We start from the raw sequence: 55,297 nt of genomic DNA on the forward strand, positions 1-55,297 counted from the left end.
TCGACGCCGACCTGGGCCCCGCGGGCCGCAGCGACGATCTCGAGGCGTCGCTGTCGTACGCCGACGTCGCCGCGCGCGCCGTCGAGGTGTGCTCCGGCGAGCCGGTCGATCTCATCGAGACGCTCGCCGAGCGCGTCGCCGACGCCTGCCTCGCGTGGGAGATCGTCGAGGCGGTCGACGTCACCGTCCACAAGCCGCACGCTCCCGCAGGTGTCGCGTTCACCCCGTCGACCGGGGTGTTGGCAGGCCCGTCGGTGAGCGTTCGCCGCGAGCAGCGCCGCCGCGTCGTCATCGCGATGGGCACGAACCTCGGACGGCGGGTCGCGACGTTGCGCGCGGCGCTCGACTCGCTGCGGGCGCTCGAGGGGTTCGAGGTGACCCAGGTGTCGCCCCTCGTCGAGACCGACCCCGTCGGGGGCGTCGCGCAGCCCGACTACCTCAACGCCGTCGTGGTCGGCGTCACCCGCCTCGCGCCGGGGCATCTCATCCGCGAGCTGCATCGCATCGAAGCCGATCACGGCCGCGTCCGCGGTGAGCGCTGGGGCGCGCGCACCCTCGACCTCGACGTCGTGACGCTCGGCGAGGCCGGTCGCGAGGACGAGATCGTGCTCGCCGACGAGCGCGACGGGGTGCAGGCCGGCGCGGCGGACGCGTCATGGTCGCCCCTCGCCCTGCCGCACCCGCGGGCTCATGAGCGCGCGTTCGTGCTCGTCCCGTGGGCCCAGGCGGCGCCGTGGATGGCGGTGCGCACCCCTGACGGCGTCCTGCCGCTGCTCGACGCCGTGCAGCGCGTCGATGCGTCCGGGGTGCGCCGCGGCCCGTCGTGGGACGACGACGACCACATCGACCTCGAGGAAGGCCTGACATGAAGCCCGTCCGACCGGTCACCGCCGTCGTCGCGGGGCTGCTCGTCGCGCTCATCAGCGGCGGCCTCCTGCAGCTGATGCGCAACAGTGGGCGCGCCGTGCCGCAGCACTCGTGGTGGGAGGTGCTCGTCGTCCTCGCGGCGTGTGGGCTGCTCGTCGCAGGCGGATGGCGCATCCGCGACGAGGTGCGCGCCCGCACGAAGGCGAAGAAGGAAGCGGACGCCGCGCGCCGCGCCGGGTCCGACGAGAGCGAGATCCGCGCGGCCGCCGCAGCCATCGTCCAGGGGCGCGAGACGGTGGCGCCCGACACGGCCCGACGTATCGTCGTGCTCTCGCAGACGGCCGCCATCGGTGGCGGCATCCTCGCCGGATGGTATGCGGGGCAGGCCGTCACCCAGCTCGCGCGCCTCAGCGTGCCGTCCGTCCGTTCGGCCGTGCTGCTGCTCGGGGTGCTTGTCGTCAGCTCCGTCGTGCTCAGCGTGCTGGGGTTCGTCGTGCAGCGTTGGTGCACGATTCCCGACGACGAACGCTGACGCGCAAGCCCGCTTCCTTGCAGGCTGGATCGGTGGACGGCTGCACGCGTCGACCGTGAACCGCGCAGGTGGTCAAGAGTTCGCGGCCGCTTCACAGCCGGGCGCATGACGATGGGGCCCGTTCGTGGTGAACGGGCCCCATCGTCATGCGGGGCGCGGGTGCTGAGGCCCGCCGGCTGGCGTCAGTTCTCTCGACGTCCGGCGAACGCCGCGCCACCGATGGCGACGACACCCGCCGCAGCGAGGCCGATGCCGGCGAGGTTCATCGAGTCGTGACCGACGTAGTCGGTCTCGACCTTCGGGCCCTGACCGCCGCCCGTCGTGTGCGACGGCGACGGCATCGCCGTGGAGCTGGCCGTGCTCGTGGACGGCGCCGTCGGGCTGGTGCTCGTCGTGGGGCTCGTCGACGTGGTGGTCGAGCTCGACGACGTCGGGCTGGTCGAGGTGGACGTCGACGTCGACGTGCTCGTCGACGGGGCAGCATTACCGACCTTGATCGTCGCGATCGTCGTGTTGGCGCCCGCTGCCGGTGCGCAGCTGATGTTGAGGATGAAGCCCGAATCCGTCGTCTGGTTCGAGGTGAAGCTGCCGGCCTTGACATCGACCGTGCCCGCCGCAGCCGGGGCCGTCTCTGCCTGGCCGGTGCCCTCCGCGTTCGTCACGACGCCGCCGCTCGCGGGCACCGAGACCTGGGGGATCGTCAGGTCGACAGAGCGGGCGGTGCCGCCGAACGTGTACGCCGCTGCCGCCGTACCCCTGATGGTCTTCACGCCGAGGCCACGCAGTTGGTCTGCGGCGTCCTTGCCCGTCGTCACCTTCGCCGTGATCTTCGGGGCGGGGATCGCCGCGCCCGGTGCCACATTGGTGGGCACAGCTGCGGTCATCGTCACGGTCCACGGGTCCGTGAAGGTTCGCTCGAGGCCCTGGTTCGTCAATTGGCACTTGTAGTTGATGGACGAGGTCGCAGCGGACGCAGTGCTCGCCGTGGTGGCCATGCCGATGAGGGCAGCTCCGCCGACGAGGCTGAGGGCGCCAACCGATGCAAGACCGCGGCGGGTGCGAGAGGCGGGGCGAACTGAGTGCTTGCTCATGGAAAACAACTCCTGAGGGTCGAAACAGGGGGTCGACGGGCGCAGGCCCTACCTGAGCGTAACCCCATGTGACGTGACACACATCGCTTTTGCAGCAGCCCACCTACGGAAGCGTAGGTTTTCTCGGTGCGCGAGACGAGGGCCGCGCGATCCGGCGTGGCTCGGACGAACGATGGGGCGGTGTCGCTGCCTGGCGCTAAGGCCGGGCCCGTACCGTGCGCAAGGGCTGCATCTACTTGTCGATATCTGATTGATAAATGAGACCCACCTCGCTGCGCCAAGGCCGGCATGCTCCGCAAGCTCCGACGTCGGCCTCAGCTCCGCTCGGCGGGACTCATTTGTCTATGTCCCCGACCACAAAGAACATCGACCCCAGGATCGCCACCATGTCGGCCAAGAGTTGCCCCCTCATCACCTCGCCGAGGCACGCCATGTTGTTGAACGACGCCGAACGCAACTTCAACCGCCACGGCGTCTTCTCACCCCGCGACACGATGTAATACCCGTTGAAACCGAGCGGGTTCTCCGTCGCCACATACCCATCGCCCTCAGGCACCTTCAGCACCTTCGGCAACTTCACGTTCACCGGCCCCGGCGGCAAGCTCTGCAACACCTCGATGCAGGCGTCCGCGAGATCGAGCGACACATGCGTCTGATCGAGCAACACCTCGAGACGAGCCAGCGAATCACCCTCGGAGCGCGTGATGACGCGCCCCGGCCCGCCCGGAGCGAACAGCTCTCCGTAGGCGAGATATGGGTCGTCGCGGCGCAGGTCGACGTCGACGCCCGACGCGCGCGCGATCGGCCCGGTGATGCCGTACTGCTCGACCATCTCGCGAGAAACGACGCCAACGCCCTTCGTCCGCGCATTCAAGATCGGATTACCGACGATGAAGCTCTCGATCTCCGGCATGCGTGAACGCACGAGAGAAACGGCCGCCGCGGCGCGATCGAGCCACCCGGCCGGAATGTCGTCGCGCAGGCCGCCGACGCGGTTGAACATGTAATGCAGGCGGCCGCCCGCGATTTCCTCCATGACGCCCTGCAGCTCTTCGCGCTCACGGAACACGTAGAACATCGGCGTGATGGCGCCCAATTCGAGTGGATACGAACCGAGGAACATGAGGTGATTGAGCACGCGATTCAATTCGGAGAGCAGCGTCCGCGTCCACGTCGCGCGCTCAGGCACCTCCATGCCCAGCATCTTCTCGACGGCGAGGGCCACGCCGATCTCACTGCTGAACGCCGATAGCCAGTCGTGACGGTTCGCGAGCACGAGGATCTGACGGTAGTCGCGCACCTCGAACAACTTCTCCGCGCCGCGGTGCATGTACCCGACGATCGGCTCGCACTTCGTGATGCGCTCACCGTCGAGCGTGATGCGTAGGCGCAGCACGCCATGTGTCGCCGGATGCTGCGGGCCGATGTTGAGCACCATGTCCGACGTCGCGAGCCCACCCGCGCCCATGCCGACGGTGAGTTCACGCGGGGACGACGCAGGAGACGACATGCCCCCAGTTTGCCAAACGCGACGACGCCCGCCGCGGCGCCGCGCCCTGATGGAGTGGGGCACGTGGGCGGCGAGGCGTGACGACGTGGCAGACGACGACGTGGCGAGGTGACCTGGGGGCCGTGGTGGCCGTGGTGGCCGAGTTGCGGCTGAGGACTGACGTCGCGAGTAGCGCCGGGGCCATCATGGCGGGGCCGTGCGCGGCGCGTCGGTATATCGGCGTGGTGGGGAGCCTCGGGCGCGTGCGCCCAGTGCGGTGCGCGAACGTCGGGTGGGGGCTGAAACTCCACCATGCGGGCTTTCGGCTCTCAGCGCGGTCCTTCAGGGCTGTAATCGCGCATGGCGGCGTTTCGGCTCCGAGGTGCGCAACCCCGGTGGGTTGCGCACCTCGTGTCGATTCCGGGCCGAGGGGCCGAGGCGACAGCGTCGTGCGGCCATAGGCCCTCAGCGGCTCAGCGCGTGACGCACTCTTCGTCGCGCGTGGGGCGGACGTCGTCGAGCCAGCGTTCGATCTCGGCGTCGTGCTCGGCCGCGACGACGGGGCCGAAGCTCTCCGCGTGACGCGACTCGTCGAGACGCACGAGCACGACACCGCCGACGATGAACGCGCCGCCGACGACCTGGACGAGCGTCGGGGCCTCGCCGACGAACATCCACGCGAAGGCGACGGCGAACAGCACCTCGAGCAGCGAGATGAACGACGCGACCGTCGTGCCGAGTGCGCGGGCGGCGTAGATGCCCGTCGCGTAGGCGAGGGCCGCAGCGATGAGCGCGAGGCCGAGCACCGGCACCCAGAACGGCATCTGCGAACCGGCGAACGTGACGTCGGCGGTGCTCACCGAGACCGGCTGCACGCCGAGTGCGCACATCGCGAGCAGGATGACGGCGCCGACGCTCATGCCGCCACCGGCGAGTGCGATCGGGGGCAGCTCCGACTCCTCGTCGCCCGCGATGACGAAGTACACCGTCAGGCACAGCGCGGCGCCCAGCGCCCACGCGATGCCGATGGGGTCGACGCTGAAACCGTTGAACACGTCGAGCACGAACAGCAGCCCGACGATGGCCGCAGCCGTCCCGGCGATCGTCAAGCGCCGCGGCGTGCGGCCGTAGCGCGCCCACGCCCAGCCGACGAGCAGCATCGGCGCGAGGTACTCGATGAGCAGTGCGACACCGACGCTGACGTGCGTGACGGCGTTGAAGTAGAACAGCTGGCAGCCGGCGACGCCGAAGATGCCGTAGAGCACGATCGGCTTGATGTTGTCGCGCAGCACGTGCCAGCGCCCACTCAGCGCCATCGCCGTCGGGATGGCGAGCGCGAGCGCTGCGATGCTGATGCGGGCCGCGACGGCCGTGACGGGCGTCCACCCGGAGCCGAGCAGTGCCTTCGCGAACGAACCGGACGTGCCGAACGCCGCACACGAGACAATGGCGATGATGAGGCCCATGCTCGTGTGGGACATCGCGCCGGATCGGCCCGCGCGCCTGCGGGTGGCGACGGGGATGGGCTCGATGTCGTGTGCGATCTGGCTGGGAGCCATGGGGGAACACCTCCAACTCTCGTGTAAGTGGTCAAAACCAGGAACACCGGTTACGTTAGACCTGGAAGAGGTCAGGAGTCAAAATGCCCTTTGGTCATGACACGGAGGACGGTCTGCTGTCCGTCGCCGCGCTCGTCAACACCGCCACGCCCGACGACACCCTCACCGAGATCGCCGACCTCGACGCCTTCGTCGAGTCCTGGGGGTACACCGGCACGCACGAGCGCACGCACGCCGAACTCGACGAGGTGCGCGCCCTGCGCCCCCGATTCCTCGAGGCGTGGTCACTGTCGCGCGACGAACTCGTCGCGTTCGTCAACGAGGTGATGCTGCAGTACCGTGCGCTGCCGCAACTCGTGCGTCACGACGAGTGGGATTACCACCTGCACGCGACGCCGTCCGACGCGCCACTGGCGAGCCGCATGGCGGTCGACGCCGTCATGGCGTTCGTCGACGTCATCCGCGCCGACGAACTCGACCGCCTCAAGATGTGCGCCGGTGACTGCGGGGGAGTGCTCGTCGACCTGTCGAAGAACCGCTCCCGCCGCTACTGCGATCGCGGGTGCGGAAACCGCGCCAACGTCGCCGCCTATCGCGCGCGCAAGGCGGCCGAATCGGTGTCCTGACGCTCGGCTCCGTTCGACTCCCCCTCGCCGGACGCGGCCAGGTGGCGCGTCTCGAGGCTGATCGTGCCAGGCGGGGGCGACAACCCGGCACGACGGGCGTTTGCGGGTGGTCGAGGGTGGCGGCGGCCGCGTCAGCCGATCGTGCGCGTGAACCACGCGAAGGCTCCGAGGCCACCCGGATGCGTGGCCGTCGCGAGCGCCGAGCGGGCCGCGAGGCGAGCGAGGTAGACGGGTGGGTCGCTCGAGGCGAGGGCGAGCGGAACGGGTTCCAGGGCCAGCTCGCCGAACAGTTCGAGCAGTACGTCGCGCTGGGTGCGCACGTCGTCGGCATCGAGGGAATCGAGCGCGACGTGCGCCGTCACGTCGCACGAACCGTCGGGAACGGGCGCGCACTCGCTGCCGTCACGGAAGCCGGTGAGGGTGCCGAACGGCGGCCGCGTACCGCTCGTGGACGCGTAGTCGATTCCGACCACGACGCTGCCAGCCGCGGCATGACGCGTCACCTCCGCGACGAGCGCCGCCCAGGCCGCATCACGCGTCATGCCGATCTCGACGCGCTCGCCGGGTTCGCGACGGGTGGCGTTATCGCGGCCATCGGCCGGAGGTAGGGCGTCGTCAGGCACGGGGTGGGGCGGTGGATCGTCGGGGGCATCGATCGTGGGCTGGGCCGCCGACGAATGTGGACGAAGATCGCCGACGTGGACAGGCATCGCCGTTGGGGCATGACGGGCGGCCCACCGGGCGGCGTCGGGAGGGAGTGGGGCACCTAGCGTCTCGTCCCCGTCGAGCGTGACGAGTACCTCGCGCAGGACACCGTCGTCGTCAGCCTCCGCGATGTCGCACGGCACGACGTCGAGCCACTCGTGCGCGACGACGAACGCCCGACGACCTGCGATGACGTCGAGCGACGGAATCGACGCCCCTCCCGCAGAACGCACCCAGGCGATGCGGCTGCTGAGTTCGGGCGGACGCTCGACGACGTCAACGCCCACGAGGTCGACGTCATCGACGAACCGGCTGATGGTGGCCAGCAGTTCGCCACGGCCGCAGGCGAAGTCGACGACAACGTCCGCGTCGATGCGTTCGGCCATGGCGACGATCGCCTGCGCGAGCACCTCATCGACGCCGGGAATGCCCTGCGCGCTCGTCGCAAAATGGCCCCCGGGGCCCTCGTCACGTCGATAGAAACCGTCACGGCCGTAGAGCGCGGCCTGCCAGGCGTCGCGCCACGGCACCGCGTGGCTCACCGGCATGTCGGAGTTCTCGAACTGCTGCGTCACGTCGCGACTCTACGTCGCGCCCACGCGTCGACCGCCCATGTGCCGACCATGACAGCGGCAGAATGGGGCCATGCCCTTCCTCTCGCTCGACGCCGACCTGCCGCCGGCGCGACGCGTCATCATCGCGGGGCCGTCGGGCAGCGGCAAGACGACGGCGTGTGCGCTCGTCAGCGATCGGATCGGGGTGCCGCATCATGAGATAGACGCGCTGTTCCACGGCCCCGGGTGGCAACCGCGCCCGCAGTTTCATGACGACGTCGCGCGGTTCGTCGCGACCGAGGCGTGGGTCACCGAGTGGCAATACAGCGAGGTGCGTGGCCTGCTCGCCGAGCGCGCCGAACTGCTCATCTGGCTCGATCTGCCGCGCGGCACCGTGACGCGGCAGGTCGTCAGCCGGACGCTGCGGCGACGTCTGTTTCGCCAAGAACTGTGGAACGGGAACACCGAAGGCCCTCTGCGCACCTTCTTCACCGACCCCGAGCACATCGTGCGCTGGTCGTGGCAGGGCCACGCGCGCTACCGGGGGCTCATCGGCGACGTCGCAGCTCGACGACCTCAGCTGCCGATCGTCCGCGTTTGTTCGCGACGTGAGCTGACGCATCTGATCGAGCGACTGCCCCGCGCCTGAGCGCCGGCAGCGCATCGAAACGAGTCGCCCGCACTGACGGCCCGACGTGCGACGCCGCGTCCCGTCGAGCGGCCCGAAACGCACGCATCGAGCGCCGGGCGCCCCCGTCGAGTGACCAACGCGCATCCCTCACCGAGCACACGGCCCCGCAGTGATTCGAGGACCTCGCGGACGGGAGTAGCGTTGGGCGGGTGACTTTCGAGCAGCCGACCCCGCTCCCGGGTGCGCCGAGCCTGCGCGTCGGCGTCATCGGTGCGGGGCGAGTCGGTGCGGTGCTGGGGGCGGCGTTGCGCAAGGCGGGGCATGACGTCGTCGCCGTCAGCGGTGTGTCCGAGGCGAGCCGCGAGAGGGCTGAGGCGCTGCTGCCCGGAGTCCCCGTCCAGCAGCCGGCCGGCGTCGCAGCGGCCGCCGATCTCGTCCTGCTCACCGTGCCCGACGACGAACTCGCCGCTCTGGTCCACGGCCTCGACTTCCCCGGCACACTCGGCCCACGCATCGTCGTCCACACGAGCGGCGCGCAGGGCATCGGCGTGCTCGCGCCCGTCGTCGAGGCCGGCGGGGTGCCGCTCGCGATCCACCCGGCGATGACGTTCAGCGGCACCGCGGTCGACCTGACGCGCCTCGCCGGCTGCCCGTTCGCCGTCACGGCGATGCCCGACCACCGCATGGTCGCCGACGCGCTCGTGCTCGACATGGGCGGCGAGCCGTTCACCGTCGACGAGGCCGATCGCACGCAGTACCACGCGGCGCTCGCGCACGGCTCGAACCACCTCGTCACCCTCGTCGCGCAGGCCGGCGAGCTGCTGCGCCGCATCGACGTCGACGACCCGGGCCGCCTGCTGCGTCCGCTGCTCGAGGCCGCGCTCGACAACGCCCTCGAACGCGGCGACAAGGCGCTGACGGGCCCCGTCGCGCGCGGCGACGCGGGCACGTTGACGCGTCACCTCGACATGCTCGAGGCGCTCGCCCACACTGGTGTGGCACTCGACATTCCCCCGACCTACCGCGCGCTCGCGCTCGCGACCGCGCAACGCAGCTCGGCGCGCGGCGCTCTCACCCCGATGCAGATCGACGCCGTCCTCACCGCGCTCGAGGGGCGCGGCGGGCCACCAGACCAGGGCGGGGTGGGCCCCGAGCCCCCGACGCCCTGATCCGTCCGCTCCGATCGTTCCTCCACAATCTCCGACACCCACCCCGTCAGGTTCGAGCCCCGTCCCTGACCACGCCACCGGGAGCCACGCATGACCGCACCTGTCGTCACCCACGCCCGCACCGAGTTCGCCGACGCCCGCGGCCGCCTCGGCGGCAGCGTCGGCGTCGTCATGACGATGGGGGCCCTGCACGAGGGGCATGCGACGCTGATCCGTCGCGCGCGCGAGGAGAACGACGCCGTCGTCGTCACGATCTTCCTCAACCCGCTGCAGTTCGCGGCGGGGGAGGACCTGTCGCGCTACCCCCGCACGCTGCAGCGCGACCTGGAGATCTGCGAGCGCGAGGGCGCCAACCTCGTGTTTGCTCCGAGCCCTGACGTCGTCTACCCCGACGGTGAGCCGGGCGTGCGCGTCTCGGCGGGCCCGCTGGGCGGCGTCCTCGAAGGTGCGTCGCGCCCCGGCCACTTCGACGGGATGCTGACGGTCGTCAACAAGCTGCTCAACATCGTGCACCCGACGCGCGCCTACTACGGCCAGAAGGACGCGCAGCAGTTGCTGCTCATCAAGCGCATGGTGCGTGACCTCGACATGTCCGTCGAGATCGTCGGCGTACCGACCGTCCGCGAGTCCGACGGGCTCGCCCTCAGCAGCCGCAACGCCTATCTGAGCGACGCCGACCGTGAGGTCGCGCTGTGCCTGTCGAAGGCCCTCCAGGCCGGTGAGGCCGCTCGTAACTCCGGCCCTGCCGCTGTACGGCGCGCTGCGCGGGACGTCCTCGTGCGCGAACCGCTGGCCCTCGTCGACTACCTCGTGCTCGTCGACCCGGTCACGTTGGAGCAGGTGCCCGAGTACTTCCGCGGGGAGGCGCTGCTCGCCGTCGCGGCCAAGGTCGGCACGACCCGGTTGATCGACAACGTCCCCCTCGTCGTCGGCGGTCGCGAGGCCTGAACCGCGGCCTCGTAGACTGAACACCTGGAGCGGCCCGGCGACGCGGCTGCACGTGAAAGGAAGTGGAGCCCGTGGACAGCCTGTGGCCGGCCATCGAGACGCTCATTCCGTCGATCGGAATTCTCGGCCTGTTCTACCTCATCCTGCGTCACATCATGGAGGGCGACCGGCGTGAACGCGTCGCGCAGGCGCAATGGGAGCGCGAACACGACCTGACGAAGGGTGCCGTCGCGCCCGGCGAGGAGGAGGCGCGTCTGCAGAATGCGCACCTGCCGAAGGCTGCACCCGGAACGATGAGTTCTCGCGCGACGACGCCCCCGGAATGATCGCCCCCATTCCAGTCGCGTGAATTGCGTCTGAAAAAATACTCGGGGAAAGAGCGAAATCGGTTGCCGGGTTTCGCTCTTTCGCTTATCGGACGGTAATGTCGGGTTCGTCGCCTCGCCCCTGCGAGGCAGAATCATTCGCACTTCGAAAGGAGCCGATCATGGCTCAGCGCATCCATGTCACGCTGGAAGACGACATCGACGGCTCGGACGCGAGCGAGACCATCCAGTTCGCCCTCGACGGTGTGAACTACGAGATCGACCTGTCCGACGAGAACGCCGCCAAGCTGCGTGATTCTCTCGCCACCTGGGTCGGTCACGCTCGTCGGGTCGGCGGTCGTAAGCAGCAGTCGAAGGCGTCCTCCACGCGCGGCGGTGGTCGTTCCGACCTCAATGCCATTCGTGACTGGGGCCGCGCGAACGGCTGGACGGTCAGTGACCGAGGCCGCGTCTCGGCCGACCTCATGAAGGCCTACGACGCCGCCACGAAGAACTGACGTTCGCCACGGCGCGAAGAACTTCCAGAGAGGCCCTGTGCTTTCCGTGTGGAAAGTGCAGGGTCCTTCTGTCGTGTCGGCTCGACGCGCTTGCGTGCTCTTGTCTCGTTGTTTGATTCGTTCAGCGGAGCAGGGCGTCCATCGGGTCGGGCCGGTCGAGTCGTTCGTCGAGCACGTCGTGGAGGTCGAGCTGCCGCAGGGAGCCGGGCTTGGTGCGGGCCGTCTCGATCTCGTCCCACGTTCGCGGCGTGGCGACGAACGGCCGGTTGCGGCCACGCAGCGACCATGGGGTGATGGTCGTCTTGGCCGCGAGGTTCTGCGACCAGTCGATGAACACCTTGCCGGGGCGTAGTGATTTCGTCATCTTCGCGGTGATGAGTTCGGGGCGCATCTCGGTGAGCTTCTCCGCGAGGGTGCGGGCGAACTCGCGAATGTCGTCACTCGAATGGGTGCCGTCGAGGCGTGCGTAGATCTGCATTCCTTTGCTGCCCGAGGTGACAGGAACGCTGGGCCAGCCCAGAGAACCGAGCAGTTCGCGCAGCATGACGGCGACCGCGGCGCATTCGTCGAGCCCCGCGGGAGCGCCCGGGTCGAGGTCGAGAACGATGCGGTCAGGATTTTCGCGTTCGCCATCCCGCCAGCGCCACTGGGGAGTGTGGAATTCGAGGGAGGCGAGGTTCGCGAAATAGCTGAGAGCGGCGACGGAATCGACGAACGGGTAGGTGACCTTGTCGATCTCTTCGCGTTCGATCCAGTGCGGTGCGCCCGATGGGGTGTTCTTCTCGAAGAACTCGAGTTTTCCGACACCATGCGGAAAACGCAGCCGGGTGACTGGCCGGTCTTTCGTCTGCGCGAGAATTCGCGGTGCCACGCTCGCGTAATAGTGCAGTACCTCACCCTTCGTCGTCTCCGTCGCGGGGTACAGGATCTTGTCGAGATTCGTCAGGCGCAGCGTCCGCCCGTCGACCTCGACGACGGTGGGGCTCACCTCGGGGCTCATGCGTCGTCCTCACGTGCGGCGATGTCGAGGCGCAGCCCGGTGTATGCGGGCTGACGCAGCCGCCCGCCGGAGCTGCGCCCCAGGTGGGTGACGTCGACGAGGATCTCGGGGCGCACCCAGTGGGTGCCGACGGCGTCCTCCGCGGCGAGAGCATCGCGCGGCACGGCCGGCTCGGGCGCCGGCGTCAGCCACTCGAGCAGCGCGCGCCCGGCCGCGGCCGAGAATCCGGTGCCGACGCGTCCGCGATAGACGAGCTCGCCGTCGGCCCATTCGCCGACGAGGATCGCGCCCAGCGCGCCGACGGTGCCGTCGACCGGTCGCCAACCGAGGACGACGAACGTCTCGCGGGTGCGGTGGACGCTCTTGAGCCAGTCCTCGCTGCGCACGCCCGGGCGATACGGTGAATCGACGCGCTTGCTGACGACGCCCTCGAGGCCGGCGTCACGGGTCGCGGCGAGCAGCGCGTCGCCGTCGTCATGCGCGGGCGGCACCTGGATCGCGGAGGCCGTGGCGCTCGATCCGTGATCGGCCGAGCCGTCGATCCCCGCGCCGTCGAGCAGTTCACGACGCGCGCTCCACGGCAGGGTGATGACGTCGTGCCCGGCGGCGCGCAGCACGTCGAACGTCATGAGCTGCACAGGAGTTCGTGCGAGGGCCGCGGCTTCGTCGGGGCTGGCGGCGCGCATGCGTGAGCGTCCGCCGCCGGGGGCGAGTCGGTGCATGACGGCGCGGAAGTCGGGCCGCCCGTTCGTCAGGGCGACGATCTCGCCGTCGAGGACGAGGTCGTCGAAGTCGCGCAGGTGTGAACCGGTGATCTCGGGGAAGCGCGCGGAGCAGTCGGCGCCGGAGCGCGTCGCGATCGTCACCTCACCGCCGCGGACGGTGACGATGGCGCGGATGCCGTCCCACTTCACCTCGTGGCGCCACGCGGGCCCGCTCGGCACGTGAGGTGTCGGTGTCGCGAGCATCGGGCGCATAGGCTCACCCTAGATGTGACACCGCACGAGCGAGAAGGGCGCGAAGGGCATGCGAGCGATCTGGAAGGGTGCCGTCAGTTTCGGCCTCGTCAACGTGCCGGTACGCCTGTACTCGGCGACGGAGAACCACGACGTGCAGTTCCGTCAGGTGCACGAGAAGGACGGCGGACGCATCAAGTACCAGCGTGTCTGCTCGATCGACGGCGAGCAGGTCGCCTACAGCGACATCGCGAAGGGGTACGAGACGCCCGAGGGGCAGATGGTCGTGCTGACGGACGCCGACCTCGCCGACCTGCCGCTCGTCACGAGCAAGGAGATCGCCGTCGACCGGTTCGTGCCGGCCGAGCAGATCAGCCCGCTCGTGCTCGACAAGGTCTACTACCTCGAGCCCGACAAGGCGGCACTCAAGCCGTACGCCCTGCTGCGTAGCGCGCTCGAGGAGAGCGGGCGCGTCGCCGTCGTCACGGTGTCGTTGCGCACGCGCGTGACGGTGGCCGTCCTGCGCGTCGAGGGCAAGGCCATCGTCCTGCAGACGTTGCTGTGGCCCGACGAGGTGCGCGAGCCCGACTTCGCCGTCCTCGAGGCGAAGGCGGAGGTGACGGATTCGGAGCAGGCGATGGCGGCGATGCTCGTCGAGTCGTTGTCGGGTGACTTCGACCCCGAGGCGTATGAGGATACCTACGAGCAGGCCGTGCGCGAGGTCGTCGAGGCCAAGCTCGCGGGCGGCGAGGTCAAGGAACCCGAAGACAAGCCGGAGGAGAGCGCCGAGGTCGTCGACCTGCTCGCCGCCCTGCAGGCCAGCGTCGACCGGGCCAAGAAAGCACGCGGCGAAGCAGCGAGCTGACGCGCTTGGCGCCGTGTGATACTCGGACGATGATGGCGAACCCCGACGCGCCCGACGTCTACGACGCTTCGTTCGAGCAGCAGATCGGGGTGTTCATCGACCAGCACCGGGCCATGATCGCTGCGTCCCTCGACGGGTTGAGCGAGGCCGAGGCCCGACGTCGGCTCGTCCCGTCGAAGACGACGCTGCTCGGCCTGGTGAAGCACGCGACGTTCGTCGAACGGGTCTGGTTCGAGGAGGCCCGTACAGGGCGCAGCCGTGCAGAACTCGGCCTGCAGCCCGGGCCCGACGAGTCGTTCGACCTGACGGACGCCGACACGTCGGCGTCTGTGCTCCACTTTTTCGCTCGCGCCTGCGAACGATCGCGACGCGCCGTGGACGGGGTGGGCGGCGACACCGTCTGGTCAGGAAACCGGCGCGGCCCATTGAGCGTTCGCTGGATCCTGCTCCACGTGCTTCGCGAGCATGCCCATCACTGCGGGCACGCCGACATCCTGCGCGAACAGGTCCTCATGGAACGTAGCCGCTCGAGGTGATCGCTCGGCGCCCCGGCCGTTGGCGGCGCGCCGGCCATGTCAATCGGCGCGGAACGCCCCAGTGGGGCAGGTGTCAGCGGATGACGCGGACGACGCGGTTCGTCAGCAGGTCGTGGGCCGCACGTCTGACGAGCGCGTTGGCATCCGGGTGCTCGCCGAGGGTGGCGGTGCAGACGTCGACGAGGTCGGCCAGCGAGCGGGGGCCGTCGAGCAGCGTCAGGTGGATGACGGCGCCGAGACCGTGCAGGTGCGCGGGCGTCGAGCCGATGAGCGTCAGCACCTCGAGCGCGTCCTCGTCGACGAGGGCGTCGACGAAGGGTGCGAGCGTCAGAACGGTGTCGTTGGCGAGGGCCTCGGCGCTGTCCGCAGGGCTCGCGGCGGGATCCTCGCGCGTGGCGAAGGCGCGATCATCGCCGCCATCGCCGGCCGTGACGTCGGCATCCAGCGTCGCCGACGCGAGCGGCAGGTATGGGTCGACGTCGGGCTGCTGGGTCCACCACGTGCCGGGCACGTGACGCCAGAACGGCTCCTGCGGCGCCAGCGTGAACACCTCGCGCAAGAGGGGGAGCGTGTCGGCGATCTCGCGGTAACGCAGACGTTGGACGCCGCCGCCGGCGAGGGCTATCCGGGCGAGCAGGTCGAGGCAACCGTCGATCTGCGGCATTGCCGACGACTGCGGCAGGATGAGCGTCAACGCCTCGAACAGCGGCATCTCGCTCAGCTCGGCCTCGCCGGGCTCGTGAGTGCCGGCGCTGTTGTCGTCCTCGGCATCGATACGGTCGGGCGCGGCGCGCGTGGCGTCAGCTTCCGCATCGCCGCCGTTGACGCTCTCGTCAGGGCGCGCGTCGTCACGAATGCGGTCGAGCAGGACGAGCGGCCCGAGCCGCAACGCGCCGTCACGAGGCGGCGCCATGTCGAGGTCGTCGGGGCAGTGCTGCGTCTTGACGCCGGAGACACCCGGGTTGACGAGCACCGACAGCGGCTTGGGGTAGGGCATGACGTCGCGGCGGTCGTTGAAGATGAGCGTCTCGTCGGTGACGTAGCCGTAGCCGTGCGTGCAGTAGTGCTGCGTCGCCGTCGTCTTGCCGGTGCCCGACGCTGCGAACAGACCGGCGACGACGCCCGTGTCAGGGTCGCAGACTCCACCGGCGTGGAGCATGACAAACTCGCCCGCACGCGCAGAGATGGCGCGGCCGGTGAGCGTCGTCGTCAGCGTGTAGTCGCCGGTGTCGGAGCCGCTGCCGGGGGCGTCATCGATTCGATCGACGGTGATCGTCTTTGCGATGTCGGCCGGCTCGACCTCAGCCGTCCCGGCTGCTCGCAAGCCTGCGGCGGTCTCGCTACCGACCGAACTGCCACCCCGACCCACCCGATGTGGCGTACCCGGCAACGGCGCGATCGTGCGCTGTGACGGCGCGTCCGGGCGGCACCAGCGCCACTGACGTGCGACGGCGACACGACGCTCGGGCTGCACGTTCACCGCGAAGTCGAGGCCGAAGACGCGAAGCTCGAGGGGGCCGTCAGTCACGTGTCCAGCTTATCCGTGACGACCGTCATGGGTGAGGCAGACGCACGAGGGCATGCGCCCCGGCCGACCGGGATCGGGGCGCGAGGTTCCGCCCTGGGCGAACGCAGCAGCCAAACGCGCCCGGAGCGGAACACGGCGGGCACACGCGGCGTTGGCACCTTCGAAGACCGGTGGTGGATCCGGAGTCACGCTGACGTCGTCACCCGCCCCGGCTAGCATCGTGTGAGATCTCGGCATCGAGGAGATGACATGTTCGAACGGTTCACCGACCGCGCCCGTCGGGTCGTGGTGCTCGCGCAAGAAGAAGCGCGCATGCTCAACCACAACTACATCGGCACGGAGCACATCCTCCTGGGCCTCATCCACGAAGGGGAGGGCGTCGCCGCGAAGGCGCTCGAATCCCTGGGTATCTCGCTGGACGCCGTCCGCGAGCAGGTTCAGGAGATCATCGGCCAGGGGCAGCAGACGCAGTCCGGCCACATTCCCTTCACGCCGCGCGCGAAGAAGGTTCTCGAGCTGTCCCTGCGCGAGGGGCTGCAGCTCGGTCACAGCTACATCGGCACCGAGCACATCCTGCTCGGCCTGATCCGCGAGGGTGAGGGCGTCGCCGCGCAGGTGCTCGTCAAGCTCGGCGCTGACCTGTCGACGGTGCGCACCACCGTCATCCAGCTCTTGTCCGGCTACCAGGGCAAGGGCGAGCCGCAGGCCGCGGGCGTCGGCGCGTCGTCGTCGGGTGGCCCCGCCGAGGGCACCCCGGCCGGTTCGACGGTGCTCGACCAGTTCGGTCGCAACCTCACGCAAGCTGCCCGTGAGGGCAAGCTCGACCCGGTCATCGGGCGTGAGAAGGAGATCGAGCGTGTCATGCAGGTGCTGTCGCGCCGTACCAAGAACAACCCGGTGCTCATCGGTGAGCCCGGCGTCGGCAAGACCGCCGTCGTCGAGGGTCTTGCCGCTGACATCGTCGCGGGTGAGGTGCCCGAGACGCTCAAGGACAAGCACCTCTACACCCTCGACCTCGGTTCGCTCGTCGCCGGTTCGCGCTACCGCGGTGACTTCGAGGAGCGCCTCAAGAAGGTGCTCAAGGAGATCCGTACGCGCGGCGACATCATCCTGTTCATCGACGAGATCCACAGCCTCGTCGGTGCCGGTGCGGCCGAGGGGGCCATCGACGCTGCGTCGATCCTGAAGCCGATGCTGGCTCGTGGCGAGCTGCAGACGATCGGTGCGACGACGCTCGATGAGTACCGCAAGCACATCGAGAAGGACGCGGCGCTCGAGCGTCGGTTCCAGCCGATCCAGGTCAACGAGCCGACGATCCCGCAGGCCATCGAGATCCTCAAGGGTCTGCGCGACCGCTACGAGGCGCACCACCGCGTCACGATCACGGACGCCGCGCTCGTCGGGGCCGTCAACATGGCCGACCGGTACATCACCGACCGCTTCCTGCCGGACAAGGCGATCGACCTCATCGACGAGGCGGGCGCGCGTCTGCGCATCCGTCGCATGACGGCTCCGCCGGAGCTGCGCGAGTTCGACGAGAAGATCGCTCACGTGCGTCGTGAGAAGGAATCGGCCATCGACAGCCAGGACTTCGAGAAGGCCGCTGCCCTGCGTGACGACGAGCGCAAGCTCGTCGAGGAGAAGGAGGCCAAGGAGAAGGAGTGGAAGGCCGGCGACGTCGATCTCGCCGCCGTCCTCGACGAGGAGCTCGTCGCAGAGGTTCTCGCCGCGTCGACCGGTATCCCCGTGTTCAAGCTGACGGAGGAGGAGTCCTCGCGTCTGCTGCGCATGGAGGACGAGCTGCACAAGCGCGTCATCGGCAACGACGACGCCATCAAGGCGCTGTCGCAGGCCATCCGACGCACGCGTGCGGGCCTCAAGGACCCGCGCCGTCCCGGTGGTTCGTTCATCTTCGCCGGCCCGACGGGTGTCGGCAAGACGGAGCTCGCCAAGTCGCTCGCCGAGTTCCTCTTCGGCGACGAGGACGCGCTCATCACGCTCGACATGTCCGAGTACGCGGAGAAGCACACCGTCTCGCGTCTGTTCGGTTCGCCCCCCGGCTACGTCGGCTACGAAGAGGGTGGTCAGCTGACGGAGAAGGTGCGTCGCAAGCCGTTCTCGGTGGTGCTGTTCGACGAGGTGGAGAAGGCTCACGCCGACATCTTCAACTCGCTGCTGCAGATCCTGGAGGACGGTCGCCTGACCGACAGCCAGGGCCGCGTCGTCGACTTCAAGAACACCGTCATCATCATGACGACGAACCTCGGTACGCGCGACATCGCGAAGGGCGTCTCCCTCGGCTTCGCCGCGGGCAACGACCAGCGCAGCAACTATGACCGGATGAAGGCGAAGGTCGGCGAGGAGCTCAAGCAGCACTTCCGTCCCGAGTTCCTCAACCGTGTCGACGACACGATCGTGTTCCCGCAGCTGTCGCAGGCCGAGATCGTCGAGATCGTCGACCTCATGGTCGCGAAGCTCGACGAGCGCCTCAAGGATCAGGACATGGCGATCGAGCTCACGCAGGGCGCGAAGGATCTGCTCGCAAAGCGCGGGTACGACCCGGCTCTCGGTGCGCGTCCGCTGCGTCGCACGATCCAGCGCGAGATCGAGGACCAGCTGTCCGAGAAGATCCTCTTCGGCGAGATCTCGAAGGGCGACCTCGTGCTCGTCGACGTCGAGGGCGAAGGCAAGGAGGCGACGTTCACGTTCTCCGGCACGCCGATCTCGCTGTCGAAGCACACGCGGGCGTCCGACAAGGTCGACACCGACATGAAGGGCGCGACGCCGAGCAGTGACGACCTGTCGGGTCCGATCGACTTCGGTGGCACCGTCGTGTTCTCGTCGGGTGGGCTTGACGGGGTTCGTCAGCTGGGACGCGCGGCTGCGGCTCCGAAGCGAGTGCCTAGGGTGGAGTGCATGAGTTCCGTCGTGCTTCGCCGTGCCCGCGCCGCCGATGTGCGAGGCATCCGACGGCTCGTGACGCCGTACGTGGAGTCGAAGGCGATCGTCGACAAACCGGCCGTCAGCTACTACGAGAACCTGAGCGAGTTCATCGTCGCCGAGCTCGACGACGACATCGTCGGATGCGGTGCGCTGCACGTCATGTGGGAGGACGTCGCGGAGGTGCGAACGCTCGCCGTGTCCGGCGACGTCCGCGGCCACGGCGTCGGAGGGCGCCTGCTCGACGCCCTCATCCACCAGGCGCGCATCATCGGCGTCGACCGCGTCTTCTGCCTGACGTTCGAGACCGCCTTCTTCGCGCGCCACGGGTTCGTCGAGATCGAAGGCATCCCGATCGAGCGAACCGTCTACGACGAACTGCTGCAGTCGTACGACGAAGGTGTCGCCGAATTCCTCGACCTCGACCGCGTCAAGCCCAACACCCTCGGCAACACGCGCATGCTGCTGACGCTCTGACGCTCGGAAGAGCGCGGTTGATCAAAACGTTTGTTGTCCATTCGTTAGCCGATGCAGAGGTGCATGCATGGGCTCGACGACTACTGTGAGCCGGTTGGCCGTTCTTGGACGAGTGGCCGCGCCTCGTTGACCACCCACCAGGGAAGGGCCATCGCACATGGTTCACCTTCTTGCAGCGGACGCGACCGGGCCGATCTCCCACGCGTCGTCCGGGCAACTCACCCTTGCGGCACTCGCCGGCATCGCCGTCGTCGTCCTCGCGATCAGCGCGTTCAAGCTCCACCCGTTCCTCGGCCTCATCCTCGGCAGCGCGGCGCTCGCCGCCGTCGCCCAGGTGCCAGGCAAGGCCGCCGTCGACAGCTTCACGACCGGTTTCGGCAAGACCGCCGGCTCCGTCGGTCTGCTCGTCGCCCTCGGTGCGATGATCGGTCAGCTGCTCGCGGACTCCGGCGGCGGCAACGCGATCGTCGACAAGCTCGTCGGCGGCGTCAAGGCCGCCGCACTGCCGTGGATGATGGCGCTCGTCGCCGCGATCATCGGCCTGCCGATGTTCTTCGAGATCGGCGTCGTCCTGCTCATCCCGATCGTCCTGTCGGTCGCGCGCCGCACGAAGCAGCCAGTGCTGCTCATCGGCATCCCGGCCCTCGCCGGCCTGTCGGTGCTCCACGGTTTCGTGCCGCCGCACCCAGGCCCCGTCGCCGCGATCGAGGCCGTCCACGCCGACACCGGCCGCACCCTGCTGTTCGGCATCATCGCCGCCATCCCGACGCTCATCGTCGCCGGCCCGCTGCTCGGGCGCCTCGTCGCGCGTCTCGTCCCCGTCGATGCTCCCGCGGCGCTCGCTGCCGACGGCTCGGTCCGCGACGCGGGTTCGGGCGCGCATGACGGTGGCGAGCACGACGGCGCCACCGCTGTCGAGGCGAAGAACGACACGACGCCCACGCGTCGCCCGTCGTTCGGTGCCGCGATCACGTGCATCCTGCTGCCCGTCGTCCTCATGCTCATCTCGGCCATCGCCGAGATCGCCGGCATGAAGAAGGGCACGGCGCTGTCCGTCATCGAGTTCCTCGGCAACCCGCCGGTCGCGCTGTTCATCTCGACCATGGTCGCGATGATCATGCTCGGCAAGGGCGCCGGCCTGTCGATCGCGAAGACGAACGGCATCATGAGCGCGGGCCTGCCCGCCGTCGCCGGCATCATCCTCATCGTCGCCGCCGGCGGTGGCTTCAAGACGCTCCTCGTCGACGCGGGCGTCGGCAACGTCATCAAGGACTGGGCAGACGGCAGCAACTTCTCTCCGCTGCTGCTCGCGTGGCTCGTCGCCGTCGGTATCCGTCTCGCGACGGGTTCGGCGACGGTCGCGACGATCACCGCCGCCGGCATCGTCGCGCCCATGGTCGCCCACCTCGACGCCAACCAGCTCTCCCTCGTCGTGCTCGCGATCGGCGCCGGCTCGCTGTTCTTCAGCCACGTCAACGACGCCGGGTTCTGGCTCGTCAAGGAGTACTTCGGCCTCAGCGTCGTGCAGACCCTCAAGTCGTGGTCGCTCATGGAGACGGTCATCTCCGTCGTCGGCTTCGCCTGCGTCTGGGTCCTGCACCTCATCGTCTGAGACGCAGGGCGCTCGCACTCACCGAACCCCCTTGCGCGCAGATGCACCCGGGTGCATCTGCGCGCAAGGGGGTTCGTCGTCCAAGGGCACCGATGTCCGCGAACGGGCCGGTGGCCAGAGCCAGTTCTCGGGTGAAGAATCGAAGGTTAGGGTGAAGAGCATGAGCACACAACCGCAGTCCCAGTTCGTCATCGTCATGGGCGTCTCGGGCTCGGGAAAGACGACCGTCGCGACGGGTCTCGCCGACGCCATGGGGTGGACGTACGTCGAGGGCGACGACCTGCACCCGCAGGCCAACGTCGAGAAGATGCGCGCCGGCATCCCGCTGACGGACGAGGACCGCTGGCCGTGGCTGACGAAGATCGGCGAGTGGATCGACGAGCACGAGAGCCTCGGCAAGAGCGCCGTCATCACGTGCAGTGCGCTCAAGCGCAGCTACCGTGAGCTGCTCCGCGAGGGGCGCCCGACGGTGTCGTTCTGCCACGTCGACGTCTCGCGCGAGCAGCTCGAACTGCGTCTCGCCGAGCGCAAGGGCCACTACATGCCGGCGTCCCTGCTGCAGAGCCAGCTCGACACGCTCGAGCCGCTGCAGGCTGACGAGCCGGGCATCGTCGTCGAGGCGAAGGGTGGGCAGGAAGCGGTTCTCGCCGAGGTGATGGAATCGCTCCACCTCCACGCGCCGGCCAACCCCGAGGCTGCGCACGTCAAGCCGACCGAGGCCGGGCCGCACGCCGATCACGCGAGCTGACGCTTCACTGACCGTCCAACATCGTCGTCTGAGGGGGTGGCTCAGCGGTGGCCGGGCAGCGCGAACAGCTCGTCGTCGATGGGGTCGACGAGACCGTCCGTGATGAGCGATGAGAGGCAGCGCTCACGCTGGGCGTCGTCGTCCCAGGCCTCGTCGAGGCGGGCGCGTTCGACGGGGCCGTGCGCTTCGCGCAGCACCGCGAGCAGCTTGCCGCGCACCATCCGATCGGTGCCGGCCCAGGCCTGCCCGCGCCGGGCGGGGCCGTCGTAGACGGGCGCGCCCGCAAGCTGCCAGGCGCAGGCGTCGATGATCGGGCAGGTACCGCAGGCGGGGGCCTTCGCGGTGCACACGACCGCTCCGAACTCCATCGACGCGGCGTTCCACAGCACGTGATCGTCCTGCGGCAGCAGCAGCGCGGCGAGTCGGCGTTCTGCGGCGCTCAGGTTGGGTCGGGGAAACTCGACGCCGGTCACCGTACGCGCCTCGACGCGTCGGATGTTCGTGTCGATGACGGTGACGCGCTCACCGAACGCGAACGACGCGACGGCCGCTGCCGTGTACTCGCCGACGCCGGGCAGCGCGAGCAGCTCGTCGTGCGTCGACGGCACCTCGCCGCCGTGCCGTTCGACCATCGTGACGGCGGCGTCGTGCAGCCGCAGGGCACGACGCGGGTAGCCGAGGCGGCCCCAGTGACGGACGGCCTCACCTGGCGCGGCGGCCGCCAGGTCCGACGGGGTGGGCCAGCGCTCGAGCCATTCCTGCCAGATAGGAGCCACGCGCGCGACGGGCGTCTGCTGGCTCATGACCTCGGACAGGAAGATGCCCCACGGCGTCGTGTCGGGGGAGCGCCATGGCAGCGGGCGCGCGGCATCGAGGAACCAGGCGTTGAGACGTGCGACGAGGTCGTCGCGCCGTGCCTCCGAAAGCAGCGTGCTCACACGTAGCGTTCGAGGATGCTGCTCTCGGCGAGACGCGAGAGCCCTTCGCGCACGGCGCGGGCGCGCGATTCGCCGACGCCGTCGACGGTGAGCAGGTCGTCGAAGTCCGCGGCGAGCAGGGCCTGCAGGCTGCCGAAATGGTCGACGAGTCGGTCGATGATCGCGCCGGGCAGGCGCGGCACCTTCGACAGCAACCGGTAGCCGCGCGGAGTGACGAGGGCGTCGAGCGCGTCACCCGCGACGGCGAAACCGACCGCGCGCGCGTTGGCGCTGATGTCGATGAGGTCGTCGTTGCTCAGCGAGGCGAGGTTCGCGTCGGCCTGTTCGAGCGTGTAGCCGTCGCGTGCGGATTCCAGGTAGTCACGGATGACGAGTTCACGGTCGTTGCCGAGGGCGCCGATGAGTTCCTGCAGCTGCAGGTCGATGAGGCGTCCGTCGGTGCCGAGTTCGACGACGTAGGAGGAGATCTCCTCGCTGATGCGCCGCACCATCTCGAGGCGCTGCAGCACCTGGGCGACGTCACGCACCGTCACCAAGTCTTCGATCTCGAGAGCGGAGAGGGAGCCAGTGACCTCGTCGAGGCGCTTCTTGTACCGCTCGAGCGTCTGCAGCGCCTGCCCGGCGCGCGACAGGATCGCGGGCGAGCCCTCGAGCACGTGACGCATGCCGCCGACGTACACGGCGATGATCTGCATCGACTGGCTGACGGAGATGACGGGGAAACCGGTCTGCTTCGCGACACGTTCGGCCGTGCGGTGACGGGTGCCGGACTCGCGCGTCTCGATGCTCGAATCGGGGACGAACTGGATCGCCGCACCGATGATCTTCTCCAGGCCGGAGCTGACGACGATGCCGCCGTCCATCTTCGCGAGTTCGCGCAGGCGCGTCGCGGAGAAGTCGATGTTGATCGGGAAGCCGCCCGTCGAGATCTTGTCGACGACGTCGTCGTGCCCGACGACGATGAGCGCTCCGGTGCGCCCGCGCAGGATGCGTTCGAGAGCGTCGCGCAGTTCGGTGCCGGGAGCGATGGCGGCGAGGGTCTCCCAGAGCAGGGCCTCGTTGGATCGCTCAGTCACACTTGCCTCTTTTGCCATGACCCACCTGCTCGTCTCGTTCCTCACCCACCGTGAACTCTACTGACTGCGGGTGCGGGCGAGCACGCGCCGACATCACATCGTGACGTGGCGGCGCGCACCCACCCGCTCAGGCGTCGCGATGTCTGCTGATCAGACCGTCCAGAGCCCATAGGACTCACCGAGGTTGCGGATCTTCTGCGCTCGTGCCAGGCGCGGCGCGTAGCTGCCGTCGCGTGTACCGCCGCCGTGCTCGTGCGAGTCGAGCAGTTCGGCGGCCCACTCGATCTCAGAGTGGCTGGGGGACAGGCCACGGTTGATCGGGTCGGTCTGGTCGATGCGCAGCGTCAGCTTGCCCGTCATGCCCATGTTCTGGGTGACCTTGCACGCCTCGAGCAGCTCGTCCTCGGAGTCGGTGAGGGTCGGGCCGTCGATCGGGCCGGGCAGCTGGCCGACGCGGGAGGCGACGACGAGCTTGGAGCGCGCATAAGCGAGCGCCATCGGGTCGGCGCCCGCGCCGGTGTCGCGGCGGAAGTCGCCGACACCGAACGCGAGGCGGAAGGTGCCCGGGGCGGACGCGATCGACGTTGCGTTCTCGATGCCGAGGGCCGACTCGACGAGCGCGAGGACGGGGGTTCCCGGGTTGAGGCGCATCGCCGTCAGCGTGACGTGCTCGGGCTTCTCCGTCTTCGCCAGCATGACGCCGCGCAGGCCGGGGATGCCGTGGAGGGCGTTGAGGTCGTCCTCCCAGAACTCGGTGTTGATGTCGTTGATGCGCACCCAACCGGTCGCGCCGTCCTCGAGGGCCTTGACGACGTTGTCGCGCGCCGTGGACTTGTCGGCGGCAGGCGCGGCATCCTCGATGTCGAAGATGACGGAATCGGCCTCGGAGGCGAGGGCCGCGTCGAAGAGTTCAGGCTTCATGGCGCTCGCGAGCAGCCAGCTACGGGACAGCTGCGCGGGCAGAGCGGCAGCGCGGGCGTTACGTCCGGAAAACACGTCTGGTTCATCCTCAGGTCGTCGTCGTACTCGGCGCAGCCATGCGGCGCGCTCGATGCCTCTGGCACCTTAGTGCCGGGTTTGGGTTACTTCGCAGTACCGATCGCGGCCTGTGATGGTGGCCACACGTGGTGAGGGGTTGTCTTCCAGGTTAGGGAAACCGTGGCCGGGGTGGGTGGATGGATCACGTCGTGGTCGGTGGGGGTGCTGATGGTCGCCTGGGATGTCTCGGGCGTGGTGGCGGGTGTGCTGATGGTCGCCTGGGATGTCTCGGGCGTGGTGGCGGGGCGGCTGCGTCACGTGGGTGAGGATGAGTCAGTCGTGAGTGACTCGTCGGGACGTAAGTGACTCAACTGGCCGGTGGGAATCCGGGCCCCGGGGCATCGCTGACCGGGCCGCTCAATCACCTGATGCCGTTCCGACGGCACGCATCGCCGAGCCGAGGTCGGCGCACTCGGCGATGCGCATGCCCGGGGGGGCCTTCTCGGTGCCGAGCGACCCGGCAGGAATGATGGCCTTGTCGAACCCGATGCGCGCCGCCTCGGTGAGACGTCGCGCCACACCGCTGACGGCGCGGATGTCTCCCGAAAGTCCCACCTCGCCGACGGCGATGAGCCCCGCCGGAAGCGGTTTCTCCTGCGCCGAACTGAGCAGGGACAACGCGACGGCGAGGTCGGACGCCGGTTCGCTCAGCTTCGCGCCCCCGACCGTCGAGACGTAGCAGTCGGCACGGCTGACGGGGGCACCCGCGCGGCGTTCGAGGACGGCGAGGATCATGGCGGTCCTCGAGGAGTCGACCCCTGACGTCGTGCGGCGCGGCGAACCACCTGCCGACGGCGCGACGAGCGCCTGTACCTCCGTCACGAGTGGTCGGCGACCCTCGAGCGTCACCGTGACGCACGTACCCGCGACGGGCTTGTCGCGCGAGGTGAGGAACAGTGAGCTCGGGTCCGACAGACCCTGGATGCCGCCGTCGGACAGGTCGAAGCAACCGACCTCGTCGGTCGGCCCGTAGCGGTTCTTGACCGCGCGTACGAGCCGCAGACGCGAGTGACGTTCGCCCTCGAAGGTGATGACGACGTCGACGAGGTGCTCCAACAGACGGGGGCCGGCGATCGAACCGTCCTTCGTCACGTGCCCGACGAGCACCGTCGAGATGTTGCGGGCTTTCGCCACCTGGATGATGGCGGCCGCGACCTCGCGCACCTGCGAGACGTTGCCGGCCGAACCGTCGACCTCGGCGCTCGCGATCGTCTGCACGGAGTCGATGACGAGGAACGTCGGTTGGACCGCATCGATGTGCGCGAGCACGGTGGCGAGGTCGGTCTCGCTCGCGAGGTAGAGCGTGTCGGCGACGGCGTCCGTGCGGTCGGCGCGCAGACGCACCTGCGCCGCGGATTCCTCGCCGCTGACGTAGAGCACCTTCGTGTCAGCGCGTGCCGCGCGCGCGGCGACGTCGAGCAGCAGCGTCGACTTGCCGATGCCCGGCTCTCCCGCGACGAGCATGACGGCGCCCGGTACGAGGCCACCACCGAGGACGCGGTCGAACTCGCCGACCCCCGTCGTCGTGATGGAGGCTTTCGTCGCGTCGACCTCGCGGATCGGCTTCGCCGGGTTGGCGACCTTCGACGCCGCCTGCGTGCGCACGGCGACGGGCCCGCCGACCTCCTCGACGGTGCCCCACGCCTGACACTCACCACATCGCCCGACCCACTTGACCGTCTGCCACCCACACTCGGTGCAGCGGTACGTCGTTCGCTTCGAAGCCTTGCTCGCCATGGTCGAAACCCTAGACGTGAGCGCCGACAACCCCGGGATAGCGGGTAATCGTGCGCTCAGCCGCCCTCGGGAGCGTCCTTCGCCCCCTCAGCCACGGCCGTCGCGATGTTGTGTCATCAACGCGTGAAAACGGCGCGCGCTCATGACGCAAGATCGGCGAAAATCGAGGGATGACGGCACCCGGCCAGGTCAGCACTCGGTGTCGCGGGTCAGGCGGCGCGCCATCTCGTCGGTAGCCGCACCCCACCCTGTCGGATCGTCGCCGGCCGGAACCATGAGCAGCGACCACCACAGCGTCAGAAGGGGCCACCATCTCGACTCGTCCTCCGACAGTGCTCTGACGTCCTCATAGCCATCCTTGAAGGCTCGATGCACAGCGGGAGAGACCGGTTCCCAGCCGTGAAAGAGCGTGCCGAGCATGACGGCGGATCGCGCGAGTTCACCGACGGGGGAGTCGAAGCGCAACTCTTCGAAGTCGAGCACGGCCGTGATCTCACCGTCCCGCGTCAGGATGTTTGCCGACCGGTAGTCGCCGTGGACGAGATGTGCGGGCGGCTGGGCATCCGACACGTTCGCCAGCATGCGCACGAGAAGTCTCACCGCGTCAGCCGGCAGATGCTGCAGATCACCTGCAGCCCAGGCCTCGATGGATTCCTTCGACGAGAGGGCGGGCGTTCGTGGCCGCGGGAAATCAGCGGCGTCGTGGTAAGCGGCAAGGTCGGCGTGGAGTCGAGCCAGTGTGGCGCCTGCCTCACGGACGAGCTGCAGATCCCCGACGTCGAGGTGCTGGCCGGGCGCGACCCGCTGCACGCTGAGTGAGATGCCGTCGAGCTCGAGCTGAGTGCGGCCGTCCAGTGCGGCGACAGGTGCGGAGACAGGGTGCCCGCGATCGCCGAGCCATGTCGTCAGCCGCGCCGTGGCGGCCAGCCGCGCGAAGCGATCCGGCACCACGGACCACTTTGCGATGAACGGTTCGCCATCGCACGTGACCCACGCGAGAGCGTTGCCGTCACTGAGGATGATGCGGTCGCAGGCGTCAGGTGCCAGCGAGTACCGAGAAGAAAGCGCGCCCGCGACCCAGTTTGCCGCGGCACCTGCGGAGTCGAAGCCGAACCGTTCCGCGAGAACGACAGGCGGGTCGGCATCTTCCCAGAGCATCTCCACGGCCGGTTCAAGAGTCACCCCGGCAGTGCACCATGCCGCAGCTCGTCACGACGCCAGTTTGCTCACGACGTACTGGTTGAGGCTGACATTCTGTTGGGCCGGCTCCCGCGCCAGTCGACGGTGAAGCTCCTGCGGCAGTCAGACGTTGAACTTTCCCGAGTACGTCCGCCGCGAAAAAGGCAGCGGCGGTTCTTCACCCGACGCGCGCATGTCGGTCAGGACGTCGTCCACCAAGGTGGCGATGCCGGTGAGCGCAGCCGTCTGGGAGTCGGCCGGCCATGAGAGCGAGGGGAACTCGGCGCAGGTGGCGACGAACGCGCCATCAACCGATGACCAGACCACGCGGTAGTCGTACTCGGCGGCAGAGGGGGCGGTGGCGTTCACGGCACAGTGCTCCTCTGGGGCTTGACGGCGGCGTCGAGGGCTCGCTTCGCCCGTCGCCGCATCCCAATGTTTCCACGGTCACGGTATTGAACGCCAAGGGGTGTGAGCGGGCCATGCCTGCCGCCCCACCGAGCAGGGCATCCTCATGCACGACAGTGCGTCAGCGGCCCTGGGCCTCCAGCGTCGCGGGATGCACGTACAACGGCAGCAGGTCGCGTCCGGCAGGGGTGACGGCCAGCGCGGCAGCCGCTGCGAGGTGCGCCTCGCAGTACGTGACGAGCACGTCGTAGGCGGCCTGGCCCATGAGCTCGACCAATTCGGGTCGCTGCGAGACGTAGACCGGCTCGGCTCCCACGTGCGCCTCGGAGTTGCCCGAGCAGTACCAGTCGAGGTCGTGGCCGCCCGAACCCCATCCGCGACGGTCGTACTCGGCGATCGTCGTCTCGAGATACTCCTCACCGTCGGGCAGCGTCACGCGACGATACGAACGTCGGATCGGCAACTGCCAGCACACCTCGGGCTTGAGCGACCACGGCTCGACGCCCGTCGCCCACGCCTTCTGATGCAGCGCGCAACCCAGGCCGGGGCCGGCCGTCCTCACGTCGTCCGAACCCTCCACCGACGAGGTGACGTCACCGAATCCCGGCCGGTTCAAGAAGATGCAGGCACCCTCGACGACGCGCGTCTTGCGGTCGCCGTCCTCGTCGACCTCGACCCAGCCGTCAGCCGAGTGGCCCTCGTCGTAGAACTGCCATTCGTCGCGCGTCAACGTCTTCATGACCGACGCGGTGTGCGCCTCGTCCTCGTCGCCGGTGAAGTGCGCGCCGAGCACGCAGCATCCCAGGTCGGGCTTCGACGCATCGATGCCGCAGCATTCGTCGCCGAACGTGCACGTCCAGTTCGACGTCAACCACGTGAGGTCGCAGCGGTAGCGCTCGACGGCGTCCGCCTCGCTCGCCGGGTCGTCGAACTCGACCCAGGTGCGCGGTATCTCGAGATCGCATTCAGCCACGCCCGCGATGATAGGTGCTCGCCGCCCGGCGCGGGTATCGTCGAGGTTCCGCCGCAGACACCCGCGACGCCGACAGGGGAGGCCACGCATGACCTCGCGCACGAGCCTCGCTGCCGGCACCCTCGCACTCTCCCTGCTGACCGGGTGCAGCGCCCTCACGACGCGCAGCGCCTCGAACCCCACCTCGAGTTCGACGACGAGCCCCGCCACCACGCCCGCGGCCCGGATGGCGCAGAGCGGCATCGCCGAGAAGGCCGGGGCTACGCCGCGCACGCAGTCGAAGGGTGGCGCGATGATCGTCGCCGGTGCGCACGCCGTCATCCCCTCCGGCATCGTGACGGCGAGTGAGCGCGCCGTCTCCGCCGTGCGCGGCCTCGACCGTCACGCCTCTGCGAACCCGTTGCTCGTCGTCGTGCCGCGCGACGACGCCGACTTCAAGAAGTACACGGGCACCGAGCCGGGCAGCCAGCTCGCGAGCACGGTGACGCGCGGCGGCACGTTGCCGTTCGTCGTCGTCGCGCCGTGGACGGTGCGTCACGCGAACGACGTGACGGCCCGCGAGACGCTCGCACACGAGGCGTTCCACGCCCTCACGCTCGAGAAGCTGCGCGAGACGCGGCCGCTGTGGCTGCTCGAGGGGTGGGCCGAGTACGTCGGCCAGAAGCTCGTCCCGCAGGCGCCGCACAAGCGCACCGACATCCGTCCGCATCTGCCGAGCGACGAGGAACTGCGCGGCGCGAACGCCGCCGACGCGTACTACGTGGCGTTCACGTTCGCGCGTTTCCTGCGCGACACGTACGGCAACGGCGCCGTCATGGCGTTCTACACCGACGCCGTCACGACGACGACCGACATCGAGACCCTCGCGCAGCGGCACTTCCACAAGGGCCTCACCCAGCTGGAGACCGACTACGACGCCTGGTACCCCACGTTCCGCTGAGCCGGATACCCTGCGACCATGCGCCTCGGAGTCATCGACGTCGGTTCCAACACCGTGCACCTGCTCGTCGTCGATGCGCACCCCGGCGCCCAGCCGTTGCCCGCGATGTCGCACAAGCGCGTGCTGCGCCTGTCCGAACACGTCACCGCCGACGGCCTCATCGACGCATCCGGTATCGCCGATCTGACGCAGTTCGTCGGCGAATGCGTGACGATCGCCGAAGACGCCGGCATCCGCGAACTCATGTCGTTCGTGACGTCCGCGGTGCGCGAGGCGCCCAACGGTCAGGCCGTCCTCGATCATGTGCGTGAGCACACCGGCCAGGAGCTGCGCGTGCTGACGGGCGAGGAGGAGGCGCGCGTGACGTTCCTCGCCGCGCGCCGCTGGTTCGGCTGGTCGAGCGGGCGCCTGTTCGGCATCGACATCGGCGGCGGCTCGCTCGAACTCGCGACGGGTATCGACGAGACGCCCGACACCGCCGTCAGTCTGCCGCTGGGGGCCGGGCGCCTCACGCGTGAGCTGGCGGGCGATCCGCCGTCCGCGGAAGATCTGCGCGCCCTGCGCACGCGCGTGCGCGCCGAGATCGCCGGCGTCGCACGGGATCTGACGCGCTGGGGCACACCTGATCGCACCGTGGGCACGAGCAAGACGATCCGTTCCCTCGCGCGCCTGACGGGGGCCGCGCCGTCGAGTGACGGCCCGTTCGCGCCGCGCTCGCTCGCCCGCGCAGGCCTTAGCGACCTCGTCCCCCGACTCGCGGCGATGACGGCGACCGAACGCGCGCAGCTGCCCGGCGTCAGCGTCGAACGCAGCGCGCAGGTGCTCGCCGGTGCCGTCGTCATCGAGGCGACGATGGATCTGTTCGACGTCGACTCCCTCGACGTGTGCCCCTGGGCGTTGCGCGAGGGGCTCATCCTGCGCCGATTGGACGCGCTGGCGTGAGCATCCGCGTCGGTCTGTCCACCGCGTCGTGCTACCCGTTGAGCACGGCGGCGGCCTTCCGCATCGCAGCCGAACTCGGCTACGACGGCGTCGAGGTCATGGTCTGGACCGAACCGGCGAGCCAGGACGCGCGGGCCCTGCACGAGCTGTCCGAACGTCACGGCGTGCCGATCCTGTCGATCCACGCCCCGACGCTGTTGCTCACGCAACGCGTCATGGGCAACGAGCCGTGGGGCAAGATCGACCGTTCCGTCGACCTGGCGCGCGACGTGGGAGCCGGCACGGTCGTCCTGCACCCGCCGTTCCGGTGGCAGAAGGAGTACGCGACGGGGTTCGTCGACGGCGTCGCGCAACGCGAGGCCCGCCACCCGGAGATCAAGCTCGCCGTCGAGAACATGTTCCCGTGGCGCGCTCGCGGACGCGAGGTGCAGGCGTACCTGCCCCATTGGGATCTGCGGCGCAACCACTACGCGCACACGACGCTCGACCTGTCGCACACGGCGACGTCCGGCAGCGACGCCATCGCCGTTGCCGAAGAACTCGGCGATCGCCTCAGCCACATGCACCTCGCCGACGGGCTCGGCTCCTACAAGGACGAGCACCTCGTTCCGGGGCGCGGCACGCAGCCGTGCGCGCAGATGCTCGAGATGCTCGCGCGTGACGGATTCGGCGGGGCCGTCGTCGTCGAGGTCGGCACGCGACGCCTGTCCGACGAAGACCGGCTCGTCGACCTCGCCGAGGCGCTCGCGTTCGCGCGGATGCACCTCGCGATCGGGGCCGGACGCATCAGTTCGCCGTTCTGACGAACCCGCCCCGTGCGGAGCCGCGAGACGGTGTGCTGACGCACGGGTGGGCCACGTAGGCTGGGTCGAAACGTCGACGAAGGAGGTGGCGCCGATGCCGAAGTACTCGTTCGGTCCGCGTCTGCCCGCAGCCACGTCGAAGGTCGTCTCGGCGGCGTCGCGTGGGCCGATCGCGCGCGCCGCGGCGAAGTCGCTCGTCGCCGGTGAGAGCATCGACGACGCCATCCGCGTCACCGACGAACTCACGAGCGCAGCAGCCGGCACTACCGCTGAAAGCCCCGACGAACAATCCCGTATCTCGTGGCGCCCGCTGCTCGTGCCGCCGGCGAGCACGGACGACCTGCTCACCGTCCAGGCCGACACGATCGGCGCAGTGAGCGCGCTCGCCGCGAGCGGCGCGCCGTCACCGGATCTGACGATCGACGTCGGCACGTTCGGCGTCTTCGCCGATGACGTCTCGGGCGGCGTCCTCATCAACAGTCTGCGCGAGGTCGGGCAGGCCGCGCGCAACGCGGGGGTGACGCTGACGCTCACCGTCACCGACCCCCTCTACATCCAGGCCGTCTACGTGCTCGGCGACGAACTGCGCCAGGATTTTCCGGAGACCGGCATCGTGCTGCCCACCCGCCTGCGCGGCGCGTCCGACGACCTGAGCGACCTCGCCACGAACGGGCGTCGCGTGCGTCTGACGACGGAACGCCTCGACGCCGCGCTCGGCATGACATCGGCGCGCGAGAGCGGCAACGCGTTCGTCGACATCACGAAGGCGCTGCTCGACGCGCAGGCCGTCACGGCTTTCGACACCGACGACGCGCTGCTGCTCGACATCGCCGCCTCCCTCGTGCGCCGCCACGACGCGCAGGGCGCCGAGGTCGTCACCCCGCTCGGCATCACGGCCTCGACCCACCACGATGACGCCTTCGCGCGCCGCGTCGTCGTCCCGTACGGCCCGATGTGGTCGACATACGTCGCGAGCGCGCTCGCGGGGCGGCCGTCGTTGGCACTGACGCTGCCCAACCCCGTTCGACGCAGGAGATGACATGACGAAGTCCGCCCGCCGCATCGCGTTCATCGGCACCGGCAACATGAACGAGGCCGTCATGGCCGGCGCTCTCGCAGGCGGTTTCGACGCGGATGACGTCGTCGCCACGTCGCGTCGCGTCGAGCGTGGCACGCAGTTGCGCGAGAAGTACGGCGTCGCGACGATGACGTCGAACCCCGACGCCGTCGCGGGCGCCGAGACGGTCGTGCTCGGCGTGAAGCCGTACCAGCTCGACGACGTGCTCGAGGAGATCGGCTCGCATCTCGCGGACGGCGCCGTCGTCGTCAGCCTCGCCGTGGGGCGATCGACCATCTCGCTCGAGGAGCACCTGCCCGACGGCGCCGCGGTCGTGCGCGTCATGCCGAACACTCCCGCGATGGTCGGGGCGGGCATGCACGCGGTGACGCCCGGCGCACACTGCGACGACGACCAACTGGCGCGCGCGAAGACGCTCCTCGCCGCGTCGGGCGATGTCATCACGGTCGCCGAGAAGGACCACGACGCCGTGACGGCGGTCTCCGGCAGCGGCCCGGCGTACCTGTTCTACCTCGCCGACGCGATGATCGAGGCGGGCGTCCTGCTCGGCCTGCAGCGCGATGTCGCGCACCGGCTCGCCGTTCAGACGATCGTCGGCGCGGGCACGATGCTCGCGGAGTCGGGGGAGTCGCCCGTCCAGCTGCGAGAGAAGGTCTCGAGCCCCGGCGGCACCACGATCACGGCGCTCGCCGAACTCGACCAGCGGGCCGTGCGCGCGGCGATGGTGGCGGCGATGAAGGCCTGCCACGACAAGTCTGCGTCGATGGGTTGAGCTCGTAGGGCTCGATCGGCGGGAAGAACCAGCAGGGAAGAATCAACACGGCTGAATCAGTGGGGCGTGTCGTTCGTGCGACGCTTCGGCGCTTCCTCGACTCGCTTCCGTCCGCCCCTCGATCGCTCGTTCACCCGATGTTCACCCATCCAAGAACGTTGACGGGCAAGCAGATTGCGCGCCTCATCGCGGCCGCTGCTCCCGGCATCCGGCGCACGGCACCCCCAGCGCCCATCGGCTCAGCCAAACGTGGTTCGATATGCGTATGACTGCGTTGACTGTACGAACCCTTGGCGAAGACGACTGGCAGATCTACCGCGACGTTCGCCTGAGCGCTCTGGAGGAGTCGCCCGAGGCCTTCGCGGCGTCGTCGTCCGCCGAGAAGCAGCTCGACGAGAGCGCGTGGCGTCGACGCATGGCGCGTGCGCGCCGCATCCTCGCGACCGACGAGAACGGCGACAAGGTCGGCGTCGTCTCGCTGCGCAGCGATGTGCGTGACGACGAGGAGTCGCCGTACGGCGAGCTGTTCGGCCTGTGGGTCACACCCGACGCGCGTGGCACGGGCGTCGCCGTCGCGCTGCTCGAAGCTGTTCTCGAGCAGGCGCGCAAGGAGAGCCTGGGCGCCGTCATCTACTGGGTCGGCACCGACAACGCGCGTGGTGTGGCGTTCGCGTCGAGCCGCGGTTTCCTGCCGACCGAGCACCGTCGTCCGATGAACCCGAACTCGTCCGACACCGAGTCCGAGGAAGAGGCTGCGTTCGTCTACCCGCTCGGTGCCGACGAGACCTCCATCCCGAGCGACGTCCTCGACGCGCGTCACTGACGTCATGCCCCACCCGACCCTCGTCATCTGGGACGCCGCGCTGACGCGGTACGACTTCGGTGAGGGTCACCCGATGAACCCTCTGCGGCTCGCGCTGACTGCGCGCCTCGCGGAGGGTCTCGGCGTTCTGGGGCATGTCGACGTCGAGGCGCCACGCCTGCCAGACGGAAGCGACGAGTTCCTCCTCAGCGTCCACTCGCGCGCGTACGTCGACGCTGTCATGGCCGCATCGGCGAACCCGGCGGACGCCGATACGTCGTTCGGTCTGGGCACGGAGGACGACCCGGCGTTCGTCGGCATGCACGACGTCTCCGCGCTCATCGCGGCCGGTACGCTGCGCGCCGTCCAGGCCGTGCACACCGGTGAGTACGAGCACGCAGTCAACTTCACCGGCGGCCTGCACCACGCGATGCCCGTCGCGGCGAGCGGTTTCTGCATCTACAACGACGCGGCGATCGGCATCCAGTGGTTGCTCGATCAGGGCGTCGAGCGCGTCGCGTACGTCGACATCGACGTCCACCACGGCGACGGCGTCGAGAAGACGTTCTGGAACGACCCGCGCGTGCTGACGATCTCGATCCACGAGTCGGGCACCGTGCTGTTCCCCGGCACCGGCTTCGCCCGCGACTGCGGCGGGCCCGAGGCCGAGGGCATGGCCGTCAACGTGTCGCTGCCGCCCGGCACCGGCGACGCCGAGTGGCTGCGCGCGCTGCACGCCGTCGTCCACCCTGTCGTGACGGCCTTCGCGCCGCAGGTGCTCGTCACCCAGCACGGTTGCGACTCGCACTACTCCGACCCGCTCGCGCACATGGTGCTGACGGTCGACGCGCAGAAGATGGCGCATCAGTCGCTGCACCAGCTCGCGCACGATGTGTGCGACGGGCGCTGGGTCGCGCTCGGCGGCGGCGGGTACGAGCTCGTCGACGTCGTCCCGCGCTCGTGGACGCACCTGACGGCCATCGCCGCCGATCACCCGATCCCGCTCGAGACGCCGACGCCGGACGAGTGGCGCCGCCACGTCGAGGCCATCACGGGGCGCACGGCGCCGACGAAGATGGGTGACGGTGTCGCCGAGAACGACGACGTGTGGTTCCAGTCGTGGGCCTCCGGCATGCATCCCGAGTCGCAGGTCGACCAGGCCGTCATGGCGACACGCGAAGCCGTCTTCCCGCATCATGGCCTGGACGTCTGGTTCGACTGACGTCCACCTTGCCCGGCAGTGACGACCCGTGGGCGATGGGCGCGAGCGCCACGACGGGACGTCGAAGCACTCGCCGGTGAACGGCGCGTCACCCCCACGAGTCGCGCAGCAAAACAGCAGACGATACGATGGCTCAGATATTCCCGTGGCCGACCCACCTCGCGGTGGGGCAGGAACGCACCGGCGAATGTCGGCACGGGCATCGCCAAGGACAACAGGTAAGGAACGGTTCACTCATGGGCTCCGTCATCAAGAAGCGCCGCAAGCGCATGGCCAAGAAGAAGCACCGCAAGCTGCTTCGCAAGACGCGTCACCAGCGTCGCAACAAGAAGTGACCTGATCACTCTTGACGCTCCAGGCCCCTGCCGCCCCGCGGCAGGGGCCTGTTGCATGCTCGGGGCATGCTCCTAGGCTGATGCGATGAACGTCTCCCCGCTGCGACGCGCTCTCGGACACACCCCCGATGATGCTGTGAGAAGAATCACCCTCATCACCAAGCCCGGCTGCCACCTGTGCGACGACGCGCGCGCCGTCGTCGAGAAGGTCGCCGCCGAGACGGGCGCCGAGGTGGAGGAGATCGACATGCTCGAGCACCCCGATCTCGTGGCGAGGTATGCCGAGCAGATCCCCGTCACGCTGGTCGACGGCAAGCAGCACGACTACTGGCGCGTCGACGAGGATCGGCTGCGCCGCGCCGTCACGGGCGGGCGCAGGCGGAGGTAGGGACCAAGGTCCCGTCGCGTCCAAATGGCACTCATTCCGCGTCATCACGCGGACGTGAACGACGTCACGCCACTTTGTGCCTCGGTGCACAAGGTCTAAGCTCGGGGGGTCCCGCGAACGCCTGTGCGGGCGTTTGGTATACGCGCCCCGCACCGCGAAGTGAGCGCGTGAGCCCCGAGGAAAGGCCGTAGCTGCCGTGAGCACCGAGCACGTAGAGCGCCGGGAGATTCCCGACGCCACCGTGAATCGGCTACCGGTGTATCTACGCGTGCTCAACGAGCGCGCCGCGGTGGGGCAGGAGCGAATCTCCTCCGAGGCGCTCGCCGAGCAGGCCGGGGTCTCCTCCGCCAAGCTGCGCAAGGATCTGTCGGCCCTCGGCTCGTACGGCGTGCGCGGTGTCGGCTACGACATCGTCACCCTCGCCGACCACGTCGCCGGCGCTCTTGGCCTCGAGCGCGAGTGGTCCGTCGCCATCGTCGGCATGGGCAACCTCGGGCGTGCGCTCGCGACGTACGGCGGCATCGGCGTCAAGGGCTTCGACATCAAGTGGCTCATCGACGACGACCCGCGCGTCGTCGGCACGGACGTCGGCGGCCGCGTCATCGTCCCGTTCGAGGCGCTGCGACCCGAGCCGGGCGAGGGCGTCATCGGCATCATCGCGACGCCCGCCACCGCGGCGCAGCAGGTCGCCGACCGCCTCGTCGTCGCCGGCGTGCGCAGCATCCTCAACTTCGCCCCCACCGTCCTGACCGTGCCCGCCGACGTGCAGGTGCGCGGCGTCGACATGGCGGGCGAACTCCAGATCCTCGCGTTCCGTGAGCAGCACTCACGCCTCGCCCGCTCTCGCACCACGAAGGAGCTCCTGGCATGAGCGTCATCGTCCTCGGCCTGTCCCACCGCTCGGCGCCACTCGCCGTGCTGGAGCGCGCCTCTCTCGACCCCGCAGGTCAGCAGGCGCTGCTCGAGCGGCTGCTCGCGGGGGAGAACGTCGACGAGCCGATCGTGCTGTCGACGTGCAACCGCGTCGAGGTGTACGCCGATGCGACGACGTTCCACGGCGCCGTCACCGAGATCGGTGAGGCGCTCGCTGCCGCGACGGGTGTCGGCCTCGGCGAGCTGCGTGAACACCTCTACGTCCACTTCGACGAACGCGCCGTCGCGCACCTGTTCAACGTCGCCGCCGGCCTCGACTCACTCGCGGTGGGGGAGAGCCAGATCCTCGCCCAGCTGCGCGAGAGCCTGCGTGAGGGGCAGCGCTCCGGGCGCATCGGCCCCGTCATGTCGCGCCTCGTGCAGCAGGCGCTGCGCGTCGGCAAGCGCGTGCACTCCGAGACGGGCATCGACACCGTCAGCCGCTCCCTCGTCGAGCGCGCCCTCGACCTGTCGGGCAACATGCTCGGCGACCTGACGGGTGTGCGCGCCGTCGTCGTCGGGGCGGGCGCGATGAGCTCCCTCGCCACCCACACGCTCGTGCGTCACGGTCTTGGCGAGGTGACGGTCGTCAACCGCACGTTCGACGCCGCCCGCCGCCTCGCCGACGCCGCCGGCTGCGCCGCGCGCCCCATCGACGAACTGCCTGACGCCCTCGCCGCGGCCGACCTCGTCGTGTCGTGCACCGGCGCCGTTGGCCACGTCATCGACGCGACGCTCGCGGCTCGCGCGAATCCTGAAGGGCGCCCCCAGGTCTACGTCGACCTCGCGCTGCCGCGCGACGTCGCCGACGAGGTCTCCTGCGTGCGCGGCGTCGCCGTGCTCGGCCTCGGCGACCTCGGCCCGCAGGTCGAGGGCGAGCCCGGCGCGGAGGCGGAGATCAAGGCCGTCCAGGACCTCGTGACGAGCGAGGTCGCCGCCTACGTCGTCGCGCGCCGCGCCGAGCGCGTCGCCCCGACCGTCGCGGCGCTGCGCGCCAACGCCGCCGACATCGTCGCCGCCGAGTTGAGCCGCCTCGACAGCCGCGTCGACCTCGACGAGACGACTCGCGCGCAGGTGCAGCTGACGGTGCACCGCGTCGTCGAGAAACTCCTGCACACGCCCACGGTGCGGGTGAAAGAACTTGCCAGCCAGGGTGGTGCTGTCGGTGAGAGTGATTACGCCGCAGTGCTCTCCGCCCTCTTCGACCTCGACCCCGCGCAGACGCGCGTCGTCACGGTTCCCCCGGAGATGCCATGAACAGCCAAGCAGCCGACGCCGCGCCGATCCGCCTGGGCACCCGACGCAGCCACCTCGCGATGACGCAGTCGACGTGGGTGGCCGAACAGTTGCGCGCGCACGGCCACGCCGTCGAGATCGTCGAGATCACGACCGAGGGCGACGTCAACCGCGCCTCGCTGGCGCAGATGGGCGGCACGGGCGTGTTCGCCGCCGCCATCCGCCGCGCACTGCTCGAGGATGAGGTCGACATGGCCGTGCACTCGCTCAAGGACCTGCCCGTCGCGCCCGAACCGGGCCTCGTGATCGCCGGCATCCCCGTGCGCGAGGACCCGCGCGACGCCCTCGTCGCCCGTGACGGTCTGACGCTCGGCGAACTGCCCGCAGGCGCCGTCGTCGGCACTGGTTCGCCGCGACGTGCCGCGCAGCTGCAGGCGCTCGGGCTCGGCTTCGAGATCCGCGACATCCGCGGCAACATCGACACGCGCATGGGCTACGTGACGAGCGGAGAACTCGACGGCGTCATCCTGGCGCGCGCCGGGCTGACGCGTGTCGAACGCACCGGCGCCATCAGCGAGACGATCGACCCGCTGCAGATGCTGCCCGCCCCCGGCCAGGGCGCGCTCGGGCTCGAATGCCGCGAGGGTGACGCACGCGTCATCGCCGCGCTCGCGGAGCTCGACGACGCCGACACGCGCGCCGCCGTCACCGCCGAGCGCGCCGTGCTCGGCGCCCTCGAAGCCGGCTGCGCGGCACCCGTCGGCGCGCTCGCGGAGATCGTCGAAGAGCCCGACGGCTCGCTCGAGATCTCACTGCGCGCCTTCGTCGGTGCGCCCGACGGTTCGTTCGAGCTGCGCCGCAGCGACGTTGGCTCCTACGACAACCCGGCCGCCGTCGGGGAGGCGCTCGCCCGCACGCTGCTCGACGACGGCGCGGGCGCAGTGATCCCGCCGCGCGAGGCACCGAATCCCACGACGAGCACGAAGGAGGCAGGCGCATGAGCACCGACCAGCACCACGCGAGGGTGGCCTTCGTCGGCGCGGGCCCGGGCGACCCGGGCCTGTTGACGATGCGCGCCGCGCGCCTCATCGAGAACGCGGACGCGGTGATCTTCGACCAGATCTGCGGTGAGCGCTTCGTCGCGCCGTTCGTGCGCGACGAGGTCGAACTCGTCGACGCCGGCTACGGCGACGCGGGCGCGCAGCTCACCACCGCGAGCCGCGCGAAGCTCGTCGTCAAGACTGCGAAATCCGTTGCAGCGCAGCATGATGACGCCGACAGCTCGGCTCGAGGTGGCGAGCAGCCGCTCGTCGTGCGCCTCATGGACGGCGACCCGTCGACGTTCCACGGCCTCGCCGAAGAAGCGCTCGCGTGCTCCAAGGCGGGCATCGACTTCGAGATCGTCCCGGGCGTCTCGGCCGTCTCCGCGGTGCCCGCGTACGCGGGCGTGCCGCTGACGGACGCGAAGGCGCGCACCGTCCACGTCGTCACCGCAGGCGACCCGAAGATCAACTGGGCGCGTTCGATCGACGCGTGCATCACCGTCGTCGTGCTCGGCCAGGCCGACGCGCTCAAGACGTCGCTGTGCGAACTGCGTGAGGCCGGCCGACGGGGCAACACGCCCGTCGCACTGACGGAGAACGGCACGACGATCACGCAGTCGACGGTGACGACGACGCTGGACGAGGTGCCCGCCGTGCTCAAGCGATCCTCGTTCGACGGGCCCGTCATGGCGATCGTCGGCTCGACGGTCGCGCACCGCGACCTGCTGTCGTGGTGGGAGAACAAGCCGCTGTTCGGTTGGAACGTGCTCGTACCGCGCACGAAGGAGCAGTCGGGTTCGATGATCGAGCGTCTCGCGACGCACGGCGCAACGAGCACCGTCGTGCCGACGATCAGCGTCGAACCGCCGCGCACGCCGCAGCAGATGGAGAAGGCCGTCAAGGGCCTCGTCACGGGGCGCTACGAGTGGGTCGGATTCACGTCCGTCAACGCCGTGCGCGCCGTGCGCGAGAAGTTCGCCGAGTTCGGGCTCGACGTGCGCGCGTTCGCGGGCGTCAAGATCGCGGCCGTCGGCGGGGTGACGGCGAACGCGCTGCGCGAGTGGGGCCTCGAGGCCGACCTGACGCCGTCGGGTGAGCAGTCGGCACAGGGTCTGCTCGAGGTGTGGGCCGACTACGACGAGGATCTCGACCCGATCAACCGCGTCTTCCTGCCGCGCGCCGACATCGCGACGGACACGCTCGTCGCGGGCCTCGAGGAGATGGGCTGGGAGGTCGACGACGTCACCGCGTACCGCACGGTGCGCGCGGCCCCGCCCGCGCCGGAGGTGCGTGAGGCGATCAAGTCGGGCAAGTTCGACGCCGTGTGCTTCACGTCGAGTTCGACGGTACGCAACCTCGTCGGCATCGCCGGCAAGCCGCACACGTCGACGGTCGTCGCGTGCATCGGCCCGGCGACGGCGAAGACCGCCGAGGAGCACGGGCTGCGCGTCGACGTCGTCGCGCCCGAGGCGTCGGCGGCGTCCCTCGTCGACGCTCTCGCCGGCTACGGCCGGTCGCTGGCCCACGAGGCCGCGGAGTCTGGGGAGAAGGTACGCCGCCCGAGCGATCGACGCGGGGCGGCCCGACGAAAGGTGAAGGCCTGATGGGTAGCTACGATCTGACGCACCGTCCGCGGCGGCTGCGCACGTCGCCGGTGATGCGCGACATGGTCGCCGAGACGGTCGTCTCGCCGTCCGACCTCATCCTGCCGGTGTTCGTGCGCGAGAACGCTTCGGAGAACACGCCGATCGCGTCGATGCCGGGCGTCGTGCAGCACACGCTCGACTCGCTCGTCGCGGAGGCGAAGCGCGCGCGTGACGCCGGCATCGCAGGCGTCATGCTGTTCGGCGTGCCGGAGTCGAAGGACGCCGTGGGTTCGGGTGCGCTCGATCCTGACGGCATCCTCAACGTCGGGCTGCGTGCCGTGCGTGACGCCGTGGGTGACGACCTGCTCGTCATGGGTGATCTGTGCCTCGACGAGTTCACCGACCATGGTCACTGCGGGGTTCTCGACGACGCGGGTCGGGTCGACAACGACGCGACGCTCGACGTGTACGCGCAGATGGCGGTGGCGCAGGCGCAGGCCGGTGCGCATGTGCTCGCGCCGAGCGGCATGATGGACGGCCAGATCGGTGTCATCCGTGCGGCGCTCGATCTGTCGGGGCACGACGACGTCGCCGTCATGGCGTACTCGGCGAAGTACGCGTCGGCGGCGTACGGCCCGTTCCGTGAGGCCGTGCAGAGTTCGTTGCAGGGTGATCGCGCGACGTATCAGCAGGATCCGCGCAACCGCACCGAGTCGTTGCGTGAGGCGATGCTCGACGAGGAGCAGGGCGCCGACATTCTCATGGTGAAGCCCGCGCTGCCGTACCTGGACGTGTTGTCGGACGTCGCGGCTGCCGCGACGGTGCCGGTCGCGGCGTATCAGGTGTCGGGTGAGATGGCGATGATCGAGGCGGCTGCAGCGAACGGTTGGATCGATCGTGAGCGCATGATCCGCGAGTCGTTGACGTGCATCAAGCGTGCCGGCGCGTCGATCATCTTGACGTACTACGCGCTGACGATCTAGCTCGGTGGGGCCTGAGCTTGCGAAGGTTCCAGCGAGCGTTGAGGAAGCGCGTCAAAAAAATCGTGCGATGGCGATCTGGCTCGGTGAGGCCTGAGCTTGCGAAGGTTCCAGCGAGCGTTGAGGAAGCGCGTCAAAAAAATCGTGCGCTGGCGATCTGGCTCGGTGGGGCCTGAGCTTGCGAAGGTTTTAACGAGCGTTGAGGAAGCGCGTCAAAAGATCGTGCGCTGGCGATCTGACGCGTGCTGACGACCGATCGGGCGCCCAGCCCATCGCGTCACGCATGACGAGAGGCCACGAGTTGTTGCTCGTGGCCTCTCGCGCTTCCCGTCCCAGGTGCGACTGTATCGCATCTGACGAGGTATGCCTTAGTTGCGACTTCGTCGCAGGTGGATAGCGTGGGGTCATGGCTGACTACTCGCTCCCGGAACTTCCCTACGACTACGCAGCTCTCGAGCCCTACATCTCGGGCGAGATCATGGAGTTGCACCACGACAAGCACCACGCGACGTACGTCAAGGGCATCAACACGGCCGTCGACCAGCTGTCGGAGATGCGTGACAAGGAGGAGTTCACGTTCCTCGGCACGCTGGAGAAGAACCTGGCGTTCCACCTCGGTGGCCACGTCAATCACTCGGTGTTCTGGACGAACATGTCGCCTGACGGTGGTGACAAGCCCGTTGGTGATCTCGCGGCTCGTATCGACGCCGACTTCGGTTCGCTCGACAAGTTCCGCGCGCAGTTCGAGGCCAACGCCCTCGGTGTGCAGGGTGCCGGCTGGTCGGTGCTGACGTGGGACATGGTCGCGCAGAAGCTGTACATCGTTCAGCACTTCGACCACCAGGGCAACGTGCCGATCTGCATGGTTCCGCTGCTCATGCTCGACATGTGGGAGCACTCCTACTACCTGCAGTACAAGAACGACAAGGCGACGTTCGTCAAGCAGTGGTGGAACATCGTCAACTGGGCTGACGTGCAGGCGCGTTTCGAGAAGGCGTCGAAGCAGACGCCCGGTCTCATCGTCTGACCGCTGCATCAGTCATCGACGCAAGGGTTGAGGAGGTTCGCGCTCCAGGGGGGGCGCGAACCTCCTCAACCCTTGTCGGCGTCTGCGGCTGTCATTCCCGGCGGTGACGATCGTGGGCGTCATCGTGAGGTGGGGGAGGCCCCAGGGTGGGCCGGCGTCGATGGCGCCGGGCGCGGCGCGCGCGTCAGGCTGGATCCATGACTGTGGAGCGAGTGAGTGCAACGCAGGTGGCGGCTGACCTGGCCGTGGCCTCGTGCGGCGTCGTCGGCCGCGTTCAGTTGCGCGAGCGAGGCGTCGAGCGTCACTACGTGCGTACGCTCGTGCGCCGGGATGCTGCGGGCCCGCGAAAGGCGCGGTTCGGCCTGGCGACGGCGTGAGTGAGCATCGTGTTCGCCACGTGCCGCCGCTGCACGCCCCTCCCGTTCCGCGAGCGCGCGAGGACGTCGCAGCCATTCGTGCCGCCTCTTTCGCCGCCACGGATCACGCGGCCGGGGCGCTGCTCGCGATGACGGTGCAACAGCGCCTCACCACACCTGAGTGGCTCTCTACGGCGTCGCAGATGCACCCCACGCTGCGGCGACGACGTGCCATCGCCGGGTTCATCCGCGACATCGGCGGTGGGTCGCAATCCATCGACGAACTCGCCTTCGTCGCGCACCCGCGTCGACGCCGGTCTCCACTGCCGGATCGTCAGGTCGTGCGCCAGGGCCCCGACGGGGGCTGGTACCTCGATGCACGCTGGAACGCCGACGGCCGCGTCGCCGAGATCGACGGCGCACACCACCAGGGCGGCGCCAACCCGATCACCGACGCACTGCGGCAGAACGCCGTCGCCCTCCACGGCGATCGCGTCCTGCGCGTTCCCGACATCGGCCTGCGCAGCGACCCTGATGCGTTCCTCGACCAGATCGAAGCCGCACTCATCGACGCAGGGGTTGTGGAGGTTCGTGCTCCATGAAGCACGAACCTCCACAACCCCTGTGGTTGCTTGATCGTCGTCAGGCCTTTTTCCGGGCCTGACTCCTCAACGCTCGCTTCGGCAGGATCCTCGCATGACATGCGCGTTCGTCCGCGCCGCGCTCGACGAATACGACGCTGCGGTCCTACCTACGCTCGCTTGATCGTCGTCAGGCCTTTTTCCGGGCCTGACTCCTCAACGCTCGCTTCGGCAGGATCCTCGCTTGACATGCGCGGTCGTCCGCGCCCGGCGCGGGTGAAGCCATCCTCGCTTCGCTGCGGTGACTCCACCCGCGCCGTGCTCGACGAACACGACGCTGCGGTCCTACCTACGCTCGCTTGATCGTCGTCAGGCCTTCGTGAACTCGAGGTCGAGGTTGATCTTGATCTTCTCGCTGATCAGGACGCCGCCACCGTCGAGGGGAGCGTTGAACGTCATGCCGAAGTCGTTGCGGTTGATCTCACCCGACGCCTCGAAACCGGCGCGCGTGGCGCCCCACGGGTCGGTCGCGACACCGTTGAAGTCGTACGAGAACGTGACGGGCTTCGTCACATCCTTGATCGTCAGGTCACCCGTGATCTCGTCGTCCGTGATCTGCGTGGCCTTGAACGTCATCGTGGGGTAGGTCTCGACGTCGAAGAAGTCGCCCGACTTGACGTGCGCATCACGGTCGGCGCTGCCCGTGTCGAACGACGCGGTCTGCACGGTGAACTCGACGCTCGAATCCGAGATCGGGTCGGCGGCGACGACCGTCGCCGAGTAGTCGGTGAACTTGCCGCGCACCTTCGTCACCATGAGGTGACGGGCGACGAACGAGATCTCCGTGTGCGCCGGGTCGATGTTCCAGGTGCCGGTGGGGAGGGTGTTGAGGGAGGCCATGACGAGCCCCTTTCCTTCAGATCGTTGATGGTCGATGCACTCACCGTAGCGGAGCGTTGTTGAATGTTCAACTACATGCCCGGGGCGCGTATTCCATTCCACACCCCAACAGGGGGTTCGTGTGGAACTGACGGTGAACACCGGGAATACTAGGTCTGTTGAGGAAGCGGCTGCAGGAGAGGCGAGTAGCGTGACGCGAGGTGGCGAGACGGCGTGGTTGAGCGAGTCCGAGCAGGCTGCGTGGCGCCACTACCTGCGCGGCGCGCGGGCGCTCGAGACGGCGCTCGATCGTGAACTTCTCGCCCACGGCATGTCGCTGGCCGAGTACGAGATCCTCTCGATGCTCTCCGAATCGGAGGGTCGGCGCCTGCGCATGAGTGCGCTCGCGGCTATCGTCGTGCAGTCACGCAGCCGGCTGACGCATACCGCCAACCGCCTCGAACGGCGCGGCTGGGTCGAGCGTCAGCCCTGCCTCGACGACTCCCGCGGCGTCGAACTCGTCCTCACCGAGGACGGGTTGCAGGCCCTGCACGAGGCAGCCAAGGTGCACGTCGCGAGTGTGCGCGCCTTCATGGTCGACGTGATGCCCGCGCGTCAGTTCGCGAGCCTCGGGGATGCCATGCGCCGCGTCGGCGAGGCCGTCGAGGCCAGCGAGCGCTGACGACCGGAGCACGCCACCACCCCGCGCACGGTGTGTCGAGGCACCACCTGCCGCGCCCGGAGCGAGGAGGATGACGGGACGTTCCCTGCGACGGCGCGCACCGGCCGTCCCCGTCGCGGGTGCGACGACGCGACGCTGCTGTGGTGGGCCTCACGGGCCGTGAGGGGGCCGGCGTGGAGGGGATTGTCAGTGCGCGATGGAACAATGATGCGCATGAGCCAGAACACCTCGACGTCTCAGGCATTGCTCGATCACGCCCGCTCGGTCACCCCAGGCGGCGTCAATTCCCCGGTGCGCGCGTTCCGCGCCGTCGGCGGCACGCCGCGCTTCATCCGTGAGGCGAAGGGGCCGTGGCTGACGGATGTCGACGGCAACCGTTACGTCGACCTCATCTGCTCGTGGGGGCCGATGATCCTCGGCCACGCCGACCCGCGCGTCATGGACGCGGTGCAGCAGGCCGCGTCGCGCGGGTTCAGCTTCGGCACGCCGAGCGAGAACGAGGTGGCGCTCGCCACCGAGATCGTCAGCCGCGTCGAGCCGGTCGAGCAGGTACGCCTCGTCTCCTCCGGCACGGAGGCCACGATGTCGGCCATCCGTCTCGCCCGCGGCGCGACGCAGCGCAGCAAGATCGTCAAGTTCGCAGGGTGCTACCACGGCCACGTCGACGCGCTGCTCGCCGCCGCCGGCTCCGGCCTCGCGACGTTCGCCCTGCCCGACTCGGCCGGCGTCCCCGCCTCGAGTGCGGGAGAGACGATCGTGCTGCCGTACAACGACGTCGACGCGCTCGACGCGGCCTTCGCCGAGCACGGTGACGAGGTCGCCGCCGTCATCACCGAGGCCTCGCCGGGCAACATGGGCGTCGTGACGCCGGTGCCCGGTTTCACGAAGGCGCTGCGCGACATCACCACGAAGCACGGCGCTCTGCTCATCTCCGACGAGGTGATGACGGGCTTCCGCTGCTCCGCGGCCGGCTGGTTCGGTCACGAGGGCCAGCAGGGTGAGACGGCGCCAGATCTGTTCACGTTCGGCAAGGTCATGGGCGGCGGCTTCCCGGCTGCCGCGTTCGGTGGGCGTCGCGACCTCATGGAGCTGCTCGCACCCGACGGCCCCGTCTACCAGGCGGGCACCCTCGCCGGTAACCCGATCGCGACGGCCGCCGGCCTCGCGACGCTGCAGGCCTGCACGCCGGAGGTCTACGCGCACCTCGACCGCGTCGCACACACGATCGCCGATGCGGCCTCGAGCGAGCTGACGAAGGCCGGCGTCCCGCACCAGGTGCAGTGGGCGAGTTCGATGTTCTCGATCTTCTTCACCGACGAGGCCGTGACGAACTACGACGGCGCCAAGAAACAGGACATCCATGCCTTCGCCCGCTTCTTCGACGCGATGCTCGCCCAGGGCGTGCACCTGCCGCCGTCGTCGTTCGAGGCCTGGTTCGTCTCCGCGAGTCACGACGACGAGGCCGTCGCGCACATCGTCGAAGCGCTGCCGACCGCGGCGCGCGCCGCGGCGTCCACAGACTCGGCTGCGACACTGTGAGCATGTCCGAGCACGCCACCTCCGATCCGTCGCGGACGCCGCAGCCGTCGCTCGCTGCCGTCAGCGAGCCGCGGGTGCCCGTCACGACGCTCGTGCACCTCGTGCGCCACGGCGAGGTCCACAACCCCGAGAAGGTGTTGTACGGGCGCCTCGATGGATACCACCTCTCTGAGCTCGGGCACGAGATGGCCGAGTTGACGAGCCAGTGGTTGGCGCCACGCGACGTCACGCACCTCGTCAGCTCGCCGCTCGAGCGAGCGCAGGAGACGATGGCGCCGATCGCCGACAAGCTCGGTCTGCCCGTCACGCTCGACGAGCGTGTCATCGAGGCAGGCAACGACTTCGAGGGCATGACGGTGGGCTCGAACCCCAAGCAGCTCATGCAGCCGCGCTTCTGGCCGAAGCTCACCAACCCGTTCCGCCCCAGCTGGGGCGAGCCGTACGACGAGATCGCCGCGCGCATGGATGCGGCGATCCGTGATGCTCGTGATGCGGCATCCGGGCACGAGGCCGTCATCGTCAGCCACCAGCTGCCGGTGTGGACGGCGCGTCGTTTCGCCGAGGGCAAGCGCCTGTGGCACGACCCGCGCTCGCGCGAGTGCACGCTCGCGTCGGTGACGACGATCGAGTTCATCGACGATGAGATCACCGACGTGCGCTACACCGAACCCGCCGGCCGGTTGCTCGCCGCCTCGACGAATGCGGTGGGAGCATGAGCAGCAGCATCACCCGGCGCGCCGCCGCCGTCATCGCTGCCGGTGCTCTGACGTTCGGTGCGACGGCGTGCGGTGACGGCAAGAACGACGAGATCAGCAAGCAGGCGCAGGACCAGAAGGGCTACGTCGGCGGCGACGGAACCGTCGAGGAGCTTCCCGCAGCCAAGCGCGACAAGCCCGTCACGTTGAGTGGCAAACTGCTCGACGGCACCGACTGGAACGTGGAGCAGGCTCGCGGCAAGGTTGTCGTGCTCAACGTCTGGGGCGCCTGGTGCGGCCCGTGCGGGGCCGAGATGCCGCACCTGCAGAAGGCGTGGCAGTCGTACGAGAAGGCGGGCAAGAACGTCGTGTTCATGGGCATCGACCAGCGTGACTCGAACGCCGTCGCCAGTTCGACCCTGAAGAAGTGGGGCGTCACGTACCCGTCCCTGGCCAATGACGACGGCGCCAACCTGCAGGGCCTTCAGCGCAAGGTCTCCGCGACCCCGACGACGCTCGTGCTCGACGCGCAGGGCCGCATCGCCGCGCGCGTCAGTGGGGCGACGACGGAGACGACGGTGCGCAACATGGTCGACAAGGTGCTGGCGGAGAAGGCTTGATCGCGTTGCTCGCGGCGAGCGACTCGCCGAGACAGATCGTCGCGGACGGCGCGTTGCCGCTCGCGATGTTCTTCGCTGCCCTCGCGGGGCTCGTCTCGTTCGCCTCGCCGTGCGTGCTGCCACTCGTACCAGGCTTCCTCGCCTACGTGACCGGCCTGACCGACGAGAAGCGTCGCACCCGCATCATCCTCGGCGCGTGCCTGTTCGTCCTCGGCTTCTCCGTCGTGTTCGTCGGCCTGCAGGCCGCGCTGTCGTTCTTCGTCGACACCGTCGGCGCCCACGACACGCTGCTGCTGCGCGTCGGCGGGGTGTTAGTCATCGTCATGGGCCTGCTGTTCCTCGGCGTGCTCGGCCAGCGCGGATTCACCGTGCGCTGGCGCCCGGCCGCGGGGCTGCTCGGCGCTCCGCTGCTCGGCGCCGTGTTCGCGCTCGGCATGTCGCCGTGCGTCGGGCCGGTCTACGGCGCGATCCTCGCGGCCAACACCGCACTCGGATCGAGCGGCGTCAACGGGCGCGGGTTGCTGCTCACCGCCTGCTACAGCCTGGGCATCGGCATCCCCTTCATTCTCATCGCGGCCGGCTGGAGCCGCGCCGAGCGCGCCTCGAAGTGGTTGCGCGCGCGGCATCGTCCGATCCAGCTCGTCGGCGGCGGCCTCATGATCGCCATCGGCGTGCTCATGGTGACGGGTCTGTGGAACTCGCTCATCGCCGACATCCAGACCCATCTCGTCAATCAGTTCGAACCGGTGATCTAGTGGCCAAGACGTCAGACAACCCCGAACCCGGCGCGTTCCGCGTCGACGACGCTGCTCACGGCGAGGCATCCATGGGCGGTGCGGCGCGCGACGACGTGCCCCGTGACGATGCGGCCGACGCAGACTCGACGAAGACGTCCTCGCGGGACGATCGGGCGACGGTGACGCAGCCGCGTCTCGGGTTCCTCGGCGGCCTGCGCTGGTTCTGGCGGCAGTTGACGAGCATGCGCACGGCGCTGTTCCTGTTGCTGCTCGTCGCGGTCGGGGCCGTGCCGGGCTCGATCTTCCCGCAGCACTCGATCGACGAGCAGCGTGTCACGCAGTACCGCCTCGATCATCCGGATCTGGCGCCGTGGCTCGACCGGCTCGGCATGTTCAACGTCTACAGCTCGCCGTGGTTCGCCGCCATCTACCTTCTGCTGACTGTGTCGCTCGTCGGCTGTATCATCCCGCGCGTCCGGGTGCACTACAAGGCGATGCGGCAGGGCCCGCCCGCGATGCCCCGCCGCCTCTCACGCCTTCCCGCGCACCGCGAGGTGACGCTCGAGGCGACCCCCGAGCAGGTCATCGCCGCGACGCGTACCGTCCTGCGGCGCAAGCGGTTCGCGCTGCGCAAGGGCACGGGCGAGTTCGAGGTCGCCTCCGAGGGCGGCATGCTGCGCGAGACGGGCAACCTGCTGTTCCACCTCAGCCTCATCGGCATCATCGTCTCGGTCGCGGCCGGGCACGTCTGGGGCTGGCGCGGTGACGTCATCGTCCCCGAGGGCAGCGGTTTCGCCTCGACGCCGTCGCGCTACGACACCCTGAAGCTCGGGCCGTGGGTCGATGCGGAGCAGGACATCCCCGACTGGGCGCTCAAGATGAACACGCTCAAGGTGATGTTCGAGAGCAACGTCGACCCGACGAGCAGCCAGTGGGGTCAACCGCGCGACTTCACCGCCGACGTCGACTACCGGGAGTCGGCGAACAGCGCGTGGAAGAAGGACACGATCAAGGTCAACCACCCGCTGAAGGTGGGAGGCGGCGAGGTGTACCTGCTCGGCAACGGCTACGCCCCGAAGATCACGTTCAAGGACGCGAAGGGCAACGTCCTGTATGACGAATCCACGCCGTTCCTGTCGATCGACAACAAGTACAAGTCGACCGGCGCATTCAAGATCTCGGGCGCCTCACCGAAGCAGATCGGCCTCACCGGCTTCTTCCTGCCGACGGCCTACCTCGACCCGAACCTGGGCCCGAGCTCGGCCTTCCCCGACGCCAAGGCGCCGGCGCTGTACCTCACGGCGTTCACGGGCGACCTGTACCCGAACGGTCGCCCGCAGTCGGTGTTCAGCCTCGACACCGGCACGATGACGCAGCTCAAGGACGAGAAGGGCCAGCCGGTGCGTCTGCAGCTCGCCCTCGGCCAGACGGTGCAGCTGCCGAACAACCTCGGCTCCGTGACGTTCGACGCGGCGCCACGGTGGGCGGGGCTGTCGATCCGTCACGACCCCGGCAAGGGGCCGGCCCTGCTGTTCAGCGTCCTCGCACTCGCCGGCCTCGTGCTTTCGCTGACGATCCGTCGTCGGCGCGTGTTCGTCCGCGTCCGTCCCGCTACGGATGGTGACACCGACGCGCGTACAGTGGTTGAGATCGGTGGGCTCGCCAAGGGTGAGGATCCTCGTCTCGCGCTGGCGGTCGACGACATCCTCGAACGCATCAGCCGCGCGGCGGCCCCCACCACGAAGACGACAGGTAAGGCATGATGTCCGCTTTCGCATTCATCGACGAGGCGCACAGCACCCTCGCGCAGAACTCCACGCGCGCCGTGTATGCGGCCGCGCTCGTCCTCACCCTCGCGATGCTCTCGTTCTGCGTCGATCTCGCCCAGGCCCCTGGCCGTCAGGCGCGGGCCGGACGCCGAGGCGCGGCCGATGAGGCTGCTGTCGAGGCCGACGCCATGAGCGCCGAGGCCACGAGCGCCGGCGCGGCAGCGTCGTCGACGGCCAGCGTCGGTGGTGCGACGGCGGTACTCGAACGCACCCGCGAACGTCGTGACCTCGACGGCGACGGCACCCCCGACGTCCCGGCCGACGGTCACAAGCGTCAGTGGGCCGGCACCGGCATGGCGCTGACGTGGCTGGGTGCCGCGTTCCTCATCGCGGGCATCGTCATGCGATCGCTCGCCGTGCACCGCCCGCCGCTGGGCAACATGTACGAGTTCGACCTCGCCGGTACCGCGTTCCTGCTCGTGTGCTTCCTGCTGTGGAGCCTGCGAAAGGACGTGCGCTGGCTCGGCGCGTTCGTCACGCTGCCCGCGACGCTGTTCCTCATCCTCGCGGCGAAGGTGTACTACACCGAGGCGAGCAAGCTCATGCCGTCGCTGCAGTCGTACTGGTTGTCGATCCACGTGACGGTCGCGACGCTGTCCGTCGGCCTGTTCACGATCGGCTTCGTCATCACAGCGCTGTACCTCGCCCAGAAGACGCGCGAGGAGAGGGGCAAGAGCAGCGGTTTCCTGCGCTCGCTGCCCGATTCGGAGACCCTCGACCGCCTCTCCTACGGCGTGCACATCATCGCGTTCCCGCTGTGGATGTTCACCGTCCTGTGCGGCGCCATCTGGGCGCAGGAGGCCTGGGGTCACTACTGGAACTGGGACCCGAAGGAAGTGTGGTCGCTCGTCATCTTCATCGTCTACGCGGCCTACCTGCACAGCCGCGTGACGGTCGGGTGGAGCGGACGCAAGGCCGCCGCCGTCGTCCTCGTCGGCTTCGCGTGCATCCTCATCAACTACGGCGTCGTCAACGTGTTCTTCGTCGGCCAGCACTCCTACTCGGGGCTGTGATCGGCTGATGGCACCTGTCGCTCGTTACACCGTTCTGCGCATCCTCGTCTTCTTCGGCTGCGTGTGCCTGGGCTACCTGTGCGGGCTGCGCAGTTTCCTGCTGCTCATCGTCGCGGCGCTCGCGTCGACGGCGATCAGCTTCTTCGCGCTCAACCGCTTCCGTCAGGAGACGGTCGACGTCGTCGAAGATCGCGTCGAGAAGCGTCGTGCCCGTGCGCAGCAGATGCGTGAGGCCGAGGACGTCGAAGAGGACTGATCGACGCTCGATCCGCACCGGGCCCCTGACGGGCCGGGCGTGCTGGTCGCAGACGAATGATGACGAAGGCCGGCCGTCCCCGAGGGGCGGCCGGCCTTCGCGTGTGTTGAAGTCTTTGTCGTCGTTGCTGCTGTCGTCGTCGGATTGGCAGCGGATGACGGCGTGGTGGGCGCTGCAGCCGTCAGGGCCGTCAGTGCATGAGGTGCGCGGCGTAGAGGCCGCCGCCGAGGAGCAGGCCGTAGAGCAGCTGGTAACGGCCGGTGCCGGCGAGGGCCGGCACGAGGTCGCGGCCCGTGGCGCCGCGCATGACGCGCAGCACCGGCGGGATCGCGGCGATGAGGGCGACGAAGCCCGCCGCAGCGGCGACGTGGAACAGCGTGCACACCGCGACGGCGGCGACGGACACGGCGATGAGCAGGACGTAGAACGTGCGGGTGGCCTTGTCGCCGAGCCGCACGGCGAGGGTGTGCTTGCCGGCTTCGACGTCCGTCGGGATGTCGCGCAGGTTGTTCGTCACGAGGATCGCGCAGGCGATCGCGCCCACGCCGATGCTGCCCGCCCACGCGGACGGCGACAGCGTGTGGGCCTGCGTGTACGTCGTGCCGAGTACCGCGACGAGGCCGAAGAAGACGAAGACGAAGACCTCACCGAGCCCCATGTAGCCGTAAGGGCGCTTGCCGCCGGTGTAGAACCACGCCGCGAGGATGGCGGCGGCGCCGACGAGCAGCAGCCACGGCGTGTTCGACAGCGTGACGAGCGCGAGGCCGACGAACGCGGCGACGAAGAAGCACCCGAACGCGGCGAGCTTGACGTTGCCCGGGTTCGCGAGGCCTTGACCGACCAGGCGCACCGGGCCGACGCGGTCCTCGTCGGTGCCGCGGATGCCGTCGGAGTAGTCGTTGGCGTAGTTGACGCCGATCTGGAGGAACAGCGCGACGATGAGCGCGAGCAGCGCATAGCCGGGGTTCGCCTTCTCCATCGCGTAGGCCGCGCCCGTTCCGACGAGGACGGGGGCGATGGCGGCGGGCAGCGTGCGGGGGCGCGCGCCCTCGACCCATTGGTTCAGGGTGGCCATGTGCGGGATGTTCTCCAGGTCGTGTGGGCCGGGGCTCCGGCGATCTAGCGGGGGTCTCGTAGATTGTGCCACTCGGGCGAGCAGGCGATGAGCGCGCGATCGGGCTTGCCGACGCCCGTCAGCGGGATCGTCTCGAGCACGCGAGCCATGGCCGGGACGGCGTACGGCGGCAACGCCTTTCGGCACTCACTCATGAGACGCGCGAGGACGTCATCGGTTGCCTCGCGACGTTCGGTCGTGACGACAGCCACAGCGACGCACTGCCCCCAGCGCTCGTGCGGGCGGGCGACGACGACGGCGTCACGTATGCCGTCGACACCGCGGACGACGTCCTCGACGACGCGCGGACTCACCTTGTACCCGCCGGTGTTGATGACGTCGTCGATGCGCCCCTCGATGTGCAACGCGCCGTCGAAGCGTCCGAGGTCGTCGGTGAGGAACAGCGTCGCCTCGCCGGGTGTCGCCTCGCTGCGTCGGCGCTCTGACAGGCCCGTGGGGGCAGATTCGCGGGTCGCGTCGCCGTCGGGTGCGGAGTCGACGGGCGATGAGTCGATCGTGGGCCTGGCGAGAATGCGTGCGGCGACGAACGTCGCGGCCGATCGTTCGGCGTCGCCGAGGTAGCCACTCGCCAGCGTCGGGCCGGACAGGGCGATGCGACCGAGGCCTTCGTCGTCAGCGTCGAGGACGTGGACGCCGACGCCCGCGAGGGGGACGCCGTCGTAGACGCAGCCGCCGGCCGTCTCGCTCGAGCCGTACGTCGTCACGATGGCGAGCCCGGCGTCGCTGGCGCGCGACTGCAGGTCGGGGGGCGTCGCGGCGCCCCCGACGAGGATGCTGCGGTAGCGCCGAGCCGCCTCGAGAGCGCGCACGCCGACGGGGTCGTCGCGCTCGGCGGCGTCGAGGACGTCACGCAGCTGCGTCGGGACGAGGCTCGTGTGGATGGGGGAGAAGGGCGGCGCGTTGCGGGCGACGAGCGTCGTGGCCCTGGTGAACTGCTCGAGCGACCAGGCGTCCATGACGATCGGTGTCGTGCCCGCGATGAGTGAGCGCACGATGACCTGCGTGCCCGCGATGTGATGCGGCGGCAGCGGAAGCAACCACGTACCCGCGCCGATGCGCTCGTGGGTCGCGGTGGCGCTCGCGATGAGCGCGTCCTTCGTCAGCATCGCGCGCTTCGGGGTGCCGGTGGATCCGCTCGTCGAGACGACGAGCGCGAGGCGTTGGGGCGCGTCGGTGGGGTGACGCGGGACGTCGGGGGCCGGAGTGCCCGCCTCGTAGGGCGCGAGGGCCGGGCCGGTTCCGGCGAGCGCGGCATCGAGGGCCTCGTAGTAGGGCGTGATGTCGGCGCGGTCGACGGCGAACGGCACGAGCTCAGGCATGACGTTCACTGTACGACGCGCCCGGCAGAGCCAGGTGAGGTGCCTCGCGCCGGCGGACGTCAGGTGCGGGGTGCGGCCAGGACGGGCAGGATGGGGTCATGACTGAGCGCAAGGTGGCAGTGGTGACGGGTGCGAGCAGCGGGATCGGGCGGGCATCGGCTCGCGCTCTCGCGGCGAGGGGGTACGACGTGGTGTGCGCGGCGCGGCGACTCGACCGGGTGGAGGAACTCGCCCGGGAGATCGACGGGCGCGCCGTCCAGTGCGACGTGACGAACGTCGACGACGTGAAGAACCTCGCCGCTCAGGCCGGCTCGCGCGTCGACGTGCTCGTCGCGAACGCCGGTGGCGCGTTCGGTGCCGAGCCCGTCGCGACCGCGAACCTCGACGACTGGCGCCGCATGTACGACGTCAACGTCATCGGAACCGCGGCGACGATCCAGGCGTTCCTGCCGGCGCTCGAGGCGGCACACGGCGTCATCATCACGATCGGGTCGACGGCCGGCATCGTCAGCTACGAGGGCGGCGCCGGGTACTGCGGTTCGAAGCACGCCGTGCGCGCTCTCATGGGGGCGTTGCGCCTGGAGC

57 protein-coding genes and 2 pseudogenes (2 of these 59 running past the window's edge) are annotated in these 55,297 nt (G+C 69.2%); 41 read left to right on the forward strand and 18 right to left on the reverse strand.

What is annotated here, in order from left to right; all coding sequences use genetic code 11:
- Positions 1–869: the 3' portion of a 2-amino-4-hydroxy-6-hydroxymethyldihydropteridine diphosphokinase gene (gene folK, locus AC1RS9_RS06020; RefSeq protein WP_115296955.1), read on the forward strand. It extends 103 nt beyond the left edge of the window; only the last 869 of its 972 coding nucleotides appear in the window; its start codon lies off the left edge, out of view; the stop codon is at positions 867–869.
- Positions 866–1,399 carry a DUF3180 domain-containing protein gene (locus AC1RS9_RS06025; protein ID WP_313490220.1) on the forward strand — a complete coding sequence of 178 codons (534 nt, stop codon included), beginning with the start codon at positions 866–868 and terminating at the stop codon, positions 1,397–1,399. Before folK ends, AC1RS9_RS06025 begins: the two co-directional genes overlap by 4 nt.
- A 182-nt stretch (positions 1,400–1,581) precedes the next feature.
- Here AC1RS9_RS06025 and AC1RS9_RS06030 read toward each other — a convergent pair whose 3' ends face one another.
- The 3 genes from AC1RS9_RS06030 to AC1RS9_RS06040 form a co-directional block, all read right to left on the reverse strand.
- A complete protein-coding gene (locus AC1RS9_RS06030; protein WP_156444878.1) occupies positions 1,582–2,490 on the reverse strand; it encodes a DUF6801 domain-containing protein in 909 nt (302 codons plus the stop codon).
- 334 nt (positions 2,491–2,824) lie between these two features.
- The gene (locus AC1RS9_RS06035) at positions 2,825–4,000 is read right to left on the reverse strand and encodes an NADH-quinone oxidoreductase subunit D (protein WP_062256011.1); all 1,176 of its coding nucleotides are present in this window, start codon (positions 3,998–4,000) and stop codon (positions 2,825–2,827) included.
- A gap of 452 nt (positions 4,001–4,452) precedes the next feature.
- A complete protein-coding gene (locus tag AC1RS9_RS06040; protein ID WP_006943939.1) occupies positions 4,453–5,538 on the reverse strand; it encodes an EamA family transporter in 1,086 nt (361 codons plus the stop codon).
- An 83-nt stretch (positions 5,539–5,621) separates the two neighbouring features.
- On the opposite strand from AC1RS9_RS06040, the gene AC1RS9_RS06045 reads away from it, so the two are divergent.
- A complete protein-coding gene (locus AC1RS9_RS06045) occupies positions 5,622–6,164 on the forward strand; it encodes a CGNR zinc finger domain-containing protein (RefSeq protein WP_006943974.1) in 543 nt (180 codons plus the stop codon).
- 131 nt (positions 6,165–6,295) lie between these two features.
- Here the strand turns inward: AC1RS9_RS06045 and AC1RS9_RS06050 are convergent, their stop codons facing one another.
- Positions 6,296–7,444: an SAM-dependent methyltransferase gene (locus AC1RS9_RS06050; RefSeq protein WP_062256009.1), complete on the reverse strand. Its 1,149-nt coding sequence runs from the start codon at positions 7,442–7,444 to the stop codon at positions 6,296–6,298.
- 70 nt (positions 7,445–7,514) lie between these two features.
- On the opposite strand from AC1RS9_RS06050, the gene AC1RS9_RS06055 reads away from it, so the two are divergent.
- The 5 genes from AC1RS9_RS06055 to AC1RS9_RS06075 all read left to right on the forward strand — a co-directional run bounded on the left by AC1RS9_RS06055 (position 7,515) and on the right by AC1RS9_RS06075 (position 10,994).
- The gene (locus AC1RS9_RS06055; protein ID WP_006943968.1) at positions 7,515–8,072 is read left to right on the forward strand and encodes a P-loop NTPase family protein; all 558 of its coding nucleotides are present in this window, start codon (positions 7,515–7,517) and stop codon (positions 8,070–8,072) included.
- Positions 8,073–8,263: 191 nt separating this feature from the next.
- Positions 8,264–9,223, forward strand: a complete 960-nt coding sequence (locus AC1RS9_RS06060) for a Rossmann-like and DUF2520 domain-containing protein (protein ID WP_006943972.1) — start codon at positions 8,264–8,266, stop codon at positions 9,221–9,223.
- A 90-nt stretch (positions 9,224–9,313) separates the two neighbouring features.
- A complete protein-coding gene (gene panC, locus AC1RS9_RS06065) occupies positions 9,314–10,171 on the forward strand; it encodes a pantoate--beta-alanine ligase (RefSeq protein ID WP_006943928.1) in 858 nt (285 codons plus the stop codon).
- A gap of 71 nt (positions 10,172–10,242) precedes the next feature.
- Complete coding sequence (locus tag AC1RS9_RS06070; protein WP_038569485.1) at positions 10,243–10,497, forward strand: hypothetical protein; 255 nt, start codon at positions 10,243–10,245, stop codon at positions 10,495–10,497.
- A gap of 161 nt (positions 10,498–10,658) precedes the next feature.
- On the forward strand, positions 10,659–10,994 hold the full coding sequence (locus tag AC1RS9_RS06075; protein ID WP_006943971.1) for a histone-like nucleoid-structuring protein Lsr2: 336 nt from the start codon (positions 10,659–10,661) through the stop codon (positions 10,992–10,994).
- A gap of 121 nt (positions 10,995–11,115) precedes the next feature.
- Here AC1RS9_RS06075 and ligD (AC1RS9_RS06080) read toward each other — a convergent pair whose 3' ends face one another.
- Together ligD (AC1RS9_RS06080) and ligD (AC1RS9_RS06085) are read right to left on the reverse strand one after the other, a co-directional pair.
- Entirely contained in the window at positions 11,116–11,994 is an 879-nt protein-coding gene (gene ligD, locus AC1RS9_RS06080; protein WP_131941687.1) for a non-homologous end-joining DNA ligase, read from the reverse strand.
- Positions 11,991–12,971: a non-homologous end-joining DNA ligase gene (ligD, locus tag AC1RS9_RS06085; RefSeq protein ID WP_473957564.1), complete on the reverse strand. Its 981-nt coding sequence runs from the start codon at positions 12,969–12,971 to the stop codon at positions 11,991–11,993. The genes ligD (AC1RS9_RS06080) and ligD (AC1RS9_RS06085) overlap by 4 nt, the downstream gene beginning before the upstream one ends.
- Positions 12,972–13,020: 49 nt before the next feature.
- Between ligD (AC1RS9_RS06085) and ku the strand changes: the two genes are divergently transcribed.
- Together ku and AC1RS9_RS06095 are read left to right on the forward strand one after the other, a co-directional pair.
- Positions 13,021–13,815 carry a non-homologous end joining protein Ku gene (gene ku, locus AC1RS9_RS06090; protein ID WP_074045716.1) on the forward strand — a complete coding sequence of 265 codons (795 nt, stop codon included), beginning with the start codon at positions 13,021–13,023 and terminating at the stop codon, positions 13,813–13,815.
- Between the two features lie 29 nt (positions 13,816–13,844).
- Positions 13,845–14,351: a DinB family protein gene (locus AC1RS9_RS06095; protein ID WP_473957566.1), complete on the forward strand. Its 507-nt coding sequence runs from the start codon at positions 13,845–13,847 to the stop codon at positions 14,349–14,351.
- 73 nt (positions 14,352–14,424) lie between these two features.
- On the opposite strand, the gene AC1RS9_RS06100 is transcribed toward AC1RS9_RS06095, so the two are convergent.
- Entirely contained in the window at positions 14,425–15,879 is a 1,455-nt protein-coding gene (locus AC1RS9_RS06100) for a hypothetical protein (protein WP_492920829.1), read from the reverse strand.
- Between the two features lie 249 nt (positions 15,880–16,128).
- Here AC1RS9_RS06100 and AC1RS9_RS06105 point away from each other — a divergent pair.
- The 4 genes and pseudogenes from AC1RS9_RS06105 to AC1RS9_RS06120 all read left to right on the forward strand — a co-directional run.
- Positions 16,129–18,615: pseudogene (locus AC1RS9_RS06105) on the forward strand (ATP-dependent Clp protease ATP-binding subunit); the annotation flags it as partial.
- A 195-nt stretch (positions 18,616–18,810) separates the two neighbouring features.
- Positions 18,811–19,296: pseudogene (locus AC1RS9_RS06110) on the forward strand (amino-acid N-acetyltransferase); the annotation flags it as partial.
- 157 nt (positions 19,297–19,453) lie between these two features.
- Positions 19,454–20,908, forward strand: coding sequence for a GntP family permease (locus AC1RS9_RS06115; protein ID WP_492920831.1), 1,455 nt, complete (start codon positions 19,454–19,456; stop codon positions 20,906–20,908).
- A 160-nt stretch (positions 20,909–21,068) separates the two neighbouring features.
- Complete coding sequence (locus AC1RS9_RS06120) at positions 21,069–21,656, forward strand: gluconokinase (RefSeq protein ID WP_492920833.1); 588 nt, start codon at positions 21,069–21,071, stop codon at positions 21,654–21,656.
- A 41-nt stretch (positions 21,657–21,697) separates the two neighbouring features.
- Here AC1RS9_RS06120 and AC1RS9_RS06125 read toward each other — a convergent pair whose 3' ends face one another.
- The 3 genes from AC1RS9_RS06125 to AC1RS9_RS06135 form a co-directional block, all read right to left on the reverse strand.
- Entirely contained in the window at positions 21,698–22,594 is an 897-nt protein-coding gene (locus AC1RS9_RS06125) for an HhH-GPD family protein (protein WP_492920835.1), read from the reverse strand.
- Positions 22,591–23,688, reverse strand: a complete 1,098-nt coding sequence (disA, locus tag AC1RS9_RS06130; protein WP_492920837.1) for a DNA integrity scanning diadenylate cyclase DisA — start codon at positions 23,686–23,688, stop codon at positions 22,591–22,593. Before disA ends, AC1RS9_RS06125 begins: the two co-directional genes overlap by 4 nt.
- Positions 23,689–23,820: 132 nt before the next feature.
- On the reverse strand, positions 23,821–24,666 hold the full coding sequence (locus AC1RS9_RS06135) for an HpcH/HpaI aldolase/citrate lyase family protein (protein WP_131941673.1): 846 nt from the start codon (positions 24,664–24,666) through the stop codon (positions 23,821–23,823).
- Between the two features lie 171 nt (positions 24,667–24,837).
- Between AC1RS9_RS06135 and AC1RS9_RS06140 the strand changes: the two genes are divergently transcribed.
- Positions 24,838–25,014: a hypothetical protein gene (locus tag AC1RS9_RS06140; RefSeq protein ID WP_160126246.1), complete on the forward strand. Its 177-nt coding sequence runs from the start codon at positions 24,838–24,840 to the stop codon at positions 25,012–25,014.
- 51 nt (positions 25,015–25,065) lie between these two features.
- Here AC1RS9_RS06140 and radA read toward each other — a convergent pair whose 3' ends face one another.
- The 5 genes from radA to AC1RS9_RS06165 form a co-directional block, all read right to left on the reverse strand.
- A complete protein-coding gene (gene radA, locus AC1RS9_RS06145; RefSeq protein WP_131941671.1) occupies positions 25,066–26,445 on the reverse strand; it encodes a DNA repair protein RadA in 1,380 nt (459 codons plus the stop codon).
- A 189-nt stretch (positions 26,446–26,634) separates the two neighbouring features.
- On the reverse strand, positions 26,635–27,627 hold the full coding sequence (locus AC1RS9_RS06150; protein WP_006943978.1) for a phosphotransferase enzyme family protein: 993 nt from the start codon (positions 27,625–27,627) through the stop codon (positions 26,635–26,637).
- Positions 27,628–27,654: 27 nt separating this feature from the next.
- The gene (locus tag AC1RS9_RS06155; protein WP_255569631.1) at positions 27,655–27,747 is read right to left on the reverse strand and encodes a toxin-antitoxin system HicB family antitoxin; all 93 of its coding nucleotides are present in this window, start codon (positions 27,745–27,747) and stop codon (positions 27,655–27,657) included.
- Positions 27,748–27,993, reverse strand: a complete 246-nt coding sequence (locus AC1RS9_RS06160) for a hypothetical protein (RefSeq protein WP_006943984.1) — start codon at positions 27,991–27,993, stop codon at positions 27,748–27,750.
- Between the two features lie 160 nt (positions 27,994–28,153).
- Positions 28,154–29,005, reverse strand: a complete 852-nt coding sequence (locus AC1RS9_RS06165) for a DUF3109 family protein (RefSeq protein ID WP_006944013.1) — start codon at positions 29,003–29,005, stop codon at positions 28,154–28,156.
- 88 nt (positions 29,006–29,093) lie between these two features.
- Here AC1RS9_RS06165 and AC1RS9_RS06170 point away from each other — a divergent pair, with 88 nt between their 5' ends.
- The 17 genes from AC1RS9_RS06170 (at position 29,094) to AC1RS9_RS06250 (ending at position 44,029) form a co-directional block, all read left to right on the forward strand.
- The gene (locus tag AC1RS9_RS06170; protein WP_131941669.1) at positions 29,094–29,945 is read left to right on the forward strand and encodes a hypothetical protein; all 852 of its coding nucleotides are present in this window, start codon (positions 29,094–29,096) and stop codon (positions 29,943–29,945) included.
- Between the two features lie 18 nt (positions 29,946–29,963).
- Positions 29,964–30,887, forward strand: coding sequence for a Ppx/GppA family phosphatase (locus AC1RS9_RS06175; protein ID WP_131941667.1), 924 nt, complete (start codon positions 29,964–29,966; stop codon positions 30,885–30,887).
- On the forward strand, positions 30,884–31,690 hold the full coding sequence (locus AC1RS9_RS06180) for a sugar phosphate isomerase/epimerase family protein (RefSeq protein WP_131941665.1): 807 nt from the start codon (positions 30,884–30,886) through the stop codon (positions 31,688–31,690). The genes AC1RS9_RS06175 and AC1RS9_RS06180 overlap by 4 nt, the downstream gene beginning before the upstream one ends.
- A 94-nt stretch (positions 31,691–31,784) precedes the next feature.
- Positions 31,785–32,729 (forward strand): hypothetical protein, encoded by a 945-nt coding sequence (locus tag AC1RS9_RS06185; RefSeq protein WP_131941663.1) that lies wholly within the window; start codon positions 31,785–31,787, stop codon positions 32,727–32,729.
- Position 32,730: 1 nt separating this feature from the next.
- Positions 32,731–33,540 (forward strand): pyrroline-5-carboxylate reductase, encoded by an 810-nt coding sequence (gene proC / locus AC1RS9_RS06190; RefSeq protein ID WP_474916477.1) that lies wholly within the window; start codon positions 32,731–32,733, stop codon positions 33,538–33,540.
- A gap of 265 nt (positions 33,541–33,805) precedes the next feature.
- The gene (locus AC1RS9_RS06195; protein WP_038569450.1) at positions 33,806–34,363 is read left to right on the forward strand and encodes a GNAT family N-acetyltransferase; all 558 of its coding nucleotides are present in this window, start codon (positions 33,806–33,808) and stop codon (positions 34,361–34,363) included.
- A 4-nt stretch (positions 34,364–34,367) separates the two neighbouring features.
- Complete coding sequence (locus AC1RS9_RS06200; protein ID WP_074040214.1) at positions 34,368–35,564, forward strand: acetoin utilization protein AcuC; 1,197 nt, start codon at positions 34,368–34,370, stop codon at positions 35,562–35,564.
- 236 nt (positions 35,565–35,800) lie between these two features.
- The gene (locus tag AC1RS9_RS06205; protein WP_003792170.1) at positions 35,801–35,899 is read left to right on the forward strand and encodes a 30S ribosomal protein bS22; all 99 of its coding nucleotides are present in this window, start codon (positions 35,801–35,803) and stop codon (positions 35,897–35,899) included.
- Positions 35,900–35,984: 85 nt separating this feature from the next.
- Positions 35,985–36,287 (forward strand): glutaredoxin family protein, encoded by a 303-nt coding sequence (locus AC1RS9_RS06210; protein ID WP_074040216.1) that lies wholly within the window; start codon positions 35,985–35,987, stop codon positions 36,285–36,287.
- A gap of 196 nt (positions 36,288–36,483) precedes the next feature.
- Positions 36,484–37,158: a redox-sensing transcriptional repressor Rex gene (locus tag AC1RS9_RS06215; RefSeq protein ID WP_006943965.1), complete on the forward strand. Its 675-nt coding sequence runs from the start codon at positions 36,484–36,486 to the stop codon at positions 37,156–37,158.
- A complete protein-coding gene (locus tag AC1RS9_RS06220; RefSeq protein WP_038569444.1) occupies positions 37,155–38,456 on the forward strand; it encodes a glutamyl-tRNA reductase in 1,302 nt (433 codons plus the stop codon). Before AC1RS9_RS06215 ends, AC1RS9_RS06220 begins: the two co-directional genes overlap by 4 nt.
- Positions 38,453–39,436 carry a hydroxymethylbilane synthase gene (hemC, locus tag AC1RS9_RS06225; RefSeq protein ID WP_062255978.1) on the forward strand — a complete coding sequence of 328 codons (984 nt, stop codon included), beginning with the start codon at positions 38,453–38,455 and terminating at the stop codon, positions 39,434–39,436. Before AC1RS9_RS06220 ends, hemC begins: the two co-directional genes overlap by 4 nt.
- Positions 39,433–41,082, forward strand: coding sequence for a bifunctional uroporphyrinogen-III C-methyltransferase/uroporphyrinogen-III synthase (locus tag AC1RS9_RS06230; protein WP_492920870.1), 1,650 nt, complete (start codon positions 39,433–39,435; stop codon positions 41,080–41,082). Before hemC ends, AC1RS9_RS06230 begins: the two co-directional genes overlap by 4 nt.
- Positions 41,082–42,047: a porphobilinogen synthase gene (hemB, locus tag AC1RS9_RS06235; protein ID WP_006943473.1), complete on the forward strand. Its 966-nt coding sequence runs from the start codon at positions 41,082–41,084 to the stop codon at positions 42,045–42,047. The genes AC1RS9_RS06230 and hemB overlap by 1 nt, the downstream gene beginning before the upstream one ends.
- Before the next feature lie 403 nt (positions 42,048–42,450).
- On the forward strand, positions 42,451–43,071 hold the full coding sequence (locus AC1RS9_RS06240) for a superoxide dismutase (protein ID WP_074040222.1): 621 nt from the start codon (positions 42,451–42,453) through the stop codon (positions 43,069–43,071).
- A gap of 197 nt (positions 43,072–43,268) precedes the next feature.
- Complete coding sequence (locus tag AC1RS9_RS06245; protein ID WP_131941659.1) at positions 43,269–43,448, forward strand: hypothetical protein; 180 nt, start codon at positions 43,269–43,271, stop codon at positions 43,446–43,448.
- Positions 43,445–44,029 (forward strand): putative endonuclease domain-containing protein, encoded by a 585-nt coding sequence (locus tag AC1RS9_RS06250; RefSeq protein ID WP_006943691.1) that lies wholly within the window; start codon positions 43,445–43,447, stop codon positions 44,027–44,029. The genes AC1RS9_RS06245 and AC1RS9_RS06250 overlap by 4 nt, the downstream gene beginning before the upstream one ends.
- A 348-nt stretch (positions 44,030–44,377) precedes the next feature.
- Here the strand turns inward: AC1RS9_RS06250 and AC1RS9_RS06255 are convergent, their stop codons facing one another.
- Entirely contained in the window at positions 44,378–44,908 is a 531-nt protein-coding gene (locus AC1RS9_RS06255; protein WP_239303274.1) for a YceI family protein, read from the reverse strand.
- 190 nt (positions 44,909–45,098) lie between these two features.
- Here AC1RS9_RS06255 and AC1RS9_RS06260 point away from each other — a divergent pair, with 190 nt between their 5' ends.
- The 8 genes from AC1RS9_RS06260 (at position 45,099) to AC1RS9_RS06295 (ending at position 52,258) form a co-directional block, all read left to right on the forward strand.
- The gene (locus AC1RS9_RS06260) at positions 45,099–45,569 is read left to right on the forward strand and encodes a MarR family winged helix-turn-helix transcriptional regulator (RefSeq protein WP_492920873.1); all 471 of its coding nucleotides are present in this window, start codon (positions 45,099–45,101) and stop codon (positions 45,567–45,569) included.
- A 213-nt stretch (positions 45,570–45,782) separates the two neighbouring features.
- The gene (gene hemL / locus AC1RS9_RS06265) at positions 45,783–47,108 is read left to right on the forward strand and encodes a glutamate-1-semialdehyde 2,1-aminomutase (protein ID WP_492920875.1); all 1,326 of its coding nucleotides are present in this window, start codon (positions 45,783–45,785) and stop codon (positions 47,106–47,108) included.
- Positions 47,105–47,824: a histidine phosphatase family protein gene (locus tag AC1RS9_RS06270; protein WP_115296973.1), complete on the forward strand. Its 720-nt coding sequence runs from the start codon at positions 47,105–47,107 to the stop codon at positions 47,822–47,824. The genes hemL and AC1RS9_RS06270 overlap by 4 nt, the downstream gene beginning before the upstream one ends.
- Positions 47,821–48,423 carry a TlpA family protein disulfide reductase gene (locus AC1RS9_RS06275; RefSeq protein ID WP_006943681.1) on the forward strand — a complete coding sequence of 201 codons (603 nt, stop codon included), beginning with the start codon at positions 47,821–47,823 and terminating at the stop codon, positions 48,421–48,423. The genes AC1RS9_RS06270 and AC1RS9_RS06275 overlap by 4 nt, the downstream gene beginning before the upstream one ends.
- Entirely contained in the window at positions 48,420–49,178 is a 759-nt protein-coding gene (locus AC1RS9_RS06280; RefSeq protein ID WP_404603497.1) for a cytochrome c biogenesis CcdA family protein, read from the forward strand. Before AC1RS9_RS06275 ends, AC1RS9_RS06280 begins: the two co-directional genes overlap by 4 nt.
- The gene (gene resB / locus AC1RS9_RS06285) at positions 49,178–50,923 is read left to right on the forward strand and encodes a cytochrome c biogenesis protein ResB (RefSeq protein WP_006943686.1); all 1,746 of its coding nucleotides are present in this window, start codon (positions 49,178–49,180) and stop codon (positions 50,921–50,923) included. Before AC1RS9_RS06280 ends, resB begins: the two co-directional genes overlap by 1 nt.
- Positions 50,920–52,002 (forward strand): c-type cytochrome biogenesis protein CcsB, encoded by a 1,083-nt coding sequence (ccsB, locus tag AC1RS9_RS06290; RefSeq protein ID WP_492920879.1) that lies wholly within the window; start codon positions 50,920–50,922, stop codon positions 52,000–52,002. Before resB ends, ccsB begins: the two co-directional genes overlap by 4 nt.
- A 7-nt stretch (positions 52,003–52,009) precedes the next feature.
- Entirely contained in the window at positions 52,010–52,258 is a 249-nt protein-coding gene (locus AC1RS9_RS06295; protein ID WP_006943689.1) for a DUF4229 domain-containing protein, read from the forward strand.
- 190 nt (positions 52,259–52,448) lie between these two features.
- Here AC1RS9_RS06295 and AC1RS9_RS06300 read toward each other — a convergent pair whose 3' ends face one another.
- Positions 52,449–53,333 (reverse strand): 1,4-dihydroxy-2-naphthoate polyprenyltransferase, encoded by an 885-nt coding sequence (locus tag AC1RS9_RS06300; protein ID WP_144694240.1) that lies wholly within the window; start codon positions 53,331–53,333, stop codon positions 52,449–52,451.
- Between the two features lie 44 nt (positions 53,334–53,377).
- Positions 53,378–54,712, reverse strand: a complete 1,335-nt coding sequence (locus AC1RS9_RS06305) for an AMP-binding protein (RefSeq protein WP_492920882.1) — start codon at positions 54,710–54,712, stop codon at positions 53,378–53,380.
- Positions 54,713–54,810: 98 nt separating this feature from the next.
- On the opposite strand from AC1RS9_RS06305, the gene AC1RS9_RS06310 reads away from it, so the two are divergent.
- On the forward strand, positions 54,811–55,297 hold the 5' portion of the coding sequence (locus tag AC1RS9_RS06310) for an SDR family NAD(P)-dependent oxidoreductase (protein ID WP_006943688.1). Its footprint extends 257 nt past the window's final position; 487 of the gene's 744 nt are visible here — the first part of the coding sequence; its start codon is at positions 54,811–54,813; its stop codon lies beyond the right edge, outside the window.

This window comes from Dermacoccus sp. MPR-E5 (assembly GCF_058809565.1).

Excerpts from the sequence above, each read along its gene's own strand:
- AC1RS9_RS06205 (WP_003792170.1), top strand. The coding sequence starts at position 35,801 with ATGGGCTCCGTCATCAAGAAGCGCCGCAAGCGCATGGCCAAGAAGAAG.
- AC1RS9_RS06245 (WP_131941659.1), top strand. The coding sequence starts at position 43,269 with ATGACTGTGGAGCGAGTGAGTGCAACGCAGGTGGCGGCTGACCTGGCC.
- AC1RS9_RS06195 (WP_038569450.1), top strand. The coding sequence starts at position 33,806 with ATGACTGCGTTGACTGTACGAACCCTTGGCGAAGACGACTGGCAGATC.
- AC1RS9_RS06040 (WP_006943939.1), bottom strand. The coding sequence starts at position 5,538 with ATGGCTCCCAGCCAGATCGCACACGACATCGAGCCCATCCCCGTCGCC.
- AC1RS9_RS06175 (WP_131941667.1), top strand. The coding sequence starts at position 29,964 with ATGCGCCTCGGAGTCATCGACGTCGGTTCCAACACCGTGCACCTGCTC.
- AC1RS9_RS06095 (WP_473957566.1), top strand. The coding sequence starts at position 13,845 with ATGATGGCGAACCCCGACGCGCCCGACGTCTACGACGCTTCGTTCGAG.
- AC1RS9_RS06275 (WP_006943681.1), top strand. The coding sequence starts at position 47,821 with ATGAGCAGCAGCATCACCCGGCGCGCCGCCGCCGTCATCGCTGCCGGT.
- AC1RS9_RS06035 (WP_062256011.1), bottom strand. The coding sequence starts at position 4,000 with ATGTCGTCTCCTGCGTCGTCCCCGCGTGAACTCACCGTCGGCATGGGC.
- AC1RS9_RS06055 (WP_006943968.1), top strand. The coding sequence starts at position 7,515 with ATGCCCTTCCTCTCGCTCGACGCCGACCTGCCGCCGGCGCGACGCGTC.
- AC1RS9_RS06255 (WP_239303274.1), bottom strand. The coding sequence starts at position 44,908 with ATGGCCTCCCTCAACACCCTCCCCACCGGCACCTGGAACATCGACCCG.
- AC1RS9_RS06240 (WP_074040222.1), top strand. The coding sequence starts at position 42,451 with ATGGCTGACTACTCGCTCCCGGAACTTCCCTACGACTACGCAGCTCTC.
- radA (WP_131941671.1), bottom strand. The coding sequence starts at position 26,445 with ATGGCGAGCAAGGCTTCGAAGCGAACGACGTACCGCTGCACCGAGTGT.
- AC1RS9_RS06230 (WP_492920870.1), top strand. The coding sequence starts at position 39,433 with ATGAGCACCGACCAGCACCACGCGAGGGTGGCCTTCGTCGGCGCGGGC.
- ligD (WP_473957564.1), bottom strand. The coding sequence starts at position 12,971 with ATGCGCCCGATGCTCGCGACACCGACACCTCACGTGCCGAGCGGGCCC.
- AC1RS9_RS06115 (WP_492920831.1), top strand. The coding sequence starts at position 19,454 with ATGGTTCACCTTCTTGCAGCGGACGCGACCGGGCCGATCTCCCACGCG.
- AC1RS9_RS06220 (WP_038569444.1), top strand. The coding sequence starts at position 37,155 with ATGAGCGTCATCGTCCTCGGCCTGTCCCACCGCTCGGCGCCACTCGCC.
- panC (WP_006943928.1), top strand. The coding sequence starts at position 9,314 with ATGACCGCACCTGTCGTCACCCACGCCCGCACCGAGTTCGCCGACGCC.
- ccsB (WP_492920879.1), top strand. The coding sequence starts at position 50,920 with ATGATGTCCGCTTTCGCATTCATCGACGAGGCGCACAGCACCCTCGCG.
- hemB (WP_006943473.1), top strand. The coding sequence starts at position 41,082 with ATGGGTAGCTACGATCTGACGCACCGTCCGCGGCGGCTGCGCACGTCG.
- AC1RS9_RS06210 (WP_074040216.1), top strand. The coding sequence starts at position 35,985 with ATGAACGTCTCCCCGCTGCGACGCGCTCTCGGACACACCCCCGATGAT.
- disA (WP_492920837.1), bottom strand. The coding sequence starts at position 23,688 with ATGGCAAAAGAGGCAAGTGTGACTGAGCGATCCAACGAGGCCCTGCTC.
- hemC (WP_062255978.1), top strand. The coding sequence starts at position 38,453 with ATGAACAGCCAAGCAGCCGACGCCGCGCCGATCCGCCTGGGCACCCGA.
- ku (WP_074045716.1), top strand. The coding sequence starts at position 13,021 with ATGCGAGCGATCTGGAAGGGTGCCGTCAGTTTCGGCCTCGTCAACGTG.
- AC1RS9_RS06185 (WP_131941663.1), top strand. The coding sequence starts at position 31,785 with ATGCCGAAGTACTCGTTCGGTCCGCGTCTGCCCGCAGCCACGTCGAAG.
- hemL (WP_492920875.1), top strand. The coding sequence starts at position 45,783 with ATGAGCCAGAACACCTCGACGTCTCAGGCATTGCTCGATCACGCCCGC.
- AC1RS9_RS06025 (WP_313490220.1), top strand. The coding sequence starts at position 866 with ATGAAGCCCGTCCGACCGGTCACCGCCGTCGTCGCGGGGCTGCTCGTC.
- ligD (WP_131941687.1), bottom strand. The coding sequence starts at position 11,994 with ATGAGCCCCGAGGTGAGCCCCACCGTCGTCGAGGTCGACGGGCGGACG.
- AC1RS9_RS06045 (WP_006943974.1), top strand. The coding sequence starts at position 5,622 with ATGCCCTTTGGTCATGACACGGAGGACGGTCTGCTGTCCGTCGCCGCG.
- AC1RS9_RS06075 (WP_006943971.1), top strand. The coding sequence starts at position 10,659 with ATGGCTCAGCGCATCCATGTCACGCTGGAAGACGACATCGACGGCTCG.
- AC1RS9_RS06170 (WP_131941669.1), top strand. The coding sequence starts at position 29,094 with ATGACCTCGCGCACGAGCCTCGCTGCCGGCACCCTCGCACTCTCCCTG.
- AC1RS9_RS06200 (WP_074040214.1), top strand. The coding sequence starts at position 34,368 with ATGCCCCACCCGACCCTCGTCATCTGGGACGCCGCGCTGACGCGGTAC.
- AC1RS9_RS06295 (WP_006943689.1), top strand. The coding sequence starts at position 52,010 with ATGGCACCTGTCGCTCGTTACACCGTTCTGCGCATCCTCGTCTTCTTC.
- AC1RS9_RS06120 (WP_492920833.1), top strand. The coding sequence starts at position 21,069 with ATGAGCACACAACCGCAGTCCCAGTTCGTCATCGTCATGGGCGTCTCG.
- AC1RS9_RS06305 (WP_492920882.1), bottom strand. The coding sequence starts at position 54,712 with ATGCCTGAGCTCGTGCCGTTCGCCGTCGACCGCGCCGACATCACGCCC.
- AC1RS9_RS06030 (WP_156444878.1), bottom strand. The coding sequence starts at position 2,490 with ATGAGCAAGCACTCAGTTCGCCCCGCCTCTCGCACCCGCCGCGGTCTT.
- AC1RS9_RS06300 (WP_144694240.1), bottom strand. The coding sequence starts at position 53,333 with ATGGCCACCCTGAACCAATGGGTCGAGGGCGCGCGCCCCCGCACGCTG.
- proC (WP_474916477.1), top strand. The coding sequence starts at position 32,731 with ATGACGAAGTCCGCCCGCCGCATCGCGTTCATCGGCACCGGCAACATG.